The organism is Burkholderia sp. APQ4-4ca, assembly GCF_057837105.1.
Map to the genome: position 1 here is coordinate 112,719 of NZ_JBYQCG010000212.1, position 56,800 is coordinate 169,518.

Consider the following 56,800-nt stretch of genomic DNA (forward strand, 5'->3'; position numbering starts at 1 on the left):
TTCACGTCGGCACGGGCCCTCGTCGTTGGCGGCGGTGCGGGCGGTGCGGCTGCGGCCGACATGGCCGGCGTCGCCGAGGCAGACGGCGGAACCGGCCCGGCCTGCGCGACGGCCTCTATCGAGCCGGCTGGCGCCGTCGAGCCCGCGGGCGCTGCCTTGCCGGACGCGCCGCCCGTCGCCGCCACGATGAACTCGCGGTACTTGCCGACGGCGTTTTCGATCACGCCGGCGACATCGTGCGTCACGCTCGCATGGCCGACCCTCGTGTCTCGCTCGACATACGCGAAGGCGCCGAAGATCGCGGCAAATGCGGCGACGCTGAGCGCCGCATTCTTTCCCGGACCCCACGAGGGTTTCGGCTCACGGGCGGGCGAGTCGTCCGGTCGTTCTGCACGGGACATGCAAGACTCCTTGATTCGATACGTTGGACGAATGACGCGATCGGCGCGACGCTCACCATCGCAACTGCGTCGTGAGCGTGCCCGTCTCGACGATCGCGAACTGGGTTGCGCCCTGATAGGTCCCTTCGACGCGGTAGCTCGCATCCGGCACGCTGAACAGGCAGCGCGACCCCGGTGCATTGAATTCGACGAGCACGCGCCCATGCCGGCGCAGGCGCACCTGCACGTTGGAGAGCGGCTGTCCGGTGCTCCCCGACAGGAACGACACGCCCAGGTTGTACGGGCGCCCGTCAGGCGGAAGCGGCGCGGTGCCGTCGATCCGCGCATCGCCGCAGATATACGAAATCACGTACCGGTTTGCCCCCGGCCCGGACGCCGGCGACGCGGCCGCCGGTGTCTGGGCCAGGGCGTTCATGCACAGCGTGGAAAGCACGATGCCGAAGAAAGGGCGAGCCTGCTGTCGAAGCGAGGGTGACATTGCAATCTCCCGTCCAGACGCGATGACGCGCATCGACGTCGAGTCGAATTTGCCAACGTTCTTTTTGCGACACGCTATTGATACACGATGGTTTTTGAACCAACAACCGCGTGTGGCCCGAATGGGACGAGGTGAAAAGATCCTATCTAAATAGGATTAAGGCGGATTGGTGAGGATTTATTAATTATGAATAAAGTCGATAATTCCGATCATGGAATTTGCTCGCCGGTAGCGATGATCGAGCACGCTTTGAATCACGTCGGAGGTATCGACTTTCATGCCGAAGAATAACGACTGATAAAAGAAACTATTGCGTCTGTATTCAAGGAGAATCTATGAATGTCGGGATACAGGTCACGGATTGAGAAATGAGGGTGCGATATTTTCTATGATTCCAGTGGTTACAGGTAATTGGAAACTTGTGTAACAAGGTATTTCTGCCTGAAAATAAGGCTGAATATTCTTACTTAATACGGAAAACAGTAAAAAATACGACGTGAATCGCAAACGTTTGCGTTTTCTCCAGATCGATTACAGGTCGGCGAGGGATTTTATGGAGTCGGGCAGGATTATCGAATGCTATTGAAACCACGCGCATTCGCGCCGTGGACGTTCACGGCGCGAATGCGCGGTCAGCGGCTGCCGCCCGCGCTTCGCCGCGCGCCGCGCATCGGCGGCGCGGCCGCCTCTTCAATACCGATCGCACCGTCGAGCGCCGTGCGCGGCCGGTTCATGATGTAGGCCCACAGCTGTTCGGCCGCGAGCCCGCGCTTGCGCGCCGATCGATACAGGCGGATTTCGAGCTCGGTGATCCAGTCGCCGCTGCCCGCGCACACGAGCGTGCCGTCCGCGAGCTCCTTCGCGACACAGCTTTCAGGCAGCCAGCCGATGCCGTGCCCGGCCACGACCATGCCTTTCAGCGCCTCGGACATGTGCGTCTCGAAACACCGGTGCAGCACATACGGCTCGGTCGCGTTCAGCAGCAGCATCTCGACGATGTTGCCGAGAAATGCGCCCGACGAATACGCGAGCAGCGGCAGCGGCGCGTCGGCCGTGCCGGGCAGCTGGAACACCGGCTTGCCGCGCGCGTCGGGCGACGACACCGGCAGGATCCGCTCGACGCCGAGGCTGACGAACGGAAAATGGTTCGGGTCGAGCACGATCGGCAACTGCGGGTGGTGATAGCCGAGCAGCAGGTCGCATTCGCCTTCGACCAGTTGCTGCACGCCTTCCGGCACGTTCACCGCATTGACGCGGGCGGTCACGTGGCCGACCTCGCTATTGAGCTGCTTGAGCCATTCGGGAAACAGCGTGAACACGAGCGTGTGCGCGACGGCGAAGCGCACGACCTGGTCGCTCGCCGCGAACTGGTCGTAGCCGTTCACGAGATTGCGCGCCGCATACATGCTGCGCAGGATGTCCGCGGCGAGCCCGCGGAACATCTGGCCGGCGGGCGTCAGCGCGACCGGGTTGATGCTCCGGTCGACCAGCTTCGCGTCCATCCAGGTTTCGAGGGCGGCGATTCGTCTGCTGAACGCCGACTGCGTCAGGTGCCGGTGACGCGCGGCCCGGGAAAAGCTCTTGGTATCCGCCAGGCTCAGGAAATCTTCCAGCCACTTTGCTTCCATTTCGATCTTCGCTTTTTATAGTCGGGCGCCTGAAAGGCGGCGCCGTCTGCTGCACCAACGTTCTAGCGTACCCCGCATCGCGCCGCTCGGGCCGATGTTTTTTTTCGATCGGTGTCAGTCGAAATATGCATGGGCGTTGTCGGCGGGATTACGGCTGCATAGCGTTGAGGGGCCGGACCAGTTAACCGGACGGTTCACCGCGTCGGACTGTCCCGGCCGCCGGGACGGCGCTTTCCCAAGGGCCGGCTGCGCCGTGTGCGTGCCGGCCCGCCCGTTCACGGTCGTTCCGGGGGCCCGGCTCGCCGTTTTTGGTGCAGTGCAGATTGCACATTCGTGACACGCGGGGGAACTATGTTCGTCGGATGCGGCGCAGCATCGGCCGTGCGCGCTCGCGACGCACCGCGAGCGCCCGTCGCCTCCGCCGTTGCACCGTTGTGGTGCGCGATGCCGCGCAGGCGTGCCTGGGCGGCGCGAAACAGGGGGATATCGAAGGGATCGAGCAAGGCACGTTCCTTGCAAAGCAATCAGTACGCCGGTCCGGCATGCGCAATGCCGGGGAAAACGATCGATGGAGAGAAGATCGATGAAGCCATTCGATGAAATGCTGCAATCCGGCGACATGGTGAGGGCGCCTTACGCGCGCCTGAAACAATGGCTCGACACGCAGGACCCTGCGAGCCTCGCCCAGAAGGCCCACGACGCGGAAGGCGTGTTCCGCAGGACGGGCATCACGTTCGCCGTCTACGGCGACGCGGAGGCCGCCGAGCGGCTCATTCCATTCGACATCGTCCCGCGCATCATCTCGGGGGCGGAATGGAGCCGGCTGTCGCTCGGCATCGAGCAGCGCGTGATGGCGCTGAACGCGTTCCTCGACGACATCTACCACCGCCAGGAAATCGTGCGCGCGGGCATCGTGCCGAAACACCTGATCGCGCACAATGAGGCGTTCATCCCCGAGATGATCGACTTCCGGCCGCCCGGAAACGTTTACACGCACATCATCGGCGTCGACATCGTGCGCACCGGCGAAAACGAGTTCTACGTGCTGGAGGACAACGCACGCACGCCGTCCGGCGTGTCGTACATGCTGGAAAACCGCGAAACGATGATGCAGCTCTTCCCCGAGCTGTTCCAGCAGGTCAAGGTGCGTCCGGTCGAAACCTATCCGCAGATGCTGCGCCAGTCGCTCGCGGCCGTGTGCCCGCCGGGCGGCAACGCCGACAACCCGACCATCGCGGTGCTCACGCCCGGCATCCACAATTCCGCGTACTACGAACATTCGTTCCTCGCCGATCAAATGGGCGTGCACCTCGTCGAGGGCAGCGACCTGCAGGTGGTCGACGGCCGCGTCGCGATGCGCACGACGGAAGGCTTCCGGCAGATCGACGTGCTGTACCGCCGCGTCGACGACGCGTTCCTCGATCCGCTCACGTTCCGCCCCGATTCGGTGCTCGGCGTGGCCGGCATCATGGACGTGTACCGCGCCGGCAACATCACGATCGCGAACGCACCGGGCACCGGCATCGCCGACGACAAGGCGATCTACTCGTACATGCCCGAGATCGTCGAGTTCTACACGGGCCGCAAGGCGCTGCTGGAGAACGTGCCGACCTGGCGCTGCGGCGAGGCCGACAGCCTCAAGTACGTGCTCGCGCATCTCGACGAACTGGTCGTGAAGGAAGTGCACGGCTCGGGCGGCTACGGGATGCTGGTCGGGCCGTGCGCGTCGAAGGCCGAACTCGACGCGTTTTCCGCGAAGCTGCGCGCCCGTCCCGCGAACTACATCGCGCAACCGACGCTCGCGCTGTCCACGACGCCAATCCTGACCGACGCCGGCCTCGCGCCGCGCCACGTCGACCTGCGGCCGTTCGTGCTGGTGTCGGACCGGATCCGCATCACGCCGGGCGGGCTCACGCGCGTCGCGCTGAAGGAAGGATCGCTCGTCGTCAACTCGAGCCAGGGCGGCGGCACCAAGGACACCTGGGTGCTGGCCGACTGAGCCGGGCACGACCGCGCGCGCCGGCGCCGGCGCGCGAACCGAACGAAGACGGAGTGGACACGAGATGCTTCTGGGACGTACTGCAAGCGGTCTCTACTGGATGTACCGCTATATCGAGCGCGCGGAAAACATCGCGCGCATCGTCGATGCCGGGCTGCGGATGGCGCTCACGCGCACGGCCGACGCGCCGGCCGAATGGTCGTCGGTGCTCGTCAGCTCGGGCGCGGACGACGGCTACCGGCAGAAATACGACGCGTATGCGGCCGATACCGTGACCGACTACCTGCTGCGCGACCGCGACAACCCGTCGAGCGTGCTGTCGTGCATCGAGGCCGCGCGCTCGAACGCGCGGATGGTGCGCACGGCATTGACGCGAGAGGCGTGGGAAAGCGTGAACGGCGCGTGGCTCGCGCTGCGCCGCGCACTGGCGCAGCCAGTGCCGGAAAGCGAACTGCCGGCCGTGCTCGACGAAGTGAAGCGCGAAACCGCGCTGATCCTCGGCAGCTTCTACAGCACGATGCTGCGCAACGAGATCTTCGATTTCGCGCAGATCGGCGCATTCATCGAACGCGCGGACAACACCGCGCGGATCATCGACGTGAAATACCACCTGCTGCTGCCGTCGGTATCGCACGTCGGCACGATCCTCGACAACTACCAATGGGAGACGATCCTGCGCTGCGTGGCCGCGCATCGCTCGTACCGCTGGGTGTACGACGTGCAGTACAAACCGCTGAACATCGCCGACTACCTGATCCTGAACGGCCGCATGCCGCGTTCGCTGCGCTATTGCTACGGGCGCGTCGTGTCGAGCCTGAACCTGCTCGCGAAGGATTACGGCGTGACACACCCGTGTCACGACACGGCCACGAAGATCCTGCAAATGCTGTCCGATACGTCGGTCGAGCGGATTTTCAAGAGCGGCCTGCACGAGTTCCTGACCGACTTCATCGGCCGCAACAACAGCCTCGGGCTCGAAATCGCCCAGGCTTACAACTTCGACTGAGACTTGCCATGCGACTCGCCATCCGACACATTTCGCGTTATCAGTTCGACGATCAGGCCACCCATGCACTGCAACGGTTGCGGCTGCGCCCGCAGTCGGGCCCCGGGCAGACGGTGCGCGCATGGCAGGTCACGATCGACGGCGTCGAGCCGACGCTGTCTTACGCCGACGGGCTCGGCAACCGGATCGACCTCGTGCGCCACGATCGCGGCGAGAAGGCCGAGATCGTCGTCGTGGCGGCCGGCGTCGTCGAGACGCAGGACCGGGCGGGTATCGTCGGCAATCCCGAAGGCTATGCGCCGCCGTGGATCTTCGAGCGCGAGACCGCGCTCACGAAGGCGGGCGATACCGTGCGCGCACTTGCGCAGGCGCTGCCGATCGAGCCGTACGGCCTCGACGCATTGCACTGGCTGATGACGGAAGTGCACGGCCGCATCGCGTATGCGCCGAACCTGGCCGCCGACGCGCCCGTCGATGCGGAAACCGCGCTGCAAAGCGGCGAGGGCACGAGCCGCGACCATGCGCACGCGTTCATCGCGGCCGCTCGCGTGCTGAAGATCCCCGCGCGCTACATCTCGGGTTACGTGCTGGCCGACAGCGCGATGCAGCGCATCGCCGACGCGAAGCAGAATGGGGCCGACGTCGAGGACGAGGAAGCGCTCGCGCTGCAGAGCGGCGACGGGATGCAGCAGGTGCTCGGTGCATCGCATGCCGCGCAATCGCAGTCGCAAGGTCAATCGCAGTCGCAGTCGCAGGGGCGGCCGCACGCGGCGCTCGGCGCGCAGCCGCAGCCCACGGTGCTGACGCAGCAGCCGGCCGGCCATGCATGGGCCGAGGCATACGTCGAAGGCCTTGGCTGGGTCGGTTTCGACCCGTTCATGAACCGTTGCCCGGACGAACGCTACGTGCGCATCGCGGTCGGTCTCGACCATCGCGACGCGCAGCCGGTGACGGGGCTTGGCGCGACGGCCGTCGGCGTCGAGATCAGCGTCGTGCAGACGCCGGAACTCGTCTGACCCGCGGCGCGCCTTCGCCGCATCCGCCATGCCGGGCCGCCGCGTCGCAATCGACGCGGCGTGCGCGGCCGGCCCAACCCGACTCGAGCTCCCATGTCCATCCACGTCGCGCTGCATCACACCACCCGCTATCGCTACGACCGGCTCGTCAACCTCGGCCCGCAGGTCGTGCGGCTGCGGCCCGCGCCGCATTGCCGGACGCCGATCCTCGCGTATTCGATGACGGTCGAGCCCGCGCAGCACTTCATCAACTGGCAGCAGGATCCGTTCTCGAACTATCTCGCGCGGCTCGTGTTTCCGGAGCGCACCGAGCACTTCGAGATCACGATCGATCTCGTCGCCGAGATGTCGGTGTACAACCCGTTCGACTTCTTTCTCGAAGCGAGCGCGGAGCAATACCCGTTCAGCTATGACGACGCGTTGAAGACCGAACTCGCGCCGTATCTCGCATGCGATCCGCAGACGAGCGCCGCGCCGCTGTTTCGCGCGTATCTCGACGGCGTCGACCGCACGCCGGCCGGCACCGTGAACTTCCTCGTCGCGCTGAACCAGCAGCTTCAGCACGACATCGGCTATCTCGTGCGGATGGAGCCCGGCGTGCAGACGCCCGCGCAAACGCTCGAACTCGCGTCCGGCTCGTGCCGCGACAGCGCGTGGCTGCTCGTGCAGCTGTGCCGCCATCTCGGCATCGCCGCGCGCTTCGTGTCGGGCTACCTGATCCAGCTCACGCCTGACGTGAAATCGCTCGACGGCCCGAGCGGCACGTCGGTCGATTTCACCGACCTGCATGCCTGGTGCGAGGTCTACCTGCCGGGCGCCGGCTGGATCGGCTTCGATCCGACGTCGGGCCTGCTCGCCGGGGAAGGGCACATTCCGCTCGCGTGCACGCCGCAGCCGACGAGCGCCGCGCCGGTCGAAGGGCTGATCGACGAGTGCGAGGTGTCGTTCGAGCACGAGATGAGCGTGACGCGCGTGTACGAATCGCCGCGCGTGACGAAGCCGTATACCGAATCGCAGTGGGAAGCCGTGCTCGCGCTCGGCACGCGGGTCGACGGCGCGCTGGCCGCCGGCGACGTGCGGCTCACGCAGGGCGGCGAGCCGACCTTCGTGTCGATCGACGATCGCGACGGCGCCGAGTGGAATACCGATGCGCTCGGCCCGACCAAGCGCGGCTACGCGACCGAACTCGTGCAGCGGCTGCGCGCCGAATACGGCGACGGCGGCTTCCTGCATTTCGGGCAGGGCAAGTGGTACCCGGGCGAGCAGTTGCCGCGCTGGGCGCTGTCGATCTTCTGGCGCGCGGACGGCCAGCCCGTGTGGCACGATCCGTCGCTGTTCGCCGACGAGCGCGAGCCGTCGTCGTACACCACCGGCGACGCGAAGCGCTTCATCGATGCGCTCGCCGCGCGGTTGAACCTGACCGGCGAATTCATCCAGCCCGGCTACGAGGACGTCTGGTACTACCTGTGGCGCGAGCGCCGGCTGCCCGTCAACGTCGATCCGTTCGACGCGCGCCTGGACGACGAGCTCGAACGCGCGCGACTGCGCAAGGTGTTCGAGCAGCAGCTCGACAGCGTCGTCGGCTACGTGCTGCCGGTGAAGCGCACGGACGGGGAGCCAAGCCTCGACGGGCCGCGCTGGCAGACCGGCCCGTGGTTCTTCCGCGACGAGCGGATGTATCTCGTGCCGGGCGATTCGCCGATGGGCTATCGGCTGCCGCTCGATTCGCTGCCGTGGGCGGCGCGCGCCGACTATCCGTACCTCGTCGAGCGCGATCCGTTCGCGCCGCGCGACGTGCTGCCGGACGCCGCCGCCATTCGCGCGCGCTACGCGGGCCCGGCCGACGCGCCGCGCTATCTGGCCGGCGTGCATCGCGAAGCGTCCGCGCAGACCGTGATGCAGTGGCGCGACGACGGCGCGGCCGCGCACGGCCGACCGGGCGCCGCGGACCCGCATCGCCGGCCCGAGCGCTTCGAATCGGCCGCATGGATCACGCGCACCGCGCTGTGCGTCGAAGTGCGCAACGGCATCCTGTACCTGTTCATGCCGCCGCTCGCCGCGCTCGAGGATTATCTCGACCTGCTCGGCGCGATCGAGCTGACCGCGCACGCGCTCGGCGTGAAGCTCGTGCTCGAAGGCTATCCGCCGCCGCGCGACGCGCGGCTGAAGCTGCTGCAGGTGACGCCCGATCCCGGCGTGATCGAAGTGAACATCCACCCGGCCGCGAGTTTCGACGAACTCGTCGACCACACTGAATTCCTGTACGACGCCGCGTGGCAATCGCGGTTGTGCAGCGAGAAGTTCATGGTCGACGGGCGGCACGTCGGCACGGGCGGCGGCAACCACTTCGTGCTCGGCGGCGCGACGCCGGCCGACAGCCCGTTCCTGCGCCGCCCCGATCTCCTTGCGAGCCTGATCGCGTACTGGCACAACCATCCGTCGCTGTCCTACCTGTTCTCGGGGCTGTTCATCGGGCCGACGAGCCAGGCGCCGCGGGTCGACGAAGCACGCAACGATCAGCTCTACGAGCTCGACATCGCGTTCGCGGAAATCCAGCGCAACAAGCTGCTGTTCGGGCAGGACATGCCGCCGTGGCTCGTCGACCGCGTGCTGCGCAACCTGCTGATCGACGTGACGGGCAACACGCACCGCAGCGAGTTCTGCATCGACAAGCTGTATTCGCCCGATTCGTCCACCGGGCGGCTCGGCCTGCTCGAACTGCGCGCGTTCGAGATGCCGCCGCACGCCCGGATGAGCATCGTGCAGCAACTGCTGCTGCGCGCGCTGGTCGCGCGCTTCTGGGCCGCGCCGTACACGACGCCGCTCACGCGCTGGGGCACCGCGCTGCACGACCGGTTCATGCTGCCGGAATTTCTTCAGATGGATTTCGACGACGTGCTGGCCGAGCTGGGCGACGCCGGTTTCGCGTTCGATCCGGCGTGGTTCGCGCCGCACTTCGAATTCCGCTTCCCGCTGTTCGGGCAGATCGCGGTGAATGGGATGGAGCTGTCGCTGCGCGGCGCGCTGGAACCGTGGCACGTGATGGGCGAGGAGGGTGCGCCCGGCGGCACGGTGCGCTACGTCGATTCGTCGGTCGAACGGCTCGAAGTGCGCGTGACGGGGCTGAACGACAACCGGCACGTCGTGACCGTCAACGGCCGCGCGTTGCCGCTGCAGCCGACCGGCACCGTCGGCGAGTACGTCGCCGGCGTGCGCTACAAGGCGTGGTCGCCGCCGTCGGCGCTGCATCCGACCATCGGCGTGCACGCGCCGCTCACGTTCGACATCGTCGATACGTGGCTGCAACGCTCGCTCGGCGGCTGCCGGTATCACGTCGCGCATCCGGGCGGGCGCAACTACGCGACGTTCCCGGTCAACGCGTACGAAGCCGAGAGCCGCCGGCTCGCGCGCTTCGTCGAGATCGGGCACACGCCGGGCAGGATGGACGTCGCGGCGGCCTCGCCGAGCCGCGAATTCCCGTTCACGCTCGACTTGCGGCGGCCGTGATCGATCGATGACAGGGCGGACGACGATGCGCGGTTCGCGAACGCCCGGCGCACCGGCCGGTCGCGGCCCCGCCGGAATGCTAGGATGCGGGCAGAATACGGCCGCGCGCCGCGGCTTGCCGCCTGAATGGCGGCGCGCATGCGCGGCCGCACCTTGACGACGGAACGACATCGTGCCGCCCATTGACCTCGACCATCCCGCCGCCCTCGACGCGATGCCCACGCTTTTCGATACCGGCGCGCAGCCGGACGCCGCCGAACTGGCCGCCGCGCTCGCGGCGCCGGCCGCCGCCGGCCGCTACGACGAACTGCGCGGCAGCGCGGCCGGCCTGACCGCGCCTGCGCTGGCGCCCGCGTGGCGCAGCTTCTTCACGTCGGTCGGCAGCGACGGCGTGGCCGACCTCGACCGCCGCGCCGACGCGCTGCACCGGCGCATGCGCGAGAACGGCCTGTTCTACCAGTTGCACGAGCAGCGCGCCGGCGACGGCGCGGTCGGCCCATGGTCGCTCGACCTGCTGCCGCTGATCGTCACGCCCGAGGACTGGGTCGGGATCGAGCGCGGCGTACTGCAGCGCGTGCGGCTGCTCAATGCGACGCTGGCCGACCTGTACGGGCCGCAGACGATCCTGGCGCGCGGGCTGCTGCCGCCCGCGCTCGTCACCGGCCACCCGGGCTATCTGCGCGCGATGCGCGGCGCGCGCGTGCCGGGCGATACCTGGCTGCACGTCGTCGCGTTCGATCTCGCGCGCGGCCCCGACGGCCAATGGCGGATCGTCGCGCAGCACACGCAGGGCCCGGCCGGGCTCGGCTACCTGCTCGAGAACCGGCTGATCGTGTCGCGGCTCTTTCCGCGCGGGTTTCGCGGGCTGCGCGTGCAGCGGCTGGCGTCCGCGTACCGTGCGCTGCTGCAGAGCATGCAGTCGCTCAGCCCCGCCGCGAAGAATTCGCGGATCGTGCTGCTGACGCCGGGGCCGCACAGCGCGACCTATTTCGAACACGCGTATCTCGCACGTTATCTCGGCCTCACGCTGGTCGAAGGCGGCGACCTGACCGCGCGCGACAACCGCGTATTCCTGAAGACGCTGAGCGGGCTCGAACCGGTGCACGGCATCCTGCGGCGTGTCGACGATGCATGGCTCGATCCGCTCGAACTGCGGCCCGATTCGATGCTCGGCGTGCCGGGGCTGTTGCAGGCCGTGCGTGCGGGCAACGTGCTGCTCGCGAACGCGCCGGGCTCGGGCTTCCTCGAGTCGCCGGCGATGCTCGGCTTCATGCCGCGTCTCGCGGAAGCGCTGCTCGGCGAAACGCTGACGCTGCCGGCCGTGCATTCGTGGTGGTGCGGCGAAGCGGCCGCATGCGACGATGCGCTGCCGCAGGTCGCGCGCGGCATCGTCAAGGCAACCTATCCACCCGACGTGCAGGAAGGCGGTGCATTCGAGCCGGTGATCGGCGCGCGGCTCACGCAGGCGCAACTGGCGGAATGGCGCGCGCGGATTCTCGCGCAGCCCGAACATTACACGGTGCAGGCCGACCTGCCGCTGTCGCAGGCGCCGACGTGGCCGCGGCCCGACGCGCCCGACGGCAACGACAGCGCGCGCATCGTGCCGAAGCCGCTGCTGTTGCGCGTGTTCGCGCTCGCCGACGGCGCGCAGCGCTGGCGGCTCCTGCCGGGCGGGCTGTCGCGGGTCGGCACGCGCGACACGCTGTTCAATGCGCCGATGCCGCGCGGCGGCAGCACCGTCGACACGTGGGTGATGACCGAGGGCATCGTCGATTCGACGACGCTGCTGCAGACGCACCTCGGCCCCGACGACCTCGTCGAACGGCCCCGCGCGATCGCGAGCCGGGCGGCCGAGAACCTGTTCTGGCTCGGCCGCTACACCGAGCGCGCGACCAACCTGATGCGCCTGGCGCGCGCCGCGCTCGAACGTCTGCGCGGCGAGGACGACGTCGACAGCCCCGCGCATCTGGAACTGATCGACACGTTGTGCCGCGACACCGGGCTGATCGCGGCCGACGCGCCGCACGCCGTCGATGCGCCGCGCGCGTTCCAGCATGAGCTGGCGACGTCGCTGACGCGCGGCGCCGACCGCACGTCGGGGATCGCGTCGTGCCTGTTCGGCATGCGCGGCGCGGCTGCCGCGATCCGCGAACGGCTGTCGAGCGATCAGTGGCGGCTGATCGACGACGCGACCCAACTGTTCGCCGACAGCGCAGGGCAGCAGGAAGCGGAGGAGCAGGTCGGCAACGACGCGCTGCAGTTGCTGGAGCGCCTCGGCCTGCTGCTCGGCGCGATCACCGGAGCGCAGACCGACAACATGACGCGCGACGACGGCTGGCGATTGCTGTCGATCGGCCGGCAGATCGACCGGCTCGACTTCCTATGCAGCGTGCTGAAGTTCGCGTTCGACGAAGGCGCGGTGCATCGTCAGGACGGCTTCGAACTCGTGCTCGAACTGTTCGACAGCACGATCACGTTCCGCTCGCGATTCCAGCGCGGCTTCGACGTCGCGCCGCTGCTGTCGCTCGTCGTGCTCGATACCGACAACCCGCGCTCGCTCGGCTGGGTCGTGCAGGCGCTGCGCGGCCGGCTGACGAAGGTCGAGCGCGGCGAAGGCTACGCGCTGTCCGAGCTGGCCGAGACGGTTCCGGACATCCCCGCGTGGTCGCTGCACGAGCTGTGCGAGACCGCCGAAGACGGCCGGCACGACAAGCTGCTCGCCGCGCTCGACACGGCGGTGAAGGCCGTCTGGGAACTGTCGAACCGGATCGGCGAGCGCTATTTCAGCCACGTGCGCGAGGCGGGCAGGACGCTATGGTGACGACGAAAGGCGCGGCCAGGACGCCGCCCGGTTCCGGCGCCGCACGGCAGGCAGCCCCGGCTGCCGCACCGGCCCCCGTCGCGCCGGGCCGGTTGCTGCGTGTCACGCACGACACCGAATACCGGTACGCGGCGCGCGTCGAATCCGCGCAGCACCAGGCACGCCTGCAACCGCTCGCGACCCCGCGCCAGCAGGTGCTGTCGTTCTCGCTCGACATCGAACCCGCACCGGAATCGGTCTGTACCGAAGTCGACGCGTTCGGCAATGCGCGCGCGTCGTTCGCGCTGAACCTGCCGCACGACACGCTGCTGGTGCGCAGCCGCAGCACCGTGCGCGTGACGCCGCCCGTATGGTCGCTCGGCGCGCGCGGCGCGCCGCCGCCCGCGATCGCGAACCCGGACGCCGCGCATGCCACCGCATGGGAGGCCGTGCGCGACCGCCTGCGGTTCCGCGCGGGGCAGCCATACGACCCGGCGAGCGAGTTCGTGTTCACGTCGCCGCACGTGGCGTGCGACCCCGAACTCGCCGCGTACGCGGCCGCGAGCTTCACGCCGCAACGCCCGCTCGTGCAGGCGGCGTGGGACCTGATGCGGCGCGTGCATGCCGATTTCGCATACACGCCGAACAGCACCGACATCACGACGTCGGCGCTCGACGCATTGCGGCTGCGCAAGGGCGTCTGCCAGGATTTCGCGCACGTGATGATCGGCGCGCTGCGCTCGCTCGGGCTGGCCGCGCGTTACGTCAGCGGCTACCTGCTCACGCAGCCGCCGCCCGGCCAGCCGCGATTGATCGGCGCCGACGCGTCGCATGCGTGGGTCGACGTGTACGACCCGGCGTGGCCCGAGGACGGCGGCTGGCTGCAACTCGATCCGACCAACGATCGAGCGCCCGGCGACGACTACGTGATGCTGTCGGTCGGCCGCGATTATGCCGACGTGACGCCGCTGCGCGGCGTGATCCGCGGCGGCGGCGCGGATCAGGAGCTGAAGGTCGGCGTGACGGTCGAGCCGCTCGATGCGGCTTGACGGTACCGCAGGACGGGGCTCGCCCGCTTTAAGTCTTCGTTAATTCTGCACGCCTACCATGGCGATGTCGGCGAACGGTCCGGCCTCTGGTCCGGCGCGCCGGCGGCACGCGCGGGTGCGTCGACGTCACGGCGCCGCGCCGTCGCGCGTCGCCATTTTCATGCAACGGCGGCGGACATGATCAAGAACTTCGACTACACGCTCGGCAACGAGACGATCGAGCTTTGCGCGAGCTTCGGCGCGGGCCCGGCATTCCGCCGCGTGCTCGTGAGCCGTGCGGATTCGATGGAAACGCTCGTGGTGCTCGATGCGCGCGGGCTATCGGGCCTGCTGAAGGTCGCGACCGAGGAACCGGAAGGGCTGCTCGACGACGCGATCCGAAAGGTCGGCGACGAACAGCTCGTCGAGCGGGCGATCAGCGGCCGGACGATCGTCGAAGCCGCCCTGTGATGCCATAGGCGGCTGCGAAGGGGGCGGATCGAGGAGTATGCTGCGGGTCCGATCCGCTCATTCCTGCCTGTCCGATGTCCACGACCGACGCCGCCATTCCTGGTACTCGCCGCTATACGACGATTCGCGTGATCGCGTATCACGGCATCCTGCAAAACGTCACGGCCTTGCTGGCCTTCGTCCCGTTCGCCAGGTTCATCCTGCACGACCGGTCGCTGGCCGCGCTTTCGTCGTGGTCGTCGCAGCTTTGGGCGCTGCAGGGGGTGTCGTTCGCGGCGATGCTTGCAGGCCTCATCGGTCACGTCGCGCTTGCATTGCGTCGCCGCTGGGGGCGAACGCTCAACGTGGCGGTCTGGATCGCGTTGAGTGCCGCGATGCTGATGCTGTCGTCGTGGATCACGGTGGTCATTGCGCTGCCGCTGGGTCTTGCGACGTTCGCGCTGATATACAACCGGACGAGCAATGACTTTCTGAGCCTGCCGCACGCCACGACAGCGCCGACCGCTCGGCGCTTCGCGTCCGTCGGCCTGCTGGTTGCGTCGTCCACGCTGCATTACTGGGCGATCGCGTACGCGACGATGCGCACCGGCACGTTCGGCTACGTGTTGCCGAATACGCCGCCGATGGATTTGCTGATTGCGGCCGCGGCAACGCTGCTCCTCGGCACCGCCGTTGCGCCGCGCGGGCAGCGCGCATGGTATTGCGGCATGTCGTTGATGACGTCCGTCATCGCGATGCTGTCCATGCTGTTGAGCTACGTGCCGGTGGCGACGTCGCTGATTCGCTACATGCCGCACGAATATTCGCGTGTGGCGATTCCGTGGAGTCCGATCACGCAGTACGCGGCCCTCACGTTCTGCGTTGCGCTGGTGTCGATTCGCGTGACGAAGCCGCCGAAACGGAGTGACTGGGAGCAAGGCCTCCATCCCGACGCGTCAGCGGAGTCGACGCGCCGGGAAACGACTCGCTGATACCGAGCCGTCAGCTCGCGAACCGGTCCGTCGCCGCGACCAGCGCCTCCAGAATCCCCGGCTCGTTGTACGCGTGCCCGGCGCCCGGCACGATGTCGAACGTCGCATCCGGCCACGCCTTCGACAACTCCCATGCGGTGCGCGCCGGCGTCGCGATGTCGTAGCGGCCCTGCACGATCACGCCCGGGATGCCGGCGAGGCGATGCGCGTCGCGCAGCAACTGGCCTTCCTCGACGAAACCCTTGTTCACGAAGTAGTGGTTTTCGATCCGCGCGAACGCGAGCGCGTAATGGCCGTCCGCAAAGTGCGCGGCGAGCGCGGGATCGGGCAGCAGCGTGATCGTGCGGCCCTCCCAGATGCTCCACGCGCGCGCGGCTTCGAGCTTCGCGGCTTCGTCGTCGCCGGTCAGTCGGCGATGGTAGGCGGCCATCAGGTCGCCGCGCTCCGCTTCCGGAATCGGTGCGAGGAAGTCTTCCCAGTGATCGGGGAACAGCCATGACGCGCCTTCCTGGTAGTACCACAGCAGTTCCGCACGACGCATCGTGAAAATGCCGCGCACGATCAGCGCGCTCACGCGTTCCGGGTGCGTCTCCGCGTACGCGATCGCCAGCGCGCTGCCCCACGAGCCGCCGAACACCAGCCATTGCTCGGCGCCGACCATTTCGCGCAGGCGTTCGATATCGGCGACCAGATCCCACGTCGTGTTGTTCGCGAGGCTCGCATGCGGCGTCGAGCGTCCGCAGCCGCGCTGGTCGAACAGCAGGATGTCGTAGCGCTCGGGATCGAACAGACGGCGATGGTCGGGGCCGCAGCCGGCGCCGGGGCCGCCGTGCAGGAACACGGCGGGCTTGCCGGCCGGATTGCCGCAGCGCTCCCAGTAGAGGCGGTGGCCGTCGCCGGTGTCGAGGTGGCCGTGGGCGTAAGGTTCGATCGGTGGATACACAGGCAGACTCCGGATGAGGGGCGACAGGGCGCCGACGAGGCGCGGGCCGGTGTGCGGGCCGGTACGGTGCCGCGGAGATTGCTGCGCCGCAAAAATCGTTGCGTGGGCATCGGACCGGCCGCCGCCGGACAAGGTTTGTCATTATGCCCATTCGTCGCGGCGGACGTTGGTGCGTCGTGGCGCGGCGTCGCCTCGTCGACGGTACGTATCACGTGGATTTTTGAAGCAATTTCATTCCGATATTTTTCATACAAAATCCGGCGGCAGGTCGGCAGGCTGATTGGGCGCCGGCCCGTTCCCGCTCCTTCACCGTGCCAACGGAAACCAGCCGATGAACCATCGCGTCACGCAGTTGACCGGGTTGCGCGCCGTCGCGGTCGCGATGGTCGTCGTCGGTCATGCCGAGCATGTGCTGCCCGGCGGCTATACCGGCTGGTACGCGCCGTTGCGGCTGATCGCCGACGGCCGGCTCGGCGTGCTGATCTTCTTCGTGCTGAGCGGTTTCCTGATCACCAACGTGCTGCGCGCCGAGTTCGCGCGCACGGGCGGCATCGCGCTGACGTCGTTCTACGTGCGCCGCGCGCTGCGGATCTGGCCGGCCTGCTACGTCTATCTCGCGGCCGTCGCGATCGTGGCGTTCGCCGGCGGGTTCGACGTCGATCGCCGGCAGTGGCTTTATGCTGCGCTACACCTGTGGAATTACTCGGCGTGGTTCGGGCTGACCGGCGACAACGCGCTGCATCCGGACGGCGCGTGGTACCTCGGCCATTTCTGGTCGCTCGCGCTCGAGGAGCAGTTCTACTGGTTCTGGCCGCTGCTGTTCGTGTTCGGCATCCGCCGCGCCGGCACGCGCTGGCTGGCCGCACTGATCCTGATCGTGCCGCTGGTGCGTGCGACCACGTATTTCGTCGCGCCCGCGCTGCGCGGACAACTCGGGATGATGCTGCATACGGGTGTCGATCCGATCCTGATCGGCTGCTATGCGTCGCTCAACCGCGAACGTCTCGAAGCGTGGATCGCTTCGTGGCGGAACGAGGCGCGCATCGTGACGGCGCTCGTCTTCGTCGTGCTGCTCGGCATGCCGCTCGCCGAACACCGGCTCGGCGGCTTCTGGAATGCGACATATGGCGTGACGCTCGAAGCCGCGCTGATCGCGATCGTGATCGTCGTGCTGAATTTTCGCGGCGAGTTCTGGTGCGCGCGCTGGTTGCGCGCCAGGCCGGTGGTGTTCGTCGGCACGATCTCGTTCAGCCTGTATCTGTGGCAGCAGCCTTTTGCGAACCCGCGATTGCCTGTGCCGCATGGGTTCCCGCTCGGTATCGTGTGGGCATTGATGGCCGCGACCGCCAGCTATTTCCTCGTCGAAAAACCGTTCTTGCGGCTGAAGGATCGCTATACGGCGCGCGAGGCGCGACGCGTGCGGGACGACGCGTTGCGGATGCCGGCGCCGACCGATGCGATCGGGCCGAAGGTGGCGGAGTAGGCGGGCGGAGTGACGTCGTGCCCATGGCGTTACTTGAAAAGTTTCATCGCGGCCGGCGAATACCAGAAGTTCCGGAACATGTCGATTCCATAGGACTTGCCGTCGTAGCGGACGATCGTGCGCACCGTGCGCTTGCCCGTATCCGAGTAATCGCCGTTCTTGCGCTGCGTCTTCGTGATGTGTGCCGTGATCGATAGATCGGCGAAGCCATGGCTCGACGTTTTCTCGACTGCGATGGCCATGCGGGCCTCTTCGCTGCGCGCATCGCCGGCACCGGGGCCGCAGGCGTCGCCTTCGACGCTGACCCAGCCGTACAGATTCGTACCGAACACCGGGCGGATACGGTCGCCTTCGCGCACCCACAGCGTCAACTCTTCACCGGCGTTGGCATCTGGGCAACTCGGTCCGCGTGCGCTGCTGGTAAACACGACGCCGAACGCGCGCACGTCGGGCGCCAACCGGTAGGGCGCCGTGTCGATCCGATAGCTGTTCTCGCCAATCTCCGTCGCCGCATCCTCTTCAACCACCGACCGATCGGCCGCCACGACCTTGCCGCCCTCGACGAGCGCGACGACCTGCAGCTTTTTGCTTTCGTTCGGGTTCTTGCTCTTCGGCAGCGAATCGAACGCGACGGCCGCGATCGTCGTTTCCGGTGCGTTCGGCATGGCCTTGCACGCCGACGCAACGACGAGCCGGTCCGCGTCGCGCGTGGCGATGCGTGCGCTCGCGATGCCGGCCCAGCGGGCGACGGCGGTGACGGTTTCGTCGCTGCAAGACTGGCTGTCGGCGGCGTGAACCATGGGGGCGGCGGCGAGCGCCAGCAGCGGGGCGAAGCGAAGGATTCTCATTGTCGTGATCGGAGATGTTGTTTTCATTGATATGCGTGAGAGTCGCTTACCGACCCACAAGGGACAGTCGCTTTTCTACGAAGCAAACATTCAAAAACCGAACACGGTCCATCCGCACAATTGATGCGAGAGAAGGGGCAACTTCAATCCTCATGCGACGTAGGACGAATTTCTCCGAAATCGTATCGATGAACCTGTCCGAATAGCTCGACTTCGTTGCCATCGATGACAATCCCTGCACCGTCAGGATATGCATAGAGATGCGGGATTGTAGAAGACAATCTCAACTGATCTCGGGTAACACTGTCAGAATTGAAGTGTGGCCAAAAATGGAAATCGACAAGGCCAAGTCCCGCATGATCGATTAACGGCTCATCCCGAACGTCGCCGCACAGTAACGCCGAATCCACGCTTGGTGTCATCAAGATAGCACCCGCGCTTACACCGACCAGCACGCCTCCTTCCGATACGTATCGGGTCAGGATCGGCAGTACGTTTTGTCGCTGTAGCCACGATAAGAACGAGAACGTATTTCCGCCTGAGAGATGGATCGCATCACATGACAACAGAGTTTTCCATTCTGCTTCCGATGTCTCTTGACTAGGGTCTACGTACACAGCCAAATTCGCACCGATCCCAGCATAGTAGTCAGCTTTACGCTGGAAGTAAGCGCGCTCGAGATCACTTGTCGCAGGGATATACCCAATCCTTGGCTGCGGTCGCCCGATCAACCGTAGAAGGCGATCATCCATTTCTTCATTAGCTGGAATCTCCTGGTCACTGTATAACGCCAGTTTTCGATAAAAGGACATGCGGTTCTCGAATTCGTTTCGAACTGGTTGGATTTTGTTGCCGAGGCACGCGGCGCGCTCACGTCACCGTGAAATGTCGTTCATCCTAACACTTCGGTCGAATGGCTCTTAGTGGCCGATCCGAGGCGTTGGCTTCGTTAAGTCTGCGAGGTCTTGGCGAACCTGTACTGCTCGTTCCACCATCGCACGAGTTCTCCGTGCTGCTGATGCGTGATCCATGACACGTTCTCCTCGGCGTCTGCGCGTCCACCGAAAATCAGTGGCTTTACCAGCCATTTGACCTTTCCAGCGAGTCGCGGATCAGGCTCGAGGTCATCCGGAACCGGAAGATTGAACGATGCAAGGTAACGTGTATCCAGCGGAACACAGGGGATCGTGAAAGTCGCCCCGGCCTCATCTTCGACGATGAAATCTTGCCAACCTCGGAGCCCCAGAAGTGAGAAGCCGGGAAGCGCCGTGTTGAATCCGCAGGCGCTCGCCGTGGCCGATGCCTCTTCGTCTACAAATAGGACGATGTAATCGTCTCCGTGCCAGCCTTCAACCATATCGTTCTACATCTCAGTTGCAGGGCGCCGACTTCGAGCCTATCGGAAGTATGAGCGACTCCTTTGAGGCAGGGTCGTCGGATGGCAGCGTCTGGCCGAATGCCGACAACGTGTTCCACGCCCCAAGAATGTGCAAATGACAACAAAAAAGGCCCTTGCGGGCCTTTCGTCGACGAAGTTACGGACAACGCTTACCGCGTCAGCGCCGTAAACCCTTCCAGCAACCGCTCGACATCGGCCGCCTGAATCGCGCCCATCGTCGAGATCCGGAACAGTTCCTTCGACAGCCCGCCTTGCCCCGCATAAATCACGAAGCCACGTGCCTTCAGCCCGTCGTGCAGCGCTTCGTATGTCACACCCGGCGGCAGCCGATACGCACGCAGCACGACCGACGACGCACCTTCCGGCAGCACCAGCGGCATCCCGCGCGCCGCAAGCCCGGCCTGCGCCTGATCGGCAAGCGCCTTGTAATGCGCATGCCGCGCGCGCCAGCCGCCGGCCTCATCGAACTCACGCAGCGCCTCGACGAGCGCGTAATACGCATGCACCGACGGCGTAAACGGCGTATTCCGCTGATCTTGCAGCTTCGCAAGCCGGCCGAGATCGAGGTAGTAAGTCCGGCTCGCGGCCTTCACGAGCGCGCTGCGGCGCACGATCACGAACGCCGCGCCCGGCACGCCGTGCAGGCACTTGTTCGCGGTCGCGGCAACCGCATCGATGACGCCGCCTGCAAAATCGATCGCTTCCGCGCCGAAGCTGCTGACGCCATCGACTAGCATCTTCACGCCGCGCGCGCGACAGACTTCGGCGATCGCATCGAGATCGTTCAGCCGGCCCGTCGTCGTTTCATGATGGATCACGGCGACATGCGAGTACCCACCCGCATCGAGCTTCGCGGCGATCTGCGCGAGATCCGGCGCCTGCATCCACTCATGCTTCAACACGTCATGCGCGATGCCGTACTGCGTGGCGATCTGCGTGATCCGCTCGCCGTACACGCCGTTCTCGATCACGAGCAGCTTGCCGTCCTGCGGCACGAGCGCCGCGATCATGCTCTCGACGGCGGCCGTGCCCGAACCCGTCATCAGCACGGCGGCCCATTCGGCCGGATCGAGCTCGTACGCGGCGACGAGGCGCGCGCGCGCTTCATCCTGCAGGTCGAAGAATTCGCCTTCGCGATGGCACAGATCGGGTTGCAGCAGGCTGCGGCGCACGCGTTCGGTGAGCGTGACCGGGCCGGGATTCAGCAGCAGCATCAATGGGCTCCTTCAACGTGGGCTTCGGCCTGCTCGGCGCCGATGTGCCGCATCAGACGCGTCTTGACCTCGACCGGCGTGACGGTCGGGCGGGGCAGGCCGTCGGGCACGCCCGTGCGGATCGCCACGCGAACGAATTGCGCGCCATCGCCCGACGCGGCCAGCGTCGCATCGAGCACGTCGAGCGTATCGCCTTCGACCGCCGACGCGTAACCGCAGGCGGCCGCGACACCCGCGAACGACACATGCTGCGACACCGTTGCCTGGCCGCCCGTCGATTCGTGTGCGCCGTTGTCGAGCAGCACGTGCGTGAGGTTGGCCGGGCCATAGGTGCCGAGCGTCGCGAACACGCCCATGCGCATCAGCGCGGCGCCGTCGCCGTCGACGGCGACCACGCGCAGGTCGGGGCGCGCAAGCGCGAGGCCGAGCGCGAGCGGCGTCACGCAGCCCATCGAACCGACCATGTAAAGCTGATTCGGGCGATCGTCGAGCGCGTAGAGTTCGCGGCCGCAGAAACCGGTCGATGCGAGCACGACGGTCGAATCGACCGGCGTATGCGCGATCACGCGCTGCAGCGCGTCGTGACGGGTGGGCCATGCGTCGGCCGATGCGGCGCGCGACGACGATTGGGCGGCGACGTGCGCGCGCGGCTTCGCGGCCGGGTTCGCCTTCAGTTCATACGGTGCGACGCTGCCTTTCTGCATCACGAGCGCATACGGGCGGCCCGTCGCGTCCATGTGCGCGATCGCGCGGTCGAGTGCCGGGCCGACCTGTTCGGGGTCGGTCGGGAACGTCTCCCACGGAATCTCCATCGTATCGAGCATCGCCGGCGTGATCGGGCCCATCAGCGCGTGCTGCGGCTCGTCGGCCACGCCCGGCTGGCCGCGCCACGTGACGATCAGCAACTGCGGCAGGCGGAACGTCCACGTGAGCGACGTGAGCGGGCTCACCGCGTTGCCGAGCCCGGAGTTCTGCATCATCGCGATCCCGCGCTTGCCGCCGAGCGTCGCGCCCGCGATCAGCGCGACCGCGTCGCCTTCGTTCGCGGCCGACACGTAGTGCAGCGTCGGGTCCTGCAGCACGTAATTGATGAACGGCGTCAGGTACGAGCAGGGCACGCCCGCGTACCAGTCGAAGCCGCGTTCACGCGCGGCCTCGACGAACTGGGCCGCTTCGATCATTGCGCGCCCCCGTTGCCGGCGCCCGGTTCGGACAGCGGCGTCTGGCCGTGCGCGAAGTCGCCCGCGCGACGGAAGTCTTCCAGGTCGTTGACGCCGCGCCAGTGGCCGTGCACGTACTGCACCTCGATCTTCTCGCCGGCGGCGATCAGCTCGTTCAGCAGCGACGGGATGTCGAGCGTGTCGAAGTCAGGACGCGTCTGCAGCGTCGCGAGCATCGCCTTCAGGCGATCGACGCCGGCGCCGCGCACGTTCAGCAGACCGATCCAGCGGCCGTGCGGCGTGCCCGCCGCGACGTCGCTCGACACGCGTTGCAGATAGGTCTTCTGGCCGAACAGGCCGCGGTCGTCGGCCGCCGAGCAGAGGGCGAAGTCACGCACGCTCTGATTGGTCTCGGTGAGCGACGAATCGACCACCACGCTGAACTCGGCCTCGCTCTCCGCGAGGTCGCGCACGATGTAGCTGCGGAACAGCAGGTCGCCGTACGAGATCACGGTGTCACCGGTCAGGCGTTCGGCCGCGCATGCGAGCGACGCGAGCTCGCCGGTCTGCGCGTAGCGCTCGTTGACGACGAGCTTGATGCCCGACGTATCGATCGCATCGGCGCGATAGCCGCCAACCACGGTGATGTCGTTCACGCCGTGCGTCTTGAAGCCGTCGACGAGCCAGCGCAGCAGCGGCTTGCCGGCGACCGGCAGCATGACCTTCGGCTTGTCTTCGGTCACGGCTTCGAGGCCCTTGCCGCGGCTCGCGGCGAGCACGATCGCGGCATTCGACGCGCGCGACGACGACGACAGGTAGATACGCTCGGCGGCCGAGTACTCGTCGGCGTCCTGCAGGCGGAAGATCTCGTTGACCGATGCAACGCGGTCCTCGACGTTGATCAGCGTTTCGCTTTCGTGGATCTCGCGCGCGGTCGCCTGCATCGCGGATGCCGACGCGCGGATCAGGTGATTCGCCCAGATCACGGTGCTGATGCCGGCCTGGCGGAACACGTCGGTCGGCGTGCTGTAGTACTTGGTCGGCACGATCACGAGCGGCGCCTTGCCGCTCCATTCGCGCGCGAACTGCAGGATCTCGTCCGGGCGCGACAGCTTGCTGTGGATCAGGATCGCGTCGGCGCCGGCTTCCGCGTACGCGTTCGCGCGGCGCAGCGCCTCGTCCATCCCCCAGCCCGCGATCAGCGCCTCGACGCGCGCGACGATCGAGAAGTCGGGATCGGTCTGCGAATCCTTGCCGGCCTTGATCTTGCCGCAGAACTCGTCGATTTCCGCGAGCGGCTGGCGCTCGCCGCCGATGAAGCTGTTGGTTTTCGGGAACTGCTTGTCCTCGATGCACACGCCCGCGATGCCGCGCTGTTCGAGCTTCTTCACGAGGCGGCGCACGTTGTTGAAGTTGCCGTAGCCGGTGTCGCCGTCGAGCAGGATCGGCAGGTCGCTCGCGTCGGCCATGAACTCGAGCACGTCGACGACCTGGGTCCAGCTCGCTTCGTTGTTGTCGCGCACGCCGAACTGCGCGGAGATCGCGAGGCCCGACGCCCAGATGCCCTTGAAGCCGGCCTCGCGGACGATCCGCGCGGACAGGCCGTTGTGCGCTTCCATCAGGAATTCGAGATCGCTGCTGACGAGCATGCGGCGCAGGCGCGCGCTGCGCGATTCGGTGAAGTTGGGTTCGCGTGCGTTCATCGTGCGGCTCCGGCAGTGGTGCGTTGAATCAGGGGAAGGATGTCTTGCGTCGCGCGTGCGACGTCGTTCGGGAAGTCGATCTCGATCCACGGCGAGCCGGTGACGTCGGCGACGTCGAACGAATGGCCGCCTTCGAGCAGCAGGTCGCGCACGGCTTCCTCGTGCGGCATGTTCGCGCGGCCGCTGTCGACGTAGCCCGCGACGATCGTCGCGAGGCGGCGCGCGGTGCCTTCGGTGAAGCGGAAGAAGCCGACCGATTCGCCGATCGTGTCGTAGTCGAGGTCGACCGCGAGCTGCTTGCGCAGCTCGACCGGCACGCCGTTCTTCAGGCACAGCTTGACGGGCTCGTCGCCGGCCTCGAAGTCGCGGTCGATCAGCAGGCGGTCGACCGTCTTGTCGGCATCGGCCACCAGCGCGTGCAGGATGTTCTCGTCGTACAGCACGTCCGCGTCCATCAGCAGCACGTCGCCGCCGCGCGTCATCGCATCGGCGACGGTATGCACGGTCAGCACGCTGCCGAGGTCGTAGCGGTCGTTGATCACGATCTCGGCGGTACGGCCGAGGCGCTTCAGCTCCTGCTCGACTTTCTCGTGCTGGAAGCCGAGCCCGAGCACGATTTCGTCGACGCCCGCGGCGTCGAGCACGCGCAGATGGCGCTCGAGCAGCGACACGTCGTCGAAGCGCAGCAGGCACTTCGGGAACTGCGCCTCGGGCGGTTGTTGCAGGCGCAAGCCTAGGCCTGCCGCAAGAATGATGGCTCGCATGGGTTCTCCAACCAAAAAGCCGGCGATCTGAACGATCAGTCGGCGAGCGGCTGCGGCGCACGGCGCCGCTGCCAGTTTCTTTCACTGAAATGCAGATAGAGCAGGCCGGGCAGGCCGAGCGCGAGTTCGCGCGCGCGCTTCGCGAGCGACAGCGCGAGCGCCGCGTCGGGCGGCAGGCCGACCAGCGGCGCGAGCAGCAGATAGCCGCCTTCCTGCGCGCCGAGCGAGCCCGGGATCGCGAAGGCCGCCCCGCGAATCGCCTGGCCGACGCTTTCGAGCAGCAGCGCGTCGAGCCAGCTGACCGGGTGTCCGAGGAAGTGCAGCGCGAGCCACACTTCCGCGGTGCCGACGATCCAGCCGACGAGGCTGAATGCGAAGGTCTTCGCGACTTTCGCGCGATCGCGGTACAGCGCGCCGACCGCGTCGTCGATCGCGTCGGCGCGCGTGGCCAGCGACGACCAGTCGCGCGGGCCGAGCAGCTTCGACGCGAGACGCAGGCCGCGGCCGAACAGCCCGCGCCGCTGCGCCGCGTAGAACGCGACGGCGAGGGCGCCGAGCACGCCGGTGGCGATCAGCGCGGGCGTGCGCAGGTACGCGACCGACTCGTGCGTCGCATACAGGCTGAACGCGGCGATGCCGATCAGCGCGAACGCCATCTGCGCGAGCGCCTGCATCGTCGTGCCGACGGTCATGGCGGCGGCCGCGTCGGCCATCCGCGTGCCGCGCTGCGCGAGGTAGCGCACCATCAGCACGGGGCCGCCGATCTGCCCGGCGGGCAGCAGGCTGTTCACCGATTCGCCGACCCAGCGCGCGCGCAGCGCGTTGCCGAACTCGGCGCCCGGCTGCCCGCGGCGGAACATCACGGAGATCGCGACCGCGTCGATCGCGAGCGGCACGACGTGGAACGCCGCGACGAGCGCGAGGCCCCAGCCGGCCGCGAGCAGCGTGGACGCCACCGCGCCGACGCCCTGCCAGGCCAGCAGTGCGACGAAGAGTGCGGTCCCGAGGGACAGCAGGATGAGGCCCGCGCGTGTCATGACCCGCTCGTGCGTCGCGTGGCCAGTTGCTTGAACACCTGGCGGAAACCGAAATACGCGATCGCGTCCTTCATGTTCGAGATGAAGCGTTTCCACGGCCGCATGCCGGGGTTCGTCACGTATTCGAACGTGAGCGACACGCGCATCTCGTTCTGGCCGAGCGGCGTGATGCGGTGGCGCAGCTTGTCGCCGTCGAACAGCACGATGCCGCCGTCGGCGATCTGCACGGAGCCCGGTTGGTCAGGCACGTCCGGGTTGCGCGTATGCAGCTCGTAGTCGAGCCGGCACGACGATTCGTCGATCACGCCGATCAGCAGCGTGTAGCGGCGGCCATCGTAGTACGACGTGTCGTAGTGCCAGCCGATGTGGTCGCCGGGCTTCGTGTAGTAATACAGTGCGTACGCGTGCGGATCGTCGTCCGGCGACAGCATCAGCTTGTCGCCCGTGATTTTCTCGAGGAAGCCGATCAGCGCCTTCGAGCGATACAGCTCGGCGATGTACGGCGCCTGCTCGTCGATCGTATGGCGGCTCACGCTGCCGCCCTGCTTGTGGCCGGGCAGGTAGTTGCGGTTCAGGCCGGCCTGCATCGCGCGGGCGGCGTTCGCGAGCTTCGCGTGCGCGTCGGCCGGCAGGAAGGTGTCGAGGTAGAGGAACGAACCCTGGCGCGTGTAGTCGCCGCGCAGGCGGTCGAGGTCGAGCTGGCCGACGCGGTCGGCCACGGTGCGATCGGGATCGGCCACGGCCGCGCGCACGGGCGTGGGCGCGGGGCGTGCCGGGCTCAGCACGGAATCGTCGCGCGTGCTAGGAGTCATTTGGAAGCCTGGATTTCGGTTGGGTTCTGCGCGGCCGGGTTCTGCGGGAGGTTGCCGCGCCGCACGATGCGCCACCAGTCGATCACGACCCAGGCGGCGAACAGCGGGGCGCCGATCGACGCCGCGAGCAGGAACGGCTCGACGCCGTCGACGAGCGTCACGATCGGCAGCAGGTACAGCACGTCTTCGGTCTCGAAGCCGCCGGCGAACGCCTGCTTCGTGCCGGCCTTGCCGGCGATCGATTCGATCCGCATGCGCAGGAAGAAGATCAGCGCGACGGCCGCGCCGGCGACCGCGCCGAGCAGCACCGGCGACGCGGCCATCTGGCCGCCCTGGGCGACGATGCCGACGCCCATGCTGACGAATAGCGCGACCGTGACGAGCGCATCGGCCGCGAGGTCGTAAAAATGACCGATCTTGCTGGACTTGCCGCTGATGCGCGCGAGTTCGCCGTCGGTGTGATCGACGAAGTTCGACAGCACGATCAGGAACGCGCCTGCATTGCTCCAGCCGAAGCCGCCGTGCGCGAGGCACCAGGCGCCGGCGAGGCCGATCAGCAGACGAAGGGTGGTGAGGTGATTCGGCGTGACCGGCGTATCGACGAGCGGCCGGACAAGCGAGCGCGCGAGCCGCGCATCCCAGGTGCGTGGCGGGGGCGGCTCGGGGCGTTTGGCGGTTTTTCTTTGGTCCATCGGCGAAATATATACGGAATTGTAATTTGGTGCTTTTTATTCGATCAATGTCCTGACATGCGGGAGTGTTACCGCGTCTTGCAGGCATCGGCCGGTTCAAAAACGCACCTGCGAACGAGGCGGCCAACCCGGCGGCCGGGCCCGCTTCCAGTGTGGTTCGCGTCGCGCGCCTGTCAAGGCCGGACGGCCCTCGCGGGCCGACGAGGCGGTGTTTTTCGCGCCGCCCGGCGGGTGTGGCGCAGCCCATGCGAGCTTGATCTCCGTCAGCGCCGGAAAAACCGCATCGGGCGACAATCGGCCGCGCCGGACGGGTATCGGCGATTACCGAGCCAAAGGTCGTCAATGTCGATTCAAATCGGCCGATCGATATGCGACGGCCGGCGATCGCGAACCGGCGATTCGCCCGATGCTTTCGCGCACCTTTCGCGCGCATCCGGCGCGGGCGGATCGCCTGTCACAGAACGCTCGTTCGATACCCGGCAAATCCGGCAAGGATCTTTTGCATCCGGCGGACATTTCGCGGCGATGGCCTCTGCGATACTCCGACCGTGCCCGTGGTGCCGGGCCGCCCCTCGCGGCCTCAAGGGCTTCGCGTCGCTCAGGAGACACCCCCCGCGACGTCAACGACAGACCAAAGCGTCAGATAACCAGCCATGTCTTCTTCACGCATCCTCGCTCCCGCCCTGAGTTCGCTCGTCCGCACCGCCGACGAAGCCGCCGCGCTGATCCGCCCCGGCATGACCGTCGCCATGAGCGGCTTCACCGGGTCGGGCTATCCGAAGGCCGTGCCGGCCGCGCTTGCCGCCCACATCGACGCGGCGCACGCGCGCGGCGAGGACTTCCGGATCAACGTGCTGACGGGCGCGTCGACCGCACCCGAACTCGACGGCGCGCTCGCCCGCACCGACGGCATCTCGATGCGGCTGCCGTACCAGTCCGACCCGACGCTGCGCGACAAGATCAACGGCGGTGAAGTCGATTACCAGGACGTCCACCTGAGCCACGTCGCGCAATACGCGTGGTTCGGGCTGTACGGCGATCTCGACGTCGCGATCGTCGAAGTCGCGGGCATCCGCGAGGACGGGCTGCTGATCCCGTCCGCGTCGATCGGCAACAACAAGACCTGGCTCGAGCGCGCGAAGCACGTGATCCTCGAAGTGAATGCGCGCCAGCCGCTCGGCCTCGACGGGATGCACGACATTTACTACGGCACCGCGCTGCCGCCGCACCGCAAGCCGATCCCGCTGACGAAGAGCGACGACCGGATCGGCGAGCCGTATCTGCGTTGCCCGGCCGACAAGATCGTCGCGATCGTCGAGACCGACGCGCCCGATCGCAGCAATGCATTCTCCGCGCCGGATGCGACGTCCAAGCAGATCGCGCTGCAGTTGATCGACTTCCTGCGCCACGAAGTGAAGCGCGGCCGCCTGCCGGAAAACCTGCTGCCGCTGCAGTCGGGCGTCGGCAACATCACGAACGCGGTGCTCGCGGAACTCAGCTCGGCCGGCTTCTCGAACCTGACGGCCTACACCGAGGTGATCCAGGACGGCATGCTCGACCTGCTCGACGACGGCACGCTGAGCTTCGCGTCGGCCACCGCGCTGTCGCTGAGTCCGGCCGCCGTGCAGCGTTTCGCCGACGAGATCGCGACGTTCCGCGAGAAGATCGTGCTGCGCCCGCAGGAGATCAGCAACCATCCGGAACTCGTGCGCCGGCTCGGCTGCATCGCGATGAACGGGATGATCGAGGCCGACATCTACGGCAACGTGAACTCGACGCACGTGATGGGCACGAAGATCCAGAACGGCATCGGCGGCTCGGGCGACTTCGCGCGCAACGGCTATCTGTCGTGCTTCATGTCGGCGAGTACCGCGAAGGGCGGCGCGATCTCGCGCATCGTGCCGATGGCGAGCCACGTCGACCATACCGAGCACGACGTCGCGGTGGTCGTCACCGAGCAGGGGCTGGCCGACCTGCGCGGCCTGTCGCCGAAGCAGCGCGCGCGCAAGATCATCGCGACCTGCGCGCACCCGGACTACCGGCCGATGCTCGAGGACTATTTCGAGCGCGCGTCGCGCGAGAGTTTCGGCAAGCACACCCCGCATCTGCTCGCCGAGGCGCTGTCGTGGCACGAGCGCTACGTGCGCACTGGCTCGATGAAGGCCTGACGGGGCCTGGGGCGGGCGCATGCGCCCGTCAATCCATCGCCGCATGCGCGACGTCGACGCTCGCCGTTTTCTGCGGCGGGCGGATCAGCAGCAACAGCGGGATCATCAGCAGCGTCGCGACGAACATCAGCTTGAAGTCGTTCAGGTACGCGATCATCGCCGCCTGCTGGTTGATCGTGCGGTCGAGCAGCGCGATGTCGACGCGGCTGCCGGCCAGCGCCTGCACGGCCGGGTCGAACGGCGTGACGTGGGTCGCGAGGTCGGCATGCGCGACCTGCGTATTGCGCGTCATCAGCGTCTGCACGATCGAGATGCCGATACTGCTGCCGATGTTGCGCATCAGGCTGTAGGTGGCCGTGCCGTCCGCGCGCAACTCGGGCGGCAGCGTCGAGAACGACAGCGCGCTCAGCGGCACGAACACGAGCCCGAGTCCGAAGCCCTGGATCACGCCGGGCCACACGATGTCCGCCTCGGACAGCACGATCGTGTACTGCATCATCTGCCACAGCGCGAGCGCGGAAATCGCCAGCCCGGCGAACAGCAGCGCCCGCGCGTCCACGTACTTCAACAATCGCCCGACGAACAGCATCGCGATCATCGTGCCGGCGCCGCTCGGCGCGGTGACGAGGCCCGTCGTCGCGACCGGGTAGCCCATCAGGTTCTGCAGCATCGGCGGCAGCAGCGCGCGGGTCGCGTACAGCACCGCGCCGACCACGAAGATGAACAGCGTGCCGGTCGCGAAGTTCGGGTCACGCAGCAGTTCCGACTTGAAGAACGACGCCTTGCCGACGGTCGCCGTATGCACGAGGAAGAACGCGAAGCCGAGCACCGCGACGAGCGCCTCGATGCGGATCTCGTATGAACCGAACCAGTCGAGCTGTTCGCCGCGGTCGAGCATCGCCTGGAATGCGCCGATCGCGAGCGCAAGCGTCGCGAAGCCGAATGCGTCGAATTTCACGTGCGGGCGCGGCGGGCGCCCGGGCAGGAAGGTCATCATGCCGGCCAGCGCGAGCGCGCCGATCGGCACGTTGATGAAGAACACCCAGCGCCAGTTGTAGCTGTCGGTGAGCCAGCCGCCGAGCGTCGGGCCGAGGATCGGGCCGACCATCACGCCCATCCCCCAGATCGCCATCGCCTGGCCCTGTTTCTCGCGCGGGTTGATGTCGAGCAGGATCGACTGCGACAGCGGCACCAGCGCGGCGCCGAACACGCCTTGCAGCAATCGCGCGCCGACGATCTGCACGAGCGTCTCCGACAGACCGCACAGCGCCGACGCCACCGTGAAGCCCGCGATCGACACGATCAGCAGCCGCTTCACGCTCAACCGGTCGGACAGCCAGCCCGTGAGCGGCGTCGCGATCGCCGCGGCGACGATGTAGGAGGTCAGCACCCACGTGATCTCGTCCTGCGACGCGGACAACGTGCCCTGCATGTGCGGCAGCGCGACGTTCGCGATCGTGCTGTCGAGGGTCTGGATCAGCGTGGCGAGCATGATCGACAAGGTCAGCATCGGCCGGTTCAGGGCAGGCGCGGCGGGGGCGTCGACGGCGGGGTTCAAGCGGGTGTCTCCGTGGGGTGGTCGGCGTGGTCGGCGATCCGGTGTGGCGCAAATTATAAGTGTGCTTATTATATATCCGCTTATGTCCGGGGCGCGAGCCGTGGGCCGGTTCCGGGTTGACCCTATAATCGCCGCATGGACAAGACCTACGAGAACCGGATCGGTTACCTGATCGCCGACGTGGCCCGGCTGAACGGACGCCTGTTCGACCGGCGCGCGAAGCGCATCGGGCTGACGCGGGCGCAAAGCCGCGTGCTCGCGTACCTGACGTGGAAGGGCGAGATGAACCAGGCACGCCTCGCCGAATGGCTCGAGATCACGCCGATCTCGCTCACGCGGCTGCTCGATCGGATGGAAAGCTATGGCTGGATCGAACGCATCGCGAACGACGACGACCGCCGCGCGTTCGTGATCCGGCTCACCGACAAGTCGCGCGAGATCTTTCCGCAGATGCTGGAGGTGGGCGATACGGTCGCCGACGACGGGCTGCGCGGCTTCACGCCCGACGAGCGCGATACGCTGGTGCGGTTGCTCGGTCGCGTGCGCCGCAACCTGATCGACTGCGGCGGCGAGTGACGTGGGCGCCCGGTCGGATGTACAGGGCAGCGAGAATGCTTTATGCAGTCTCGGCCACGCGTAGAACGACAGTGAGGGCGCGTCGCGCGGGCGGCTGAGCGTACGCCGGCACGCTGGTCATCCGGCCAGCGCCGCGAGCGTGTACGCCGCGAGATAGAGCCCCACCCCATACGACAGATGCGTGACGACGCTGCGCCGGCGCGCGACGCCCGGTTGCGGCGTACGCGACGCCGCGATACCGAAGCCGAACGCCGGCTGCATCACGAAGAACGGCGCGACCACGCTCGCGAGCCCGGCGACGAGCGCGGGAAGCAGCGTCGGCGCGCTGATCCACGCGGGGCCGGCGATCAGCACGGGCAGTGCCGCGAACGCGATGCCGATCGCGTAATGCGCGATCCAGCCGAGCGCGCGTTCGCCGCGCACGGGTGCGGCGGCGACGATCGACGCATGCCGGAACCGGCCGTGCGTCATGTGGCCGAGCCAGCGGCCGACCAGCGCGTAGTCGAGCGACGGAATGCCGAACGCGCGCCGCCGGAACAGCGTCCACAGATCCATCACGAGCGTGGCGCCCGCGCCGATCAACGGCAGTTCGAGCAGGACGTCGGGCGTGCTCATCGCGCCCCTCCACAACGCGCGGCGATGGCGATGCAGTACAGCGGAATACGACGCGGGTTCGGCGGTTTCATGATGGTCCGGGCTTGTCTTCATGGACTCGGGCGACTATCTTGCAGCTTCAAGTTCACTTGAGGTCAAGCATGAGCCGACTGGACATTGCGGACGTCGCGCGGCGCACGGGATTGCCCGCGTCGACACTGCGCTATTACGAGGAAAAGGGGCTGATCGTTCCGATCGGCCGGCACGGGCTGCGGCGGCAATACGACGCGTCGGTATTGGAACGCCTGGCGTTGATCGCGCTCGGCCGCGAGGCCGGTTTCTCGCTCGACGATATCCTCGCGATGGTCGGCGCGGACGGGCGGCCCGCGATCGATCGTGCGAAGCTCGACGGGAAGGCCGACGAGCTCGACCGCACGATCCGCCGTCTCGGCGCGGTGCGCGATGCGCTGCGGCATGCGGCCGTGTGCCCGGCCGCGAACCATCTCGAATGCCCGTCGTTCCAGAAGCTGCTGCGCATTGCCGCGCATCGTCATCCGGCGCGCCGCGCGAAGGCGGAAGGTGCGTAGGCGGCGAGCGGGCGCGAGGCGGGCGATACGGTAGCGGTTCGGCAGGAGGGCGGCGACGTGCGACCTAACGGCGGCGACGCGCCGAATCGTGAGAAGGCGATGCCGCCCGTACCGCCTTCGACGTCAGCGAAACCGCCGACGCCTGATTCACCCCGCGTAATACACGCGGCACTCCATCTCGCGCCCGCGCACGATCCGCTTGCCGGCGAGCGCGCCGTCCGTTTCGGTGAACACGGTGCGCTGATGCTCGCATTGCACGGCGTCGTAGAAGTAGAGCGAAACCCAGTCGGTCGGGCGCTCGGCTTCCGGCGTGCGCATGGCCGCATGCTGGCTCAGCACCGTGAAATGCCAACCGCCCTTGGTCATGTGCATCACGGGTGGCGGCACGTAACCGTCCGCGTTCAGGCGCCGGTGCGCGAGCGTCGGCAGCACGCCGGCCGCCGCCTTGTTGCGGTACTGGCGATCGATGTAAAGCAGCAGTTCGACGGGCGGTTCCGTGCCGCGGCCCGCGTGTTGCATGTGACCTTGCCAGCGCCGGCGGCGGCTCAGCACGTCGTCGAGCGCGGCGCGGATGCCGGCCGCGCGTCGCGGGCCGACGCCCGCGATCGTTTCGAGCTGGCCGTTGCGGGCCGCGCGCTCGAGTTCCTCCAGCGTGTCGATGTGCAGCGCATCGTGAATGCGCAGCGCGAGCGCGTGGCCGATGCCCGGCACCGCTTCGAAGGCCGACGCGCGTTCCGCGTCGCCGCGCAAGCGGTCGAGCTGGCGCCAGCGCCCCGTCACCAGCAGCTCGGCGATCGCCTGCGCGACGCCCGCGCCGATGCCGGGCAGCGCGCCGAGCGCCTCGACGCCGCCGGTATCGAACACGGTACGGATGTCGCGGTCGAGCGCGTCGACCGTATCGGCTGCCGCGCGGTACGCGGCGGCCCGGTAAGGGTTCGCGCCCTGGTCGACGAGCCACTGCGCGGCCTCGCGCAGGCAGGCCGCGACAGGCCGGTTTTCCTCGTACGTCTGGCTGTCGGTCGACTGCATGGCAAGGGACCCGGAAAGCTCAAACGGAATGGACGCGGCGAACGATGCGCCGGTCGGCTGTCAACCATTGTCGCGACGCGCGATCAAGGAAACTTGATGCGCGTCAATGGCAAACGTAACACAGGCGCGCAGCGCACGGTCGTGCCGGAATGGGGCATGACCGTGCGCTGCGCGAGGCGGTTACGCGTCGAGAAACGACTGCGCGTTCTCGGCCTCGGCGGCCGTACGCAGCGCGGCGAGCGCCCGTTTCTCGATCTGCCGCACGCGCTCGCGCGACATCCCCGCATCCTGCGCGATTGCGTCGTAGGTGTCGGGTTCGGCGCCGCCGAGGCCGAACCGCCGACGCAGCACGTCGGCCTCGGTCGGCGTGACCGAGCGCAGCAGCGCCCGCACGCATTCGCGCATGCGCGTGTCGGCCAGTTGCTCGAACGGGCTGGCCGATGCCTGATCCTCGATCAGCTCCACGAGGCCGGTGTCCGCGTCGGGCAGCGGCGTGTCGAGCGAGACCGGCTCGGCCGGCAGCGCGAGCACCGCGCGCACCTTGCCTTCGTCGAGGCCGGCTTCGGCCGCGAGCTCGGCCGGCGTGGCCCGCCGGCCGGTGCGCTGGCGAAAGCGCAGCGCATGCCGCTGCACGCGCTGGTACTGGTCGCCGACGTGCACCGGCACGCGGATCGTGCGCGAGCGATCCGCGACCGCGCGCGCGATCGCCTGGCGAATCCACCAGGTCGCATAGGTCGAGAACTTGAACCCGCGCCGGTATTCGAATTTCTCGATCGCGCGCATCAGGCCGAGGCAACCGTCCTGCACGAGGTCGGACAGGTCGACGCCGCGGTTCAGGTACTTGCGCGCGATCGACAGCACGAGCCGCAGGTTCGCCTCCAGCATCGCGCGCGTGGCATCGCGCACTTTCTGCTGGCCGTCGCTCAACGCGGCTGCGAGTGCGCGCCGCGCGACCGCGTCGAAGCACGCGGCGTCGTCGGCCGCCGACGGATCGTCGCGGGCGGTGGCGAGCGTGCGCACGGCACGGCTCGCGTCGTCGACGGCCGGCGCCACCCACGCGAGCGAACCGAGCAGGGTCGCCACGTGGTTGCGCGCGTCGCGGTACTCGGCCGAACGGCTGCCCTGCGCATGCAATGCGCCGCGCAACGCCGATACCGCTGCGTGCAGCGCGTCGTAGCGGGCGGGCGCGGGCGTTTCGCCATCCTCTTCATCGGACGATCCGCTTGTACCCGTCGCGCGATGGCGCTGGAGCAGCGCGTCGACCGCGGGCGGATAACCGGCAATCGCATGCAGTACCTGGTGTCGTCCCGTCTCGATCTCGCGCGCGAGCACGATTTCGCCTTCACGCGTGAGCAGCGGCACCGCGTGCATGCGCCGCATGTAGAGCGCGAGCGGATCGGTCGACGCGCTCGTGCCGCGCGCGAGGTCGCCGAGCATGGCCCGGCCTTCGTCGAGCGCGTCGCGATCGACCTCGGCCGGCGCCGCGCCGGCGAACGGTGCAGGCACGGCCGGCTCGTCGAGGACCGCGATGCCGATGTCGGCCAGCGCGGCGCGCACGACCTCGAGCGCGTCGGGGCTGTCGCTTTCGGGCGGCAGTGCGTCGACGAGGTCGGCGTGCGTCAGATAACCCTGCTCGCCGGCGAGCGCCAGCAGCTGGATGATCGGATCGAGCGGTGTGTCCGCCCGGGGAGTGGGGCGTGGCGTAGTCATGTCGATGGCGGCGCGAGCCGCGTTCCTGTCAGGGCGGGCCGAAGCTCGCCGGTTTGCGGTTGCCGGTGGGTCGCGGACGCCCGTCCGCGCCGGTCAGCCCGACATCGTTCAAGTTGAGGGCATTTGCGCCAACTTCAACGCCGGCGCCGCGGACGGGCCAGCACGCGGCGTGCCCGCGCAGCCTTCCGGAGCAGGAAACAAAAAGTAACCGACCATACGCGCGGAAATCTGCAGCGGACGTAAGCTAGAGTCACGCGCGCGCCCGGCGGCGGCGCGCGGATTTTGCCGGAGTACGAGATGAACCCGATTTCCGCCGCGAGGCCCGCCGTCGTCGCGCTGGCCGCATTGACGCTTGGCGGCTGCTACTACACGAGCCCTTATGGTTATGCACCTTATTACGCGCCGGTGCCCGCCACGGTGACGCAGCGCGAGATCCCGGCCGCACCGACTGCGCCCGGTCCACCCCCGTCGACCGTGCCGCAGGCGCAGGTGGACGCCGGCACGGCGGTGCCGGTGTATGTCGCTCCGGCCTACGTGCCGCCGCCGTATCCGTATTACTACCCGGCGTACTACTCCGGCTGGTACGGGCCGCCCGTGACGATCGGCTTCTGGGGCCGCTGGGGCGGTGGCGGATACTGGGGCGGGCGAGGTGGCTACTGGCATCGTCCGTGGGGCGGCGGGCATTGGGGCGGGGGCCGCGGGGGTGGTGGCCATTGGGGCGGCGGCCATCGACACTGACCGGCGCGCGGCGGCGCGGCGCGGGAGAGCATCATGAGAAACACGATTATCCGAAGTCTGTGTGTCGTCCTGGCCGGCTTCGTGGCCGCGCCGGGCGTGGCCGATGCGCAGAGCAGCGCTTACACGAACTCGCCGGCCGAGTTGTTTGCGGGGCCGGCGCCCGATTATCCGGTGGTCGCGCAGATTCCGCCCGGCACCGCGCTGGACGTATTCGGCTGCCTGAGCGACTACACGTGGTGCGACGTCGCGCTGCCGGGCGTGCGCGGCTGGATCGATGCGCAGTTGCTCGACTATCCGTACCAGGGCAGCTACGTGCCGTTGCTCGAGTACGGCGCGATCATCGGCGTGCCGGTGACCGGATTCGCGATCGGCGCGTACTGGGATCGCTATTACCGGCACCGTCCGTGGTATCCCGAGCGCGATCGGTGGGCGCATCGTCCCGAGCCGAGGCTCGGCCCAGGAGGCATGCCGCCTGGGCAAGGGCGTCCGCAACCGGGCGCGCCGATGCAGGTCGCGCCGGGCGGCCCGCCGCCCGTGCATGACACGCGGCCGTCGGCGACGCGCGGCGGCTGGAACGGTGCGAACCGCATGCCGCCGCCGGCCGCGCCGACGCCGATGCCGGGCGGGCCCGGCAATGCGCGACCGGCCAGTCCGGCGCCCGCGCCGACGCCGATGCCGGGTGGAGCAGGCAATGCGCGTCCCGCCGGTCCGCCGCCGGCCGTGCTGCGCCCGCCGCCCGCGCCGGGCGGCGAGGTCCGCACGATGCCGCCCGTGCGGCAGGGCGGCGGGGGCGGCGGCGGTTATGCGCGGCCGCAGGGCGGCGGTAACCACGGCGGCGGTGGCGGCGGCCCGGACGAACCCCGGCACTGATCGCGCCGGCGCCGCGGGCGCGCCGGGCTTCGGACGAAAAAAAGCCGCTCCGGAGAGCGGCTTTGCGATCGGGCGGGGCAGGCCGTTCGCACGACCGGCCTTCACGCGTCAGTCGTCGAGCAGCGACAGATCGCGCACCGCGCCCTTGTCGGCCGACATGACGAGCTTCGCGTACGCCTTCAGCGCCGCGGACACCTTGCGCGGACGCGGCTGCGCGGGCTTCCAGCCCTTCGCGTTCTGCTCGTCGCGGCGGCGCGCCAGTTCCTCGTCCGACACGAGTACGTCGATCGTGCGGTTCGGAATGTCGATGCGGATCCGGTCGCCGTCGCGCACGAGGCCGATCGCGCCGCCCGCTGCCGCTTCGGGCGAGCAGTGGCCGATCGACAGACCCGACGTACCGCCCGAGAAACGGCCGTCCGTCAGCAGCGCGCACGCCTTGCCGAGCCCCTTCGACTTGATGTAGCTGGTCGGGTAGAGCATTTCCTGCATGCCCGGGCCGCCCTTCGGGCCTTCGTAGCGCACGATCACCACATCGCCGGCCTTGACCTTGTCGTTCAGGATGTTCTCGACCGCTTCGTCCTGCGATTCGGTCACGTGCGCCGAGCCTTCGAACACGAGGATGCTTTCGTCGACGCCGGCCGTCTTCACCACGCAGCCGTCGAGCGCGATGTTGCCCGTCAGCACCGCGAGGCCGCCTTCCTTCGAGAACGCATGTTCGTACGAGCGGATGCAGCCTTCGGCGCGGTCGAGGTCGAGGCTCGGCCAGCGCGTGTTCTGGCTGAACGCGACCTGCGTCGGAATCCCGGCCGGGCCGGCCTGATAGAACGTGCGGACCGCTTCGTCCTGCGTGCGGACGATGTCCCACTGGTCGAGCGCATCCTTCAGCGTCGGCGCGTGCACGGTCGGCACGTCGGTGTGCAGCTTGCCGGCGCGGTCCAGTTCGCCGAGGATCGCCATGATGCCGCCGGCGCGGTGCACGTCCTCGATGTGGTACTTGTTCGTGTTCGGCGCGACCTTGCACAGCTGCGGCACGATGCGCGACAGGCGGTCGATGTCCTTCATCGTGAAGTCGATGCCGGCTTCGCGCGCGATCGCCAGCAGGTGCAGGATCGTGTTGGTCGAGCCGCCCATCGCGATGTCGAGCGTCATCGCGTTCTCGAATGCCTTGAAGCCGACCGAGCGCGGCAGCACGCGTTCGTCGTCCTGCTCGTAATGCTGGCGCGTCAGTTCGACGATGCGGCGGCCGGCGCGCTTGAACAGTTGTTCGCGGTCGGCGTGGGTGGCGACCACCGTGCCGTTGCCGGGCAGCGACAGGCCGAGCGCTTCGGTCAGGCAGTTCATCGAGTTCGCGGTGAACATGCCCGAGCACGAGCCGCAGGTCGGGCACGCCGAGCGTTCGACTTCGGCGACGTCGGCGTCCGAATACGACTGGTCGGCCGCGATCACCATCGCGTCGACGAGGTCGAGCTTCTTCAGTTCGATGGCTTTGGTGACCGGGTTCGCGAGGCGCGTCTTGCCGGCTTCCATCGGGCCGCCCGACACGAAGATCACCGGGATGTTCAGGCGCATCGCGGCCATCAGCATCCCCGGCGTGATCTTGTCGCAGTTCGAGATGCACACCATCGCGTCCGCGCAGTGCGCGTTCACCATGTATTCGACCGAGTCGGCGATGATGTCGCGGCTCGGCAGCGAATAGAGCATGCCGTCGTGGCCCATCGCGATGCCGTCGTCGACCGCGATCGTGTTGAATTCCTTCGCGACGCCGCCTGCGGCCTCGATTTCGCGCGCGACGAGCTGGCCGAGATCCTTCAGGTGCACGTGCCCGGGCACGAATTGCGTGAACGAGTTGACGACCGCGATGATCGGTTTCGAGAAATCGTCGTCTTTCATGCCGGTGGCGCGCCACAGCGAGCGCGCACCTGCCATGTTGCGGCCGGCGGTGGAGGTTTTGGAACGGTAAGTGGGCATGGTGATGGCTGAAGAAATATCGCGGGAAAAGGGTGGAGGCACCGGAATAAAGGCCTCTCTCGCGCCCGTGCGAACAACCTCTTGAGCTGCGCCCTGGGCAAACTCCACGATTATCCCACAGCCGCCGGGCCCGCGGCGGCGGCGGCGGGAGCGGGCGAGCGGCGCGGGTGGGGCGGCCGAGTGCACCGAGGCCCCAAGGCCCCCCAAGGTCCCCAAGGTCCCCAAGGCCCCCAAGGCCAGCAAGGCCAGCAAGGCCAGCAAGGCCAGCAAGCCCACCAAGCAGGTAGCGGCCCGACGCAGGCCATCCCCGGCGCAACCGGGCGGCGGCTTCATCGCCGGTTGCCCCGACGACGGAGCCGCGTCGCGCCGCTCGATCGCGCGTCAGTCGAGCAGCGTCAGGATCTCGTCGTATAGCGGCTTCGGAATCCGCACGCCGTTCGCGATGCTGCGCGCGCGGGCGTCGAAGCGCCGTTGCGACGGCAGCCGCGCGCCCTGCGCGACGATCGATTCGAACATCCGCTCGCCGCGCGCGAGCCCCGCGTCGAGATCGTCGCCGAGAAACACCTTCGGATCGAACGCGATCACGAGTTCGCCGTGGCACGGCGTCGCGCCGACGCCTTCGTCGAAGTCCATCGATTCCCGGCTCGTCATGTCGCCGATCAGCGCGCCGCCGAGCAGCTCGACCATCGCCGCGAGCGCCGAGCCCTTGTGGCCGCCGAACGTGCGCATCGCGCCTTGCAGCGCGGCCTTCGGGTCGGTGGTCGGCTGGCCGTCCGCGTCGATCGCCCAGTGCGCCGGAATCGCCTTGCCCTGTTTCGCGTGCAGTTCGATGTCGCCGCGTGCGATCGCGCTCGTCGCGAAATCGAACACGAACGGCTCGCCGCCCGGGCGCGGCCATGCGAACGCGATCGGGTTGGTGCCGAACACCGGTTCGCGGCCGCCTTCCGGCGCGACCCAGCTATGGCTCGGGTTCATCGCGATGCCGACCAGCCCTTCGGCCGCGATCGCCTCGACCTCGGGCCACAGCGCGGAGAAGTGGTAGCAGCGGTTGATCGTCATCGCGGCGATGCCGTGCTGCTTCGTCATCTCGACGAGCACGGGCAGTCCGGTTTCGAAGCTCAGCAGCGAGAAGCCGCGATGCGCGTCGACCGTGACGATCGACGACGACAGCTTGCGCAACGTCGGCACGGCCTGCGGATCGACCTTGCCTTGCTTCAGCGAGCGCACGCAGACGAGCAGCCGGTACACGCCGTGCGAATGGCATTCGTCGCGCTGACCCTGCGTGATCACGTTGGCGATGGCCCGCGCATGCGCGTCGGACATCCCGTGGTGCGTCAGCACGCGCAGCGCGAGCGCGTGGACTTCGTCGAGCGACAGCACGACTTCGGCGGTGTGCTCAGACATGCTCCACCTCGCGCGCGGCGGGCACGCCGTCGATGCGTTGCGGCACGTGCAGCGGATTGCTGCTGCGGAGCGCGTCCGGCAGCAGCGCGTCCGGTACGTCCTGGTACGACACGGGGCGCAGGAAGCGCTCGATCGCGCGCGCGCCGACGGACGTCGTGCGCGTGTCGGACGTCGCCGGGAACGGGCCGCCATGCACCATCGCGTGGCCGACTTCGACGCCCGTGCCGAAGCCGTTGACGAGAATGCGGCCGGCCTTGCGTTCGAGCGTCGGACGCAGCGCGGCGAACAGCGCCGCGTCGCCGTCGGCGAGATGCGCGGCGATCGTCAACTGGCCTTCGAGCGATTTCAGCACGCGATGCAGCGTGTCGGCGTCCGGGCAGCGCACGATCAGCGACGCGGGGCCGAACACTTCGTCGCGCAGTTCGGGGTGGGCGATGAACGCGTCGGCGGAGGTGGCGAACAGCGCCGCGCGGGCCTGATGGGGGCCGCCTCCGACGCCTTCGGCCAGCAGTCCGACGGCCGCGTGATCGCGCAGCGCCGCGACGCCTAGCGCATAGCTCGCGTGGATGGCCGGAGTCAGCATCGTCTGCGCGGCTACGGTACGCACGGCGTCGGCCGCCGCGGCTTCGAACGCGCGCAGCGCGGGGCCGTCGACCGCGAGCACGAGGCCCGGATTCGTGCAGAACTGGCCGGCGCCGAGCGTGAGCGACGCGACGAACTGCGGTGCGATGGTGTCATGACGAGCCTCCAGCGCGGCGGGACACAGCAGCACGGGATTGATCGAGCTCATTTCCGCGTAGACCGGAATCGGCTCGGCTCGCGCCGCCGCGATATGCATCAGCGCCACGCCGCCGCGGCGCGAGCCGGTGAAACCGACGGCCTTGATGCGCGGGTCGGCGACGAGGGCCTGGCCGATCTCGCGCGATGCGTCGAACAGCAGCGAGAACACGCCGGCCGGCATCCCGCATTCGCGCGCGGCCTGCTGGATCGCGCGGCCGACGAGTTCCGACGTGCCCGGATGCGCCGAATGCGCCTTGACGATCACCGGGCAGCCGGCCGCCAGCGCCGACGCCGTGTCGCCGCCGGCCACCGAGAACGCGAGCGGGAAGTTCGACGCGCCGAACACGGCCACCGGCCCGACCGCGACGTTGCGCAGGCGCAGGTCGACGCGCGACAGCGGCTTGCGCTCGGGGCGCGCCGGGTCGATCCGCGCGTCCAGAAAGCCGCCGTCCCGCACCAGCGACGCGAACAGCGCGAGCTGGCCGACCGTGCGGCCGCGTTCGCCTTCGATGCGCGCACGCGGCAGCCCCGTTTCGACGACGCAGCGCTCGATCAGGTCGTCGCCGAGCGCCATGATGCGGCGGCCGATCGCGTCGAGGAACGCGGCGCGCGCTTCGAGCGACGTTTCGCGATACGTGTCGAACGCATCGTCGGCGAGCGCGCACGCCGTTTCCAGATCGTGCAGGCTCGCGCCGCCGAACGCGGGGTCGAGCGGTTCGCCGGTGGCGGCGGCGATTGCGTGGAGGGTGCCGTTCTGTCCGGTGACAGCCGACTGGCCGATCAGGAGCTGACCTGTGAGTTGCATGGTTTTCCTCGGAAAAAGCAGGGCCGGGCGTGGTGCGCCCGGCCGATGGAAGGGGAAAAGGACGGGAAAAGTGCGCGGGCGCGTCAGTCCTCGTCGTCGTCGAGTTGCAGCTTGTCGGCGCGCACGCCGGTATTCGCGCCCCAGTAGTAGATGACGAGCGCGACGGCCGCGACGACGACCGTGTCGTACGGATGCGCGAGCCGGCCCGTGCCGCCGAAGCCGCCGAGATACGACAGCACGATCATCGCCGCATAGAACGCGATCAGCCACGCGGACGAACGCACCTGCTCGGCGAGGCTCAGGTGCGCGGTCGGCACCCAGCGGCGGCACGCGAGATAGATGGCGAACATCGCGATCTGCAGCCCGAGCAGCCAGGACACCGTGCTCCAGCCCGACCAGTAGACGATCAGCGCGGCGATCACGAACGACGCGGGGCCGGTGAGGCCGAACGCGCTGGCGCGGAACGGTCGCGGCAGCTCGGGCGCGGTGCGGCGCAACGCGGCGACCGACACGGGCGCGACCGCATAGCTCAGCACCAGCGCGGCAGACACGATGTTGATCAGCGCTTCCCACGACGGGAACGGCAGCGTCCAGAAGATCGCGAGGCCGAACGTGAGCCACAGGCCCGCGCGCGGGATACCCGACGCTTCGTCGACGCGCGTGAACACCTTGAAGAACGTGCCCGTCTTCGCCCAGCCGTAGACCACGCGCGGCGTCGCGTTCATGTAGATGTTGCCGCAGCCGCTCGGCGAGATCATCGCGTCGGCGACGACCATCACCGCGAGCCAGCCGACGCCGAGCGCAAGCGCGATGTCGCGGTACGGCAGCGAGAACGCCTTGCTCACGTCGTGCCAGCCGGCGGCGAGCATGTCGGTGGGAATGCTGCCGATGAACGCAAGTTGCAGCAGCACGTAGATCAGCGTCGACAGCAGGATCGACAGGATCAGCGCGATCGGGATCGTGCGCTGCGGATTGCGCACCTCGCTCGCGACCGACACGATCGGCGTGAGCCCGAGATACGCGAAGATGATGCCGCCGGCCGACACGGCCATCTCGATACCCGGCATGCCGAACGGCGCGAAGCCGTGCACGGTCAGGTTCGCGGGCTTGAAGAACGTGAACAGCACGCCGATCACCGCGAGCGGCACGATGAACTTGAAGACGCTGATGATGTTGTTCGCCTTCGCGAACGTCTTCACGCTCGAATAGTTCAGGTAAAAGAAGAAGCAGAGCAGCGCGGCCTGCACGAGCCAGCCGACGGTGGTCGGGTCGCTCGATCCTTCGACCGTCAGGCCCGGAAACCACGCGGCCGCGTACTGGCGCGCGGCGACGACTTCGATCGCGATCAGGCTCGAAAAGGCGATCAGCGTGATGAAGCCCATCAGGTAGCCGAGCAGCGGGCCGTGCGAGAACACCGGGTAGCGCACCACGCCGCCCGCGCGCGGCAGCGCGGCGCCGAGTTCGCAGTAGACGATGCCGAGCAGCAGCACCGCGAAGCCGCCGAGCAGCCACGAGAAGATGCCGGCCGGGCCCGCGATCGTCGATACGTGACTCGCGGCGAACAGCCACCCCGAACCGAAAATGGCGCCCAGACCGATGAACGTGAGATCGGTCAGCGACAGCTGTTTCTTGAACTTGCCGTGACCCGCGCCGGGGCGCGCGGAACGGGAAAGCGGGACAGACGGGTGTGCATTGCCTTGGCCTGGCATGGGCGTGTCTCCTGGGGGAATGTCGGTGCAGGCGCGCGTGGCGCGCGCTCCGACGGAGCAGTGCGCACGCCTGCCGGCCGGCGTCGCCCGGTTCGAACGACCGGGGCGGGCCGCGGCCCGTTCACGCGCGGCGCGGGCTGGCGCCGGGGTGAGCGGGGCCGCGAGCCATGCCGGACCGCGGACGGCGACGCACGGTGCAAACCCGTGCGCCGCCGCGGGGCGTCGATCAGAGACCGACGTCGGGCAGCGCCGGGCGCGTGTCGAGCGCCTTCGCGACGATGGCCTTCACTTCCGCGAGCGTGTCGCCTTGCAGCGCGAGGCGCGGCGGACGCGTGACCGCGCTGCCGCGGCCGACCAGTTCCTCGCACAGCTTGATGCACTGCACGAGGTCGGGGCGCGCGTCGAGGTGCAGCAGCGGCATGAACCAGCGATACAGCGCGAGCGCTTCGTCGAAGCGCTTCTGCTTCGCGAGGCGGAACAGCGTCTCGCCTTCCTTCGGGAACGCATTCGACATGCCCGACACCCAGCCTTCGGCGCCGACCGCGATGCTCTCGACCACGACGTCGTCGAGGCCCGCGAACAGCACGAAGCGATCGCCGACCGCATTGCGCAGATCGATGAAGCGGCGCGTATCGCCCGACGAATCCTTGAAGCAGACGATGTTCTCGCAATCCTGCAGCGCGATCAGCACGTCGGGCGTCACGTCGTTCTTGTAGATCGGCGGGTTGTTGTAGACCATCACCGGCAGGTCGGTGCTCGTCGCGACCGCGCGGAAGTGCGCGGCGGTTTCGTGCGGCTTCGCCGAGTAGACGAGCGCGGGCATCACCATCACGCCGTCGACGCCGACGCGCTGCGCTTCGCGCACCGTATTGCGCGCGAATTCGGTCGTGAATTCGGCGATGCCGGCGATCACCGGAATCTTGCCGCCGGCCGCGTCGCGTGCGGCCTCGATCACCTGGAGCTTTTCGCTCGTCGACAGCGACGTGTTTTCGCCGACCGTGCCGCAGACCACGAGGCCCGACACGCCGTCGTTCACCAGGTTCTTGACCACGCGGTGCGTGGCGTCGATGTCGAGGGAAAAGTCCGGCTTGAACTGGGTGCTGACGGCCGGGAAAACCCCGGTCCACTGAATGGCGTTTCGGCTCACTGAAATCTCCTACGTTCGTATCGGTCGGCCGACGGGTATGTCGGTGTGGCAACCAGTATCGCCGCGCAAACGCCCATCACGCTTGAGTCGTATCGCGGAGCAAAATGACGAAATCGGCACAGCGGCCGGCAGGGGCGCGAAGGGCGCGTCGCACTATGCCGATTTCGTCGTCGTCCTCATCGAAAAGCCACAAGCGGACGGACGCGCGACGGAGGAAGCTATGCTCCTTTCCCCACTTCGGACGGCTCATGATGAAGCGCATCCAGATCATCGATTCGCACACGGGCGGCGAACCCACTCGGCTCGTCGTGTCCGGCTTTCCGTCGCTCGGCAACGGCACCATGGCCGAGCGACGCGACGTGCCCGCGCGCGCCCACGACCGTTACCGCACCGCGTGCATCCTCGAGCCGCGCGGCAGCGACGTGCTGGTCGGCGCGCTGTTGTGCGACCCGGTGTCGGCCGACGCGGCGGCCGGCGTGATCTTCTTCAACAATAGCGGCTATCTCGGGATGTGCGGGCACGGCACGATCGGCGTCGTGCGCACGCTGCATCACATGGGGCGCATCGCGCCCGGCGTGCACCGGATCGAGACGCCGGTCGGCACCGTCGAGGCGACGCTGCACGACGACCTGTCGGTCAGCGTGCGCAACGTGCCCGCGTATCGCCATGCGCAGGGCGTCGTGGTCGACGTGCCGGGATACGGCCCCGTGAAGGGCGACGTCGCGTGGGGCGGCAACTGGTTCTTCCTGGTCAGCGACCACGGGCAGCGCGTGGCCGGCGACAACGTCGCGGCGCTCACCGCATATGCGTCGGCCGTGCGCGAAGGGCTCGAACGCGCGGGCATCACCGGCGCGAACGGCGGCGAGATCGATCACATCGAGTTGTTCGCCGACGATCCCGCGCACGACAGCCGCAGCTTCGTGCTGTGCCCGGGCCTCGCGTACGACCGATCGCCGTGCGGCACCGGCACGAGCGCGAAGCTCGCGTGTCTCGCGGCCGACGGCAAGCTTGCGCCCGGCGCCGTGTGGCGGCAGGCGAGCGTGATCGGCAGCGTGTTTCATGCAAGTTACGAGCTGGCCGACGGCGGCATCGTGCCGACGATTCGCGGCAGCGCGCACCTGAGTGCGGAAGCGACGCTGCTGATCGAGGAAGACGATCCGTTCGGCTGGGGTATCGGGGCGTGAGCGAAACGAAGACCGACGTCGTCGTGATCGGCGCCGGCATCGTCGGCGCGGCGTGCGCGCACGAACTCGCGCAGCGCGGGCTGCGCGTGCTCGTCGTCGACGACGCGAGCGGCGGCGCGACCGGCGCGGGCATGGGGCACCTCGTCGCGATGGACGACAACGCGGCCGAGCTCGCGCTGAGCCATTACTCGATCGAACTGTGGCGCGCGTTGAGCGGCGAGATGCCCGACGGCTGCGCGTATCGCAACTGCGGCACGCTGTGGCTCGCGGCCGATGCGCACGAAATGGATCTGGCGCGCGCGAAGCAGGCGGCGCTCGGCGCGCACGGCGTGGCCGGCGAGTTGATCGATGCGGCGGCGCTCGCGCGACTGGAGCCGATGCTGCGCGCGGGCCTCGGCGGCGCGCTGAAGATTCCGGGCGATGCGATTCTCTATGCGCCCGTCACCGCGAACTGGCTGCTGCAGCGCGCGCCGCGCGTCACGTTGCGCCGCGAGCGGGCGGTCGCGGTCGACGGCCCGAGCGTGACGCTCGCGAGCGGCGACGTGCTGCGCGCGGAGCGTGTGATCGTCGCGAACGGCGTCGCGGCGCGCACGCTGCTGCCCGAACTGCCGCTGCGCCCGAAAAAGGGCCATCTGCTGATTACCGACCGTTATCCGGGCCACGTGTCGCACCAGCTCGTCGAGCTCGGCTATGCGGCGAGCGCGCACGCCAGCGATGGCACCTCGGTCGCGTTCAACGTGCAGCCGCGGCCGACCGGCCAGCTGTTGATCGGCTCGTCGCGCCAGTTCGACACCGAGGACGCGCAGGTCGAGCCGCCGGTGCTCGCGCGCATGCTGCGCCGCGCGGTCGGTTATCTGCCGGATCTGGCCGACCTGAACGGCATCCGCGCATGGACCGGCTTCCGCTGCGCGAGCCCCGACGGCCTGCCGCTGCTCGGCGAGCACCCGGCGCGGCCGGGCGTGTGGCTCGCGGTCGGGCACGAAGGGCTCGGCGTGACGACCGCGCCGGGCAGCGCGCGGCTCGTCGCCGCGCTGATGGCCGGCGAGCGGCCGCCCATCGATATCGAACCGTATTTGCCGGGACGCTTCCTGACCGCGTCCCTCGTCACCGGAGTGCTGACATGAAACGACCCCCACGCTCACTGCGTTCGCTGGCGACCGGAGGTGGCGCTTCAGCGCTTACTCCGGTTCCATGCAAGGCGCCTCGCGAGTGGGTTGTCAGCCTCCTTGGGGCGGCCCGGCGGAGGCTGACATGATCATTCATCTGGACGGCCGCGCGCTGACGGTGGCCGACGGCGCGACCGTCGCGGCCGCCGTCGCGGCGAGCGGCGACGACACGACGCGCGTGTCGTGCACGGGTGCGGCGCGCGCGCCGTTTTGCGGAATGGGCATCTGCCAGGAATGCCGGATGACGATCGACGGCCGGCGCCGGCTGGCGTGCCAGACGCTGTGCCGCGACGGCATGCAGGTGGAGCGCACGCGATGAAACAGGAACGACTGAGCGTCGACGTCGCGATCGTCGGTGCCGGCCCGGCCGGGCTGTCGGCCGCGCGGGCCGCCGCGCGAAGCGGCGCGACCGTTGCGATCGTCGACGACAACCCGCGCGCGGGCGGGCAGATCTGGCGGCAGCCGGCCGCGGCCGCACCGACGCCGGCCGCCGCCGAACGCCTCGCCGTGCTGCGGCAGCCGAACGTCACGCATCTCGCGGCGACGCGCATCGTCGCCGAAACGCAGCCGGGCACGCTGCTGCTCGAAGACGACGAACGCGGGTTGCTGCTCGATTTCCGGACGCTGATTCTCTGCTGCGGCGCCCGCGAGCTGCTGCTGCCGTTTCCGGGCTGGACCCTGCCGGGCGTGACCGGCGCGGGCGGCTTGCAGGCGCTGATCAAGTACGGGCTCGACGTGCGCGGGCAGCGCACGGTGATCGCGGGCAGCGGGCCGCTGCTGCTGGCGAGTGCGGCGACGGCCCGGCAGGCCGGCGCGCGCGTGCCGCACGTGCTCGAACAGGCGGCATGGGGCGACGTGGCGGGCCTCGGCGCGGGGCTGTGGCGCTGGCCGTCGAAGCTCGCGCAGGCCGCGAAGCTCGTCACGGCCGCGTATCGGCCCGATGCGCACGTCGTCGAGGCATTTGGCGACCAGCGGCTCGAACGCGTGCGAATCCGTCAACGCGATCGCGAATTCGACGTCGACTGCGACCGGCTCGCGTGCGGCTTCGGCCTCGTGCCGAATACCGTGTTGCCGCGCCATCTCGGCTGCCGGATCGAAAACGGCGCGGTGGCGGTCGACGCGCACCAGCGCACGAGCCGCGACGGATGTTTCGCGGCGGGCGAGTGCACGGGCGTCGGCGGCAGCGAGCTGGCGATGGTTGAAGGCGAGATCGCCGGATACGCAGCGACGGGGCAGACCGTACAACTGGCCGCGCTGGTCGCACGTCGCGCGCACTGGCAGGCATTCGCGGATGCGGTACGCGAGCGCTTCGCGATCCGCGAACCGATCCGCCGGCTCGCGCGGCCCGACACGCTGCTGTGTCGTTGCGAAGACGTGCGGTTCGATGCGGTCGCACGCGAACCGGGCTGGACGGCCGCCAAGCTGCAGTCGCGCTGCGGGATGGGCGCATGCCAGGGCCGCGTGTGCGGCGCGGCCGCGCAGGCGCTGTTCGGCTGGACGCCGCCAGCGCCGCGCACGCCGCTCGTGCCCGCGCGGGTCGGCACGCTGATGCTCGACGGTACCGGGCCTTGCGACGGCGCATGACGCGTGCAGCGCCGCGGTGAAGCGGCCCGGTTCAGGGCGGGCCGCGTCTTCACTCTTCCTTCACTTCGCATCGATGGCGGGTGACGCAATGCCGTCGACCGCGTTCGCCGTCGTTGCCGCGCCATGCGTGATCGCGGCGGTTGCAGGGCTGGCGCGCGGCGTGGTTCGCGCCGGTGCGGTATGCGCGGTGGCTGCCGACGGGATGGTGGGCAAGCAGGCCAGATAGAAGGAAGGGCGCTCGGATTGCCGATTCGGCAAGCAGCGGGATAAAACAATATATAAATTCTTTAATCGTATTCCCGCTCCGATGAACGACGATTTTCCCGCCGGGTTGCCCGGGCCCGAGCAGATGCGCACCGCCGCCGAATCGGCGTGCACGCTCCTCAAGGTGATGTCGAATCCCGACCGGCTGCTGCTGCTGTGCGAACTGTCTCAGGGCGAGCGCGGCGTGAGCGATCTCGAGGCGCGACTCGACATCCGTCAACCGACGCTGTCGCAGCAGCTCGGCGTGTTGCGGGACAACGGGCTGGTCCGCACGCGCCGAGAAGGCAAGTCCATCCGCTATTCGCTCGACAGTCCGGCCGTGGTCGCGGTGATGGGCGTGCTGTACGAACAATTTTGCGGGGCGACCGCGAAGGAGGCGCGCGATGCAGTTTGATGCGCTTCATTTCACGCCTTGGCTGTCGCTGGCCGGCGGCGTGCTGATCGGGCTTGCCGCCGCGTGGCTCGTGGCGTTCAACGGCCGGATTGCCGGCATCAGCGGGATCGTCGGCGGCTTGTTGACGGCGGGCGGCGCAGCACGCGGCTGGCGTGCCGCGTTCGTCGCCGGGTTGATCGCCGCGCCCGTCGCGATGCGTTTCGCCGGGAGCGGCCTGACGCCGCAGGTCGACGCCAGTTGGCCGGAATTGCTGGCGGCCGGGCTGCTGGTGGGGATCGGCACGCGGTACGCGGGCGGCTGCACGAGCGGTCACGGCGTATGCGGCATATCGCGCGGGGCGTTGCGTTCGGTGGTCGCGACGGCGATTTTCATGGTCGCGGGGTTCGCGACCGTCTTCGTGCGGCTGCACGTGCCGGGAGGCTGACATGCAGGCAGGATTCGCGTTTCTGGCCGGATTGCTGTTCGGCATCGGCCTCATCGTATCGGGCATGGCCAATCCGCAGAAGGTGCTGGGTTTTCTCGACCTGGCGGGCCGCTGGGATCCGTCGCTCGCGTTCGTGATGGTGGGCGCGATCGGCGTCGCGGTATTCGCGTTCGCGTGGGCGAAGCGCCGGACACGGTCGTGGCTCGGCCTGCCGATGCAGTTGCCGGCCGCCCGGCCGATTACCGTGCGCCTCGTCGCCGGAAGCGCCGTGTTCGGCATCGGCTGGGGGATTGCCGGGTTCTGTCCGGGGCCCGCGATCGTGTCGATCGGCTTCGGGTCGGCCAAGGGGATCGGGTTCGTCGTCGCGATGCTGGCCGGGATGGCGCTGTTCGAGTGGCTCGAGCGCCAGCGGAATGGGCGGTGAGGCAGGGGTGCGCTCGCTGGGTACGGTTGCCCGGAACATCATGCGTTCGTCGGTCGCCGCGATGATGCGATGACTTCCCGGTGTTTCCGGCGGCAGGCGAGTCGCGATGTCAGAAATGCTCGCTCACGTGACGGCCGCCGTGCACTTTCCCGGACAGCCGGCGCAGGATGCCGCGCCATACCGAGAGCATGCCGCTTCGACCCGAGGGTTCCATGATCGTCGTGCTGACCACGCGACTGCCGCGAGCCGACAGCGTGACATGACCGGCGGTTTCGAGCGTCAGGCATTCGCCTTCGTCGAGTTCGCGGCGAATGTATTGCGGTACATCGGGCAACCAATCGAGCCCGCCGTGGCACAGCGTGACCGCCAGCGCGCCGTCCAGCACGATCAACTGGCTGCCCTTGTCGAACCACGCAAAGTGGCTTTGCCCCGCGTCGAGCCGGAGGTGTTGCGTCCGCATGGTGATTTCTTTTCCCCGGTTGCTCCGGTTGGGCGGCCTCGCGACGACGAGGCGACAGCATGCAATCAGGTTAAGGAAGCGGACGTGCGCACGACAGATTCAGGGGACGGAAATCTGTTGCGGTGCAGGTGATGATTTCGGGCTGCTGTATCGGTGGGTTTTCCCCGGATCTGTATCTGGCGTGCGCTGGATGCCGCGGGCACGATGGCCTGCATGACGATTTTCGCCGACGCATCCCGCACGCCTTTGCCGATGGACGGCGAGCCGCTTTACGAACGGCTCGCCGAACATTACCGCCGCATCATCGCGGCCGGCACGCTGGCGCCCGGCGACCGGATGCCGTCGGTCCGCGCGTGCATGGCACAGCACGGCGTGAGCCTGTCGACCGCGATCCAGGCGTTTCGGCGGCTCGAGGATGCGGGCTGGTGCGACGCGAAGCCGCGCTCGGGTTACTTCGTGCGCCGCCGCGCAGCGGCCGTGCTCGACGCGCTGCCGGAAAGCGACGGGCCGCCGTTGAGCGTCGAGCCGCCGTTCACCGGGCTGCACGAACGCGTATCGCGCGTGATCGACCGTGCGAACGCGGCGACCGATGCATTGAATCTGGGCGGCGCATCCGCGCACGCCACGCTATATCCGACCGAGCGCCTGCAGGCGCTGGCGATCCGGCTGCTGCGGCGCAAGCCCACGTTGCTGACCGACGCGGGGCCCGTCGGCGGTTCGCCCGAATTCCGGCAGACGATGGCCAAACGCGCGTTGTCTTACGGCGTGACGCTGACGCCGGACGACGTGATGTCGACGAGCGGCGGCGTCGATGCGATGAATCTCGCATTACGGGCGGTCGCGCGGCCCGGTGACACGATCGCGATCGAATCGCCGGCCTTCTTCGGCCTGATCCAGTTGCTCGAAAGCCTCGGCCTGAAGGCGCTCGAAATCCCGGCAAGCCCGACGACGGGCCTGTCGATCGAGGCGCTCGACGTGGCGCTGGCTGCCTACCCGGACATCCGGGCCGTGGTCGTCGTGCCGAACCTGCAAAACCCGCTCGGCTGCGTGATGCCCGACGCGCGCAAGGCCGAGCTCGTCGCGCTGTGCTCGCGCCACGGCGTGGCCGTGATCGAGGACGAGCCTTATCGCGAGCTCGTCGAGGCGCCGCAGGCGGTCAGGCCGGTCAAGGCATGGGACCGCGACGGCACGGTGATCTACTGCCCGTCGTTCAACAAGGTGCTGGCCCCCGGGATGCGGCTCGGCTGGATGAGTGCTGGCCGCTGGCATGCGCGCGCGAGAATGCTGAAATTCGCGCACAGCCGACACAACGCCGCGCTGTTGCAGGCCGTCGCCGCTGAATTCGTGGGCTCGGGCGCGTTCGATCGGCACCTGCACCGGTTCCGCGAACAATTGCGTGTGCAGCGCGACGTGACGATCGACGCAATTGCGCGGCATTTCCCGGCCGGCACGCGAATGAACCAGCCGCTGGGCGGGATGCTGCTGTGGATCGCGTTGCCGGAAGGCGTGCGCTCCGATGCGCTGTTCGACGCGGCGCTGGCGCATGGCGTCAAGATCGCGCCCGGTTCGATCTTCTCGAATTCGGACCGTTTCGACGGCTATATCCGGCTCGCCTGCACGCGCGTATTCGATGCGGCGCACGAGGCGGCGTTCGACACACTCGGCCGCCTCGTACGGGAAGCCATGGCGGCCGCGTAAGCGTGACGGCGGCAGCGGGCCGGATTTCCGAATACGCGAGTGCTCCGGCCGGACGCGGTACCGAAGCGGCAAGCCGCCGCCATTTCATCGGCCGACCGCGTGCGTGGCGAGGTGCTGGCGGATCAGCGACAGGTAACGATCGCCGATCGAGAAATCGCGTGCCGCGCGCGGCCGGGCGGGCGCCGGACGCAGCGTGGCCGGCGCGCTCATGCCCAGATACCGGCACACGGCGGACGGAAAGGGCTTGCGCGTATGCCCGAGCTGACGCGCCGCGCGCTCGACGCGGGCATCGCCGACCTGGGCACGCAGCCACGCCAGCACTTGGCGATCGGTGTCGTTGACGATACGGACCAGATGTTCCATCGCGCACCTCACTGTTCATAAATACAGTACTGTAAATATAACCAGTGTTTGCGCGAACCGCAAGCGGGGGCGCGTCGGCTGGCCGTTCGGCCAGGGTCAGCGCACCGGCGCGGCGGTGCGCGCAACCCGGGCCGCCGGGGCCGTAGCGGCGGCCGGCGCGGCCCGGCCGGTATAGCGCGCGTCGGTCAGCGTGCCGAGGAACGCGACGATGTCGTCGATTTCCGCATCGGTCAGCGCGGGCGGCGTGCCGGGCCGGCGGTTCATCGGCGTCGAATTGACGTTGATGTTGCCGCGATAGGCGGCCGGCACGTCGTCGAACGTTTGGGCGCCGTGATACCAGAAGCCGGGATCGGTCGAACGCGTGTTGTAGAACGCGACCGCGTCGCGCAGCGTTGTGAACACGCCGTTGTGCATGAACGTCTGCTTGAGCGCGACGTTGCGCAGCCCCGGCGTGCGCAGATAGCCGCACCATTGCGCCGGCTCGGGCCAGCGCAGCCGCCGCGCGGTGTCGCACAGCCCGTTGTCGAAATGGCGCGGATCGCGGTTCGCCGGCAGCGCACGATTGCGCGGCACGGCGATCGCGTCGTAGCCGAAATCGGTGAACAGCGAGCGTTCCGGTCGGCTCGACGTGTCCGACAGCGTATGGCAGGTCATGCAATTGCCCTTGTCCGGATTCCGGAACAGCGCGAGGCCGCGCATCTCGGCCGGCGCGAGCGGCTTGCGCGTGCGCAGGAATGCGTCGAAGCGCGACGTGAATGGCGCCATCTCGTCGCTCTGCAGATAGGCTTCGACGGCCGCACCCAGCGCGCGCACCAGTTGCTCGGGATCGCGCCGCACCGGCGCGCCGAAGCGCGCGGCGAGATCGGGCGCGAGTTCGGTCGCATCGACCTTGCGCAGCAGCGCGGCCGGCGACCGGTTGTTCATCTCGTTCGGATCGAACAGCGGCCCGCGGATCTGTTCGGCGAGCGTATCCGCGCGACCGTCGCTGAACAGGCCGCCGAACGGCGACGGCGCGGGCGCATCGTCGTCCTGGTAGAAGTGGCGGCGCGGTACGTAGCGCACATAGAGCAGCGATGGCGCATTGCGCTGGCTGAAGCGTCCGGGCCGGCTGCCTTCGGGCACGCCGGGCCCCGCGAGCGATGCGGCCGACAGCGTCGGCGCGAACGCACGGCCCGGATCGTGGCAGCCCGCGCACGACATGCCGCGCGGCTCGGACAGCCGCGGGTCGAAGAAGATCCGGCGGCCGAGCGCGACGAGCGTCGGGTCCGGCGCGAAGCGCGCGGTGGCCGCGTCGACCTTGCCCGTCACCTGCGGCGTGCCGTTGCCGATCGTGTCGACGACGCGCGACGGCGGCGCGCCGGGAAGCAGGACCGTTTCGGCCGGCGCGGCATGAGCCGCGAGCGTCAGGCCGGCGAGCAGGGTGGCGGCAAGCGTGTGCAGCGTCCGCCGGCCACGCCCGTCGCGGCCGTCGCATCGAACTTCGTCCGTCACGGCGCGATGAACCCCGTCTTGTCGCAGGCGAGCGTCCTGCCCGACTGATTGCACGACGCCAGCAGCTTGCCGGCCGCCGAATACGCATGGAACGTCCAGCCCGTCGTCGGCGCGGCGTTGCGCTCCATGATCAGGAAACCGAAGCTGTTGTTGTGCGACAGCCGTTCGATCACCGCGCCCGGCGCGGGCGTCAGGCCGGCCGGGAACGGGTCGGGCAGCGCGACGTCGAGGTTGTCGCCGCCGTTGCCGGACACGATCGTCGCCGGGTGCCCGGACGAGAAGTCGATCGCCTGGAAATCGTGCACGTGGCCGTGCAGCGCGACGTGCACGCCCGGCGGGTAGTACGCCTGCGCGTTGAGGCTCGACATCACCGACTGCAGCGCGAGGTTGCCCGGCGCCGGCGTGCTGCCGGCGATCGGCGCGAACGCGAGGATCGGATGATGGTTCGTGAAGATCGTCGTCGTCATGCCGGCCTTCGACGCGAGCGCCGCGACCGTCTGGAACTGCTTCTGGTAGATGCCGAACTGCGCGTCAGTCGTCTTGAGCGGCGTGCGGCCGACCTTCGCGGTGTCGAATACGATCACCTGCGAGCCGCCGCCGAGTGACACCGCATAGGGCTCCGAATAGTTCGCGTTGATGTCGTTGGCCGGATCGTCGCACGAACGCGCGGCCGAATACGGGCGCGGGTCGAGGAAGCGGAACCAGCCCTGGCCCGCACGCGCGCATTCCTCGTGGTTGCCGCGCACGACGACCCACGGCGCCTTCGCGAGCAACGGCGCGGCCGGGCGGAACAGGTCGGCCTGCCACGTATCCCAGCCGTAGCCCCACGGGCTGTCCTTGCAGCCGGCGATGTCGGGCGGGCACGCGTTCTCGCGATAGTGGTAGTCGCCGACGTGCAGCACGAGATCGGGTGACAGCTTCGCGACGCTGGCCGCGATCGTCGCGAGCGGCCAGACCGCGGCATCGTTGCACGCCTGCCAGGCGTTGTCGGCCTTCTTCATCCGGCAGCCGGTGTCGGCGATGATCGCGACGCGCTGCGGCTGCGCTTTCGGCAGCGGCAGCGTGCGGCCCGCGACGCTCGCCGCCTGTGCGCCGGCCGGCAGCGTGGTTTCGCAGACGGACACCGGGAAGCTCGACGGTTTCGAATCGGCCGGGTCGCTCGCGGTCGGCCGCTGGGCGACGGTCGCGGCGCCCGCGCGCAGCGCCATGCGCGATACCTTGCCGTCGACGGTCAGTTGCGGGCACGACGGATCGCCGGCCGATGCGGGCGTGTAGTTCGTGATCACGCGCGCGATCGCCTGGTTCGCGTCGCCGATCTCGACCCATGCGGCCTGGACGTTGGCCGACGCGCTGGCTGGATCGTCGGGCGTATCGATGTGATTCGAGCACGCGGACAGCGCGGCGAGGGCAGCAAGGGGAGCGCAGCGCACGAGCAGCGCGCGCGTGAGGAGTCGTCGCATGGGAGAGGCGCACCGTAGGAAAGTCGTCAACGATACGCAGCGAGAATGTAAGAAATGTGAAAACGTAGGCGTGGCGGGGCGCATATCGGCCGACCTTGACTTCAAGCCGGCTTGAAGCAGCACAGTCCGGTTCGTCATCAATGAATCGAAGGGGATCGACGATGGAAGCCAACCGGCCCAACGAAGCGCAATCGGCGTTATGGAACGGTCCGTCTGGCCGCGCATGGGTCGATGCGCAGGCGCTGCTGGACCGGATGTTCGAGCCGTTCGAAACGCTGCTGGCGGATGCCGCGGCCGCGTCGTCGGCCACCCGCGTGCTCGACGTTGGCTGCGGCACGGGCGCGGTCACGCTCGCGATCGCGCGGCGGCTCGGCGCGAACGCGCAGTGCACGGGCATCGACATTTCGGCGCGGATGATCGACGCCGCACGCGCGCGTGCCGAACGCAGCGGCCTGCGCGTCCGGTTCGTGTGCGCGGACGGGCAGACGCACGCATTCGAACCGGCGAGCGTCGACCTGATCGTGTCGCGCCTCGGCGTGATGTTCTTCGACGACCCGGTACGCGCGTTCGCGAAGCTGCGGCAGGCCGCGCGACCGGGCGCGCCGATGCGGTTCGTCGCATGGCGCGGCGCGGCCGACAACCCGTTCATGACGACGGCCGAGCGGGCGGCTGCGCCGTTGCTGCCGAACCTGCCCGCGCGGCAGCCCGGCGCGCCGGGGCAGTTCGCGTTCGGCGACCGGCAGCGGATCGCGTCGGTGCTGTCGGACAGCGGCTGGGCCGACGTTGCGATCGAGCCGGTCGACCGGGTGTGCATGCTGCCGACGTCCGAGCTGGACGACTACATTGCCCGGCTGGGCCCGGTCGGCCTTGCGTTGCGGGAGACGG

At 68.4% G+C, this 56,800-nt stretch carries 50 protein-coding genes (2 of these 50 only partly in view); 23 read left to right on the forward strand and 27 right to left on the reverse strand.

The annotated features are described in order from the left end of the window. From AC3IFE_RS22155 to AC3IFE_RS22165, 3 genes are all read right to left on the reverse strand, one after another. Window positions 1-401 carry the 5' portion of a hypothetical protein gene (locus AC3IFE_RS22155; protein ID WP_489191966.1) on the reverse strand. Its footprint begins 379 nt before the window's first position, so 401 of the gene's 780 nt are visible here — the first part of the coding sequence; its start codon is at window positions 399-401; its stop codon lies off the left edge, out of view. A gap of 52 nt (window positions 402-453) precedes the next feature. Then, window positions 454-879: a hypothetical protein gene (locus AC3IFE_RS22160; protein WP_301739361.1), complete on the reverse strand. Its 426-nt coding sequence runs from the start codon at window positions 877-879 to the stop codon at window positions 454-456. 632 nt (window positions 880-1,511) lie between these two features. Further along, a complete protein-coding gene (locus tag AC3IFE_RS22165) occupies window positions 1,512-2,507 on the reverse strand; it encodes a LysR substrate-binding domain-containing protein (protein WP_089469560.1) in 996 nt (331 codons plus the stop codon). A 583-nt stretch (window positions 2,508-3,090) separates the two neighbouring features. On the opposite strand from AC3IFE_RS22165, the gene AC3IFE_RS22170 reads away from it, so the two are divergent. The 8 genes from AC3IFE_RS22170 to AC3IFE_RS22205 all read left to right on the forward strand — a co-directional run bounded on the left by AC3IFE_RS22170 (window position 3,091) and on the right by AC3IFE_RS22205 (window position 15,305). After that, on the forward strand, window positions 3,091-4,506 hold the full coding sequence (locus AC3IFE_RS22170) for a circularly permuted type 2 ATP-grasp protein (protein ID WP_089469561.1): 1,416 nt from the start codon (window positions 3,091-3,093) through the stop codon (window positions 4,504-4,506). Window positions 4,507-4,570: 64 nt separating this feature from the next. Further along, the gene (locus tag AC3IFE_RS22175; RefSeq protein WP_089469562.1) at window positions 4,571-5,512 is read left to right on the forward strand and encodes an alpha-E domain-containing protein; all 942 of its coding nucleotides are present in this window, start codon (window positions 4,571-4,573) and stop codon (window positions 5,510-5,512) included. A gap of 8 nt (window positions 5,513-5,520) precedes the next feature. Beyond that, on the forward strand, window positions 5,521-6,528 hold the full coding sequence (locus AC3IFE_RS22180) for a transglutaminase family protein (protein WP_489191967.1): 1,008 nt from the start codon (window positions 5,521-5,523) through the stop codon (window positions 6,526-6,528). Between the two features lie 93 nt (window positions 6,529-6,621). Next, the gene (locus AC3IFE_RS22185) at window positions 6,622-10,035 is read left to right on the forward strand and encodes a transglutaminase family protein (RefSeq protein ID WP_489191968.1); all 3,414 of its coding nucleotides are present in this window, start codon (window positions 6,622-6,624) and stop codon (window positions 10,033-10,035) included. Between the two features lie 214 nt (window positions 10,036-10,249). Beyond that, entirely contained in the window at window positions 10,250-12,856 is a 2,607-nt protein-coding gene (locus AC3IFE_RS22190) for a circularly permuted type 2 ATP-grasp protein (RefSeq protein WP_489192059.1), read from the forward strand. After that, complete coding sequence (locus AC3IFE_RS22195) at window positions 12,850-13,884, forward strand: transglutaminase family protein (protein ID WP_489191970.1); 1,035 nt, start codon at window positions 12,850-12,852, stop codon at window positions 13,882-13,884. Before AC3IFE_RS22190 ends, AC3IFE_RS22195 begins: the two co-directional genes overlap by 7 nt. Before the next feature lie 177 nt (window positions 13,885-14,061). Then, window positions 14,062-14,334, forward strand: coding sequence for a hypothetical protein (locus AC3IFE_RS22200; protein WP_089469567.1), 273 nt, complete (start codon window positions 14,062-14,064; stop codon window positions 14,332-14,334). 74 nt (window positions 14,335-14,408) lie between these two features. Continuing rightward, window positions 14,409-15,305 (forward strand): hypothetical protein, encoded by an 897-nt coding sequence (locus AC3IFE_RS22205; protein ID WP_256979730.1) that lies wholly within the window; start codon window positions 14,409-14,411, stop codon window positions 15,303-15,305. Between the two features lie 10 nt (window positions 15,306-15,315). Here the strand turns inward: AC3IFE_RS22205 and pip are convergent, their stop codons facing one another. After that, window positions 15,316-16,248: a prolyl aminopeptidase gene (pip, locus tag AC3IFE_RS22210; protein ID WP_489191972.1), complete on the reverse strand. Its 933-nt coding sequence runs from the start codon at window positions 16,246-16,248 to the stop codon at window positions 15,316-15,318. A 331-nt stretch (window positions 16,249-16,579) separates the two neighbouring features. Here pip and AC3IFE_RS22215 point away from each other — a divergent pair, with 331 nt between their 5' ends. Next, the gene (locus tag AC3IFE_RS22215) at window positions 16,580-17,731 is read left to right on the forward strand and encodes an acyltransferase family protein (RefSeq protein ID WP_089469569.1); all 1,152 of its coding nucleotides are present in this window, start codon (window positions 16,580-16,582) and stop codon (window positions 17,729-17,731) included. Window positions 17,732-17,760: 29 nt separating this feature from the next. Here AC3IFE_RS22215 and AC3IFE_RS22220 read toward each other — a convergent pair whose 3' ends face one another. The 10 genes from AC3IFE_RS22220 to AC3IFE_RS22265 all read right to left on the reverse strand — a co-directional run bounded on the left by AC3IFE_RS22220 (window position 17,761) and on the right by AC3IFE_RS22265 (window position 27,360). After that, window positions 17,761-18,579 (reverse strand): PA3715 family protein, encoded by an 819-nt coding sequence (locus AC3IFE_RS22220; RefSeq protein WP_489192061.1) that lies wholly within the window; start codon window positions 18,577-18,579, stop codon window positions 17,761-17,763. A gap of 143 nt (window positions 18,580-18,722) precedes the next feature. Then, window positions 18,723-19,391, reverse strand: coding sequence for a Type 1 glutamine amidotransferase-like domain-containing protein (locus AC3IFE_RS22225; RefSeq protein ID WP_489191974.1), 669 nt, complete (start codon window positions 19,389-19,391; stop codon window positions 18,723-18,725). A 137-nt stretch (window positions 19,392-19,528) separates the two neighbouring features. Beyond that, the gene (locus AC3IFE_RS22230; protein WP_301739352.1) at window positions 19,529-19,936 is read right to left on the reverse strand and encodes an RNA-dependent RNA polymerase family protein; all 408 of its coding nucleotides are present in this window, start codon (window positions 19,934-19,936) and stop codon (window positions 19,529-19,531) included. Between the two features lie 191 nt (window positions 19,937-20,127). Continuing rightward, the gene (locus AC3IFE_RS22235) at window positions 20,128-21,192 is read right to left on the reverse strand and encodes a 2-aminoethylphosphonate aminotransferase (RefSeq protein ID WP_069618296.1); all 1,065 of its coding nucleotides are present in this window, start codon (window positions 21,190-21,192) and stop codon (window positions 20,128-20,130) included. Next, window positions 21,192-22,373: a phosphonopyruvate decarboxylase gene (aepY, locus tag AC3IFE_RS22240; protein WP_089469576.1), complete on the reverse strand. Its 1,182-nt coding sequence runs from the start codon at window positions 22,371-22,373 to the stop codon at window positions 21,192-21,194. The genes AC3IFE_RS22235 and aepY overlap by 1 nt, the downstream gene beginning before the upstream one ends. Next, window positions 22,370-24,055, reverse strand: a complete 1,686-nt coding sequence (gene aepX, locus AC3IFE_RS22245) for a phosphoenolpyruvate mutase (protein ID WP_489191977.1) — start codon at window positions 24,053-24,055, stop codon at window positions 22,370-22,372. The genes aepY and aepX overlap by 4 nt, the downstream gene beginning before the upstream one ends. After that, a complete protein-coding gene (locus tag AC3IFE_RS22250) occupies window positions 24,052-24,819 on the reverse strand; it encodes a phosphocholine cytidylyltransferase family protein (RefSeq protein WP_089469578.1) in 768 nt (255 codons plus the stop codon). The genes aepX and AC3IFE_RS22250 overlap by 4 nt, the downstream gene beginning before the upstream one ends. Window positions 24,820-24,854: 35 nt before the next feature. Continuing rightward, window positions 24,855-25,856, reverse strand: a complete 1,002-nt coding sequence (locus tag AC3IFE_RS22255) for an HpnL family protein (protein ID WP_089469579.1) — start codon at window positions 25,854-25,856, stop codon at window positions 24,855-24,857. Further along, window positions 25,853-26,668 carry a HalD/BesD family halogenase gene (locus tag AC3IFE_RS22260; protein ID WP_301739349.1) on the reverse strand — a complete coding sequence of 272 codons (816 nt, stop codon included), beginning with the start codon at window positions 26,666-26,668 and terminating at the stop codon, window positions 25,853-25,855. The genes AC3IFE_RS22255 and AC3IFE_RS22260 overlap by 4 nt, the downstream gene beginning before the upstream one ends. Continuing rightward, window positions 26,665-27,360 carry a CDP-alcohol phosphatidyltransferase family protein gene (locus AC3IFE_RS22265; protein WP_089469581.1) on the reverse strand — a complete coding sequence of 232 codons (696 nt, stop codon included), beginning with the start codon at window positions 27,358-27,360 and terminating at the stop codon, window positions 26,665-26,667. Before AC3IFE_RS22265 ends, AC3IFE_RS22260 begins: the two co-directional genes overlap by 4 nt. Window positions 27,361-28,013: 653 nt before the next feature. On the opposite strand from AC3IFE_RS22265, the gene scpC reads away from it, so the two are divergent. Further along, the gene (gene scpC, locus AC3IFE_RS22270) at window positions 28,014-29,528 is read left to right on the forward strand and encodes a succinyl-CoA:acetate CoA-transferase ScpC (protein WP_489191981.1); all 1,515 of its coding nucleotides are present in this window, start codon (window positions 28,014-28,016) and stop codon (window positions 29,526-29,528) included. A 28-nt stretch (window positions 29,529-29,556) separates the two neighbouring features. On the opposite strand, the gene AC3IFE_RS22275 is transcribed toward scpC, so the two are convergent. Further along, window positions 29,557-31,038 carry a DHA2 family efflux MFS transporter permease subunit gene (locus AC3IFE_RS22275; RefSeq protein ID WP_489192063.1) on the reverse strand — a complete coding sequence of 494 codons (1,482 nt, stop codon included), beginning with the start codon at window positions 31,036-31,038 and terminating at the stop codon, window positions 29,557-29,559. Between the two features lie 183 nt (window positions 31,039-31,221). Here AC3IFE_RS22275 and AC3IFE_RS22280 point away from each other — a divergent pair, with 183 nt between their 5' ends. Continuing rightward, window positions 31,222-31,662 carry a MarR family winged helix-turn-helix transcriptional regulator gene (locus AC3IFE_RS22280; RefSeq protein WP_011547936.1) on the forward strand — a complete coding sequence of 147 codons (441 nt, stop codon included), beginning with the start codon at window positions 31,222-31,224 and terminating at the stop codon, window positions 31,660-31,662. Between the two features lie 117 nt (window positions 31,663-31,779). Here the strand turns inward: AC3IFE_RS22280 and AC3IFE_RS22285 are convergent, their stop codons facing one another. Beyond that, window positions 31,780-32,277 (reverse strand): DUF2938 domain-containing protein, encoded by a 498-nt coding sequence (locus AC3IFE_RS22285; protein ID WP_489191983.1) that lies wholly within the window; start codon window positions 32,275-32,277, stop codon window positions 31,780-31,782. A gap of 140 nt (window positions 32,278-32,417) precedes the next feature. Between AC3IFE_RS22285 and AC3IFE_RS22290 the strand changes: the two genes are divergently transcribed. Continuing rightward, on the forward strand, window positions 32,418-32,843 hold the full coding sequence (locus AC3IFE_RS22290; protein ID WP_089469585.1) for a helix-turn-helix domain-containing protein: 426 nt from the start codon (window positions 32,418-32,420) through the stop codon (window positions 32,841-32,843). A 147-nt stretch (window positions 32,844-32,990) separates the two neighbouring features. Here the strand turns inward: AC3IFE_RS22290 and AC3IFE_RS22295 are convergent, their stop codons facing one another. Next, the gene (locus AC3IFE_RS22295) at window positions 32,991-33,872 is read right to left on the reverse strand and encodes a helix-hairpin-helix domain-containing protein (protein WP_489191985.1); all 882 of its coding nucleotides are present in this window, start codon (window positions 33,870-33,872) and stop codon (window positions 32,991-32,993) included. 180 nt (window positions 33,873-34,052) lie between these two features. Beyond that, window positions 34,053-35,582, reverse strand: a complete 1,530-nt coding sequence (locus AC3IFE_RS22300) for a sigma-70 family RNA polymerase sigma factor (RefSeq protein ID WP_089469587.1) — start codon at window positions 35,580-35,582, stop codon at window positions 34,053-34,055. A 297-nt stretch (window positions 35,583-35,879) separates the two neighbouring features. On the opposite strand from AC3IFE_RS22300, the gene AC3IFE_RS22305 reads away from it, so the two are divergent. Continuing rightward, window positions 35,880-36,320, forward strand: coding sequence for a hypothetical protein (locus AC3IFE_RS22305; RefSeq protein WP_089469588.1), 441 nt, complete (start codon window positions 35,880-35,882; stop codon window positions 36,318-36,320). 33 nt (window positions 36,321-36,353) lie between these two features. Next, window positions 36,354-37,190, forward strand: coding sequence for an SH3 domain-containing protein (locus AC3IFE_RS22310; RefSeq protein ID WP_489191988.1), 837 nt, complete (start codon window positions 36,354-36,356; stop codon window positions 37,188-37,190). A gap of 108 nt (window positions 37,191-37,298) precedes the next feature. Here the strand turns inward: AC3IFE_RS22310 and ilvD are convergent, their stop codons facing one another. The 5 genes from ilvD to AC3IFE_RS22335 form a co-directional block, all read right to left on the reverse strand. Beyond that, entirely contained in the window at window positions 37,299-39,158 is a 1,860-nt protein-coding gene (gene ilvD, locus AC3IFE_RS22315; protein WP_089469590.1) for a dihydroxy-acid dehydratase, read from the reverse strand. A 381-nt stretch (window positions 39,159-39,539) separates the two neighbouring features. Next, on the reverse strand, window positions 39,540-40,562 hold the full coding sequence (locus AC3IFE_RS22320) for an Ldh family oxidoreductase (RefSeq protein ID WP_489191990.1): 1,023 nt from the start codon (window positions 40,560-40,562) through the stop codon (window positions 39,540-39,542). After that, a complete protein-coding gene (locus tag AC3IFE_RS22325) occupies window positions 40,555-42,147 on the reverse strand; it encodes an aldehyde dehydrogenase (NADP(+)) (protein WP_489191992.1) in 1,593 nt (530 codons plus the stop codon). Before AC3IFE_RS22325 ends, AC3IFE_RS22320 begins: the two co-directional genes overlap by 8 nt. Before the next feature lie 83 nt (window positions 42,148-42,230). Next, the gene (locus tag AC3IFE_RS22330; protein WP_489191994.1) at window positions 42,231-43,856 is read right to left on the reverse strand and encodes an APC family permease; all 1,626 of its coding nucleotides are present in this window, start codon (window positions 43,854-43,856) and stop codon (window positions 42,231-42,233) included. A gap of 226 nt (window positions 43,857-44,082) precedes the next feature. After that, window positions 44,083-45,003 (reverse strand): dihydrodipicolinate synthase family protein, encoded by a 921-nt coding sequence (locus AC3IFE_RS22335; protein WP_089469594.1) that lies wholly within the window; start codon window positions 45,001-45,003, stop codon window positions 44,083-44,085. A gap of 251 nt (window positions 45,004-45,254) precedes the next feature. On the opposite strand from AC3IFE_RS22335, the gene AC3IFE_RS22340 reads away from it, so the two are divergent. From AC3IFE_RS22340 to AC3IFE_RS22370, 7 genes are all read left to right on the forward strand, one after another. Further along, the gene (locus AC3IFE_RS22340) at window positions 45,255-46,187 is read left to right on the forward strand and encodes a 4-hydroxyproline epimerase (protein WP_489192065.1); all 933 of its coding nucleotides are present in this window, start codon (window positions 45,255-45,257) and stop codon (window positions 46,185-46,187) included. After that, on the forward strand, window positions 46,184-47,311 hold the full coding sequence (locus tag AC3IFE_RS22345) for an NAD(P)/FAD-dependent oxidoreductase (RefSeq protein WP_489191996.1): 1,128 nt from the start codon (window positions 46,184-46,186) through the stop codon (window positions 47,309-47,311). Before AC3IFE_RS22340 ends, AC3IFE_RS22345 begins: the two co-directional genes overlap by 4 nt. A gap of 127 nt (window positions 47,312-47,438) precedes the next feature. Continuing rightward, the gene (locus AC3IFE_RS22350; protein WP_012338331.1) at window positions 47,439-47,672 is read left to right on the forward strand and encodes a 2Fe-2S iron-sulfur cluster-binding protein; all 234 of its coding nucleotides are present in this window, start codon (window positions 47,439-47,441) and stop codon (window positions 47,670-47,672) included. Continuing rightward, window positions 47,669-48,937: an FAD-dependent oxidoreductase gene (locus tag AC3IFE_RS22355; RefSeq protein ID WP_489191999.1), complete on the forward strand. Its 1,269-nt coding sequence runs from the start codon at window positions 47,669-47,671 to the stop codon at window positions 48,935-48,937. The genes AC3IFE_RS22350 and AC3IFE_RS22355 overlap by 4 nt, the downstream gene beginning before the upstream one ends. Before the next feature lie 307 nt (window positions 48,938-49,244). Continuing rightward, window positions 49,245-49,595, forward strand: a complete 351-nt coding sequence (locus tag AC3IFE_RS22360; RefSeq protein WP_489192001.1) for an ArsR/SmtB family transcription factor — start codon at window positions 49,245-49,247, stop codon at window positions 49,593-49,595. Continuing rightward, complete coding sequence (locus AC3IFE_RS22365; RefSeq protein WP_489192003.1) at window positions 49,585-50,019, forward strand: YeeE/YedE family protein; 435 nt, start codon at window positions 49,585-49,587, stop codon at window positions 50,017-50,019. The genes AC3IFE_RS22360 and AC3IFE_RS22365 overlap by 11 nt, the downstream gene beginning before the upstream one ends. Window position 50,020: 1 nt before the next feature. Continuing rightward, window positions 50,021-50,443 carry a DUF6691 family protein gene (locus AC3IFE_RS22370; RefSeq protein WP_489192005.1) on the forward strand — a complete coding sequence of 141 codons (423 nt, stop codon included), beginning with the start codon at window positions 50,021-50,023 and terminating at the stop codon, window positions 50,441-50,443. A gap of 109 nt (window positions 50,444-50,552) precedes the next feature. Here the strand turns inward: AC3IFE_RS22370 and AC3IFE_RS22375 are convergent, their stop codons facing one another. Beyond that, a complete protein-coding gene (locus AC3IFE_RS22375) occupies window positions 50,553-50,903 on the reverse strand; it encodes a hypothetical protein (protein ID WP_489192007.1) in 351 nt (116 codons plus the stop codon). A gap of 213 nt (window positions 50,904-51,116) precedes the next feature. Between AC3IFE_RS22375 and AC3IFE_RS22380 the strand changes: the two genes are divergently transcribed. Beyond that, window positions 51,117-52,601 carry an aminotransferase-like domain-containing protein gene (locus AC3IFE_RS22380; protein WP_489192009.1) on the forward strand — a complete coding sequence of 495 codons (1,485 nt, stop codon included), beginning with the start codon at window positions 51,117-51,119 and terminating at the stop codon, window positions 52,599-52,601. Window positions 52,602-52,685: 84 nt separating this feature from the next. Here AC3IFE_RS22380 and AC3IFE_RS22385 read toward each other — a convergent pair whose 3' ends face one another. The 3 genes from AC3IFE_RS22385 to AC3IFE_RS22395 form a co-directional block, all read right to left on the reverse strand. Beyond that, window positions 52,686-52,964, reverse strand: a complete 279-nt coding sequence (locus AC3IFE_RS22385; protein ID WP_489192011.1) for a CppA family protein — start codon at window positions 52,962-52,964, stop codon at window positions 52,686-52,688. Between the two features lie 96 nt (window positions 52,965-53,060). Then, complete coding sequence (locus AC3IFE_RS22390) at window positions 53,061-54,455, reverse strand: cytochrome-c peroxidase (RefSeq protein WP_489192013.1); 1,395 nt, start codon at window positions 54,453-54,455, stop codon at window positions 53,061-53,063. Further along, a complete protein-coding gene (locus tag AC3IFE_RS22395) occupies window positions 54,452-55,915 on the reverse strand; it encodes a metallophosphoesterase family protein (RefSeq protein ID WP_489192015.1) in 1,464 nt (487 codons plus the stop codon). Before AC3IFE_RS22395 ends, AC3IFE_RS22390 begins: the two co-directional genes overlap by 4 nt. Before the next feature lie 161 nt (window positions 55,916-56,076). On the opposite strand from AC3IFE_RS22395, the gene AC3IFE_RS22400 reads away from it, so the two are divergent. Then, a protein-coding gene (locus AC3IFE_RS22400) for a class I SAM-dependent methyltransferase (RefSeq protein WP_489192017.1) crosses the window boundary here: on the forward strand, window positions 56,077-56,800 show its 5' portion. 125 nt of this gene lie beyond the right edge of the window; only the first 724 of its 849 coding nucleotides appear in the window; its start codon is at window positions 56,077-56,079; its stop codon lies beyond the right edge, outside the window.

Bases quoted from the DNA above. Each gene is read 5' to 3' on its own strand.
- AC3IFE_RS22160 (WP_301739361.1), bottom strand. From the start codon at position 879: ATGTCACCCTCGCTTCGACAGCAGGCTCGCCCTTTCTTCGGCATCGTG.
- AC3IFE_RS22165 (WP_089469560.1), bottom strand. From the start codon at position 2,507: ATGGAAGCAAAGTGGCTGGAAGATTTCCTGAGCCTGGCGGATACCAAG.
- AC3IFE_RS22170 (WP_089469561.1), top strand. From the start codon at position 3,091: ATGAAGCCATTCGATGAAATGCTGCAATCCGGCGACATGGTGAGGGCG.
- AC3IFE_RS22175 (WP_089469562.1), top strand. From the start codon at position 4,571: ATGCTTCTGGGACGTACTGCAAGCGGTCTCTACTGGATGTACCGCTAT.
- AC3IFE_RS22180 (WP_489191967.1), top strand. From the start codon at position 5,521: ATGCGACTCGCCATCCGACACATTTCGCGTTATCAGTTCGACGATCAG.
- AC3IFE_RS22185 (WP_489191968.1), top strand. From the start codon at position 6,622: ATGTCCATCCACGTCGCGCTGCATCACACCACCCGCTATCGCTACGAC.
- AC3IFE_RS22190 (WP_489192059.1), top strand. From the start codon at position 10,250: ATGCCCACGCTTTTCGATACCGGCGCGCAGCCGGACGCCGCCGAACTG.
- AC3IFE_RS22195 (WP_489191970.1), top strand. From the start codon at position 12,850: ATGGTGACGACGAAAGGCGCGGCCAGGACGCCGCCCGGTTCCGGCGCC.
- AC3IFE_RS22200 (WP_089469567.1), top strand. From the start codon at position 14,062: ATGATCAAGAACTTCGACTACACGCTCGGCAACGAGACGATCGAGCTT.
- AC3IFE_RS22205 (WP_256979730.1), top strand. From the start codon at position 14,409: ATGTCCACGACCGACGCCGCCATTCCTGGTACTCGCCGCTATACGACG.
- AC3IFE_RS22215 (WP_089469569.1), top strand. From the start codon at position 16,580: ATGAACCATCGCGTCACGCAGTTGACCGGGTTGCGCGCCGTCGCGGTC.
- AC3IFE_RS22220 (WP_489192061.1), bottom strand. From the start codon at position 18,579: ATGAGAATCCTTCGCTTCGCCCCGCTGCTGGCGCTCGCCGCCGCCCCC.
- AC3IFE_RS22225 (WP_489191974.1), bottom strand. From the start codon at position 19,391: ATGTCCTTTTATCGAAAACTGGCGTTATACAGTGACCAGGAGATTCCA.
- AC3IFE_RS22230 (WP_301739352.1), bottom strand. From the start codon at position 19,936: ATGGTTGAAGGCTGGCACGGAGACGATTACATCGTCCTATTTGTAGAC.
- AC3IFE_RS22235 (WP_069618296.1), bottom strand. From the start codon at position 21,192: ATGCTGCTGCTGAATCCCGGCCCGGTCACGCTCACCGAACGCGTGCGC.
- aepY (WP_089469576.1), bottom strand. From the start codon at position 22,373: ATGATCGAAGCGGCCCAGTTCGTCGAGGCCGCGCGTGAACGCGGCTTC.
- aepX (WP_489191977.1), bottom strand. From the start codon at position 24,055: ATGAACGCACGCGAACCCAACTTCACCGAATCGCGCAGCGCGCGCCTG.
- AC3IFE_RS22250 (WP_089469578.1), bottom strand. From the start codon at position 24,819: ATGCGAGCCATCATTCTTGCGGCAGGCCTAGGCTTGCGCCTGCAACAA.
- AC3IFE_RS22255 (WP_089469579.1), bottom strand. From the start codon at position 25,856: ATGACACGCGCGGGCCTCATCCTGCTGTCCCTCGGGACCGCACTCTTC.
- AC3IFE_RS22260 (WP_301739349.1), bottom strand. From the start codon at position 26,668: ATGACTCCTAGCACGCGCGACGATTCCGTGCTGAGCCCGGCACGCCCC.
- AC3IFE_RS22265 (WP_089469581.1), bottom strand. From the start codon at position 27,360: ATGGACCAAAGAAAAACCGCCAAACGCCCCGAGCCGCCCCCGCCACGC.
- scpC (WP_489191981.1), top strand. From the start codon at position 28,014: ATGTCTTCTTCACGCATCCTCGCTCCCGCCCTGAGTTCGCTCGTCCGC.
- AC3IFE_RS22275 (WP_489192063.1), bottom strand. From the start codon at position 31,038: ATGCTGACCTTGTCGATCATGCTCGCCACGCTGATCCAGACCCTCGAC.
- AC3IFE_RS22280 (WP_011547936.1), top strand. From the start codon at position 31,222: ATGGACAAGACCTACGAGAACCGGATCGGTTACCTGATCGCCGACGTG.
- AC3IFE_RS22285 (WP_489191983.1), bottom strand. From the start codon at position 32,277: ATGAGCACGCCCGACGTCCTGCTCGAACTGCCGTTGATCGGCGCGGGC.
- AC3IFE_RS22290 (WP_089469585.1), top strand. From the start codon at position 32,418: ATGAGCCGACTGGACATTGCGGACGTCGCGCGGCGCACGGGATTGCCC.
- AC3IFE_RS22295 (WP_489191985.1), bottom strand. From the start codon at position 33,872: ATGCAGTCGACCGACAGCCAGACGTACGAGGAAAACCGGCCTGTCGCG.
- AC3IFE_RS22300 (WP_089469587.1), bottom strand. From the start codon at position 35,582: ATGACTACGCCACGCCCCACTCCCCGGGCGGACACACCGCTCGATCCG.
- AC3IFE_RS22305 (WP_089469588.1), top strand. From the start codon at position 35,880: ATGAACCCGATTTCCGCCGCGAGGCCCGCCGTCGTCGCGCTGGCCGCA.
- AC3IFE_RS22310 (WP_489191988.1), top strand. From the start codon at position 36,354: ATGAGAAACACGATTATCCGAAGTCTGTGTGTCGTCCTGGCCGGCTTC.
- ilvD (WP_089469590.1), bottom strand. From the start codon at position 39,158: ATGCCCACTTACCGTTCCAAAACCTCCACCGCCGGCCGCAACATGGCA.
- AC3IFE_RS22320 (WP_489191990.1), bottom strand. From the start codon at position 40,562: ATGTCTGAGCACACCGCCGAAGTCGTGCTGTCGCTCGACGAAGTCCAC.
- AC3IFE_RS22325 (WP_489191992.1), bottom strand. From the start codon at position 42,147: ATGCAACTCACAGGTCAGCTCCTGATCGGCCAGTCGGCTGTCACCGGA.
- AC3IFE_RS22330 (WP_489191994.1), bottom strand. From the start codon at position 43,856: ATGCCAGGCCAAGGCAATGCACACCCGTCTGTCCCGCTTTCCCGTTCC.
- AC3IFE_RS22340 (WP_489192065.1), top strand. From the start codon at position 45,255: ATGAAGCGCATCCAGATCATCGATTCGCACACGGGCGGCGAACCCACT.
- AC3IFE_RS22350 (WP_012338331.1), top strand. From the start codon at position 47,439: ATGATCATTCATCTGGACGGCCGCGCGCTGACGGTGGCCGACGGCGCG.
- AC3IFE_RS22355 (WP_489191999.1), top strand. From the start codon at position 47,669: ATGAAACAGGAACGACTGAGCGTCGACGTCGCGATCGTCGGTGCCGGC.
- AC3IFE_RS22360 (WP_489192001.1), top strand. From the start codon at position 49,245: ATGAACGACGATTTTCCCGCCGGGTTGCCCGGGCCCGAGCAGATGCGC.
- AC3IFE_RS22365 (WP_489192003.1), top strand. From the start codon at position 49,585: ATGCAGTTTGATGCGCTTCATTTCACGCCTTGGCTGTCGCTGGCCGGC.
- AC3IFE_RS22370 (WP_489192005.1), top strand. From the start codon at position 50,021: ATGCAGGCAGGATTCGCGTTTCTGGCCGGATTGCTGTTCGGCATCGGC.
- AC3IFE_RS22375 (WP_489192007.1), bottom strand. From the start codon at position 50,903: ATGCGGACGCAACACCTCCGGCTCGACGCGGGGCAAAGCCACTTTGCG.
- AC3IFE_RS22380 (WP_489192009.1), top strand. From the start codon at position 51,117: ATGACGATTTTCGCCGACGCATCCCGCACGCCTTTGCCGATGGACGGC.
- AC3IFE_RS22385 (WP_489192011.1), bottom strand. From the start codon at position 52,964: ATGGAACATCTGGTCCGTATCGTCAACGACACCGATCGCCAAGTGCTG.
- AC3IFE_RS22395 (WP_489192015.1), bottom strand. From the start codon at position 55,915: ATGCGACGACTCCTCACGCGCGCGCTGCTCGTGCGCTGCGCTCCCCTT.